This is a genomic window from Pseudomonas sp. FR229a, assembly GCF_030209115.1.
Classification (GTDB): Bacteria; Pseudomonadota; Gammaproteobacteria; order Pseudomonadales; family Pseudomonadaceae; genus Aquipseudomonas; species Aquipseudomonas moraviensis_A.
The window spans coordinates 1-57,219 of record NZ_JARVSP010000018.1; the positions used below are offsets into that span (position 1 = coordinate 1).

A 57,219-nucleotide genomic window follows, 5' to 3' on the forward strand; every position below is an offset into this window, starting at 1 on the left:
GGTTGGTCAGGGTCGCGGTGTAAGTGATCTGGCCGCCTTCGACGATGTTGTTGGTGGCGGTCAGGGTCAGGCCGGTGTTGTCGACTGAGTCGGTGATCGTAGTGACTGCTGGCGTGTTGCTTGGCAACAGATTCTCGAAGTTGCCGCCGGTTGCACCAGTGATCGTGGTGCTGACGGTGCTGCCATTGTTGTACACGTCATTGGCCGCTGTCGGCACGTTGACGGTGCCGACGGTTTCGCCAGCAGCAATGGTGATGGTCGAGCCGTTCGACAGGGTGACGGTCACCGGGGTTTGCGCCGGGTTGGTCAGGGTCGCGGTGTAAGTGATCTGGCTGCCTTCAACGATGTTGTTGGTCGCGGTCAGGGTCAGGCCAGTGTTGTTTACCGAGTCGGTGATGGTGGTCACGGCTGGCGTCGGGTTCGGCACCAGGTTTTCGAAGTTGCCACCGGTAGCCCCGGTGATCGTCGTCGTAACGGTACTGCCGTTGTTATAGACGTCGTTAGGCGGGGTCGGCACGTTGACGGTGCCGGTAGTCTGGCCAGCGCCGATGGTGATAGTCGAACCGTTCGACAGGGTGACGGTAACCGGCGTCTGCGCCGGGTTGGTCAATGTCGCGGTGTAAGTGATCTGCCCACCTTCGGTGACGCTCGAGCCAGTCGTCAAGGTCACGGTAGTGGTGTCGACGGTGTCGGTGACTTGCGTGGTCGCCGGGACGGTCGGCGGGGTTACGGTGATGCCGTTGCCGCCGCTGGTGCCGGTGACGGTCACGTCGATCTGGGTCGGGTCGTTATAGACCGTGTCGTTCGGTGCCATCGGCACGTTGACAGTGCCGGTGGTGGCGCCGGCCGGAATGACGATCACCGCACCATTGGACAAGGTGATGGTCAGGTCGGTCAGCGGTGCCTGGGTCAGGGTCGCGGTGTACACCAGCACGCCGCCGGCTTCGGTGATGGTCGGCGTGGCGCTGAGGCTCAGGGTCGAATCGCGCAGCGCATTGGTGGTGGTGTCGGTGGTCAGGCCGCCCGTGGTGTCCTGCGCGACTTGCCCGGCAGCGTTGATGCCCGCCGTTGGGAAGCCAATGGTCGGATCGACGCGGCCAGCAGTGGCGTCGAGCATGACGAAGCTGTGGCCGCCACCGGCAGCACCACCGGTGCCCGCGGCGGTCGGGCCGGCCGCGGTGGATTCAAGCGCAGTGGTCGGGTCGACACCGGCGGCGATGGCTTGCTGCAGTTCTTCAACAGAAGGTGCCGCCTGCGCGGTGGCTTCGGCCAGGTCAGTGCTGGAGTCAGGCGCGCTGGCGCTCCACTGGGTGTCGCGGCCCAGATCGAGCGTGCGGCCATCGGCCAGTTCCAGCGACACTGCGCCGGACAGACCGGTATCGATCTGATCGCCGACATACAGGCGATCGCCTTCAACGAGTACGCGACGCACGCCCTCTGGGGACACCACGAAAACCTGACCGACAATGCTTTTGACGACGGCAACAACACTGCTCATTGAAGACTCTCCGGGTGTCACATTCAGTTGACTTCCATGGACCTGACGGGCGTCGGCGCCACTTCAGTCTGGACGTACTTTCTATAAATGGATAACTTATTGACGCTGTATTTCCGTCAATTATCTGGCTATAAATTATCGCGATTAACTTTATGCCAAACTATTGACCTTCTGGGAGCCATCCTAAACAATCGCCCCACTAATGTCACATTGATATTTCCGCGGCGACCTGTCCTTCAGCGTGTCATCCAGTTCCTCTTTTGAACTTTCCGACATACGGTCATTCGGGTTGCCATCATCCGACGCAGCGCCACGTTTTTGCTGTGATTCAAGACAAGAAGTTCCGGGAAAATTCCAACCATGCGTTCGCTTTTGCTCCTTGCTGCTCCCTTCGCTCTCGCCGCCTCTTTTGTACAAGCACAATCCTTACCAGAAGCCATGCAACAGGCGCTGGATGTCCATCCGGAGATTCAGGCGGGGGTCAACAGTCGATTGGCGGCGGATTATCAATTAAAGGCGGCGAAAGGGGGATACCTGCCCAAGGTCGATCTGCTGGGCGGTTATGGCCGGGAAGGCACTGACAGCGTGACGACCCGAGCGAACGGTGGCGGCAATCACTGGGAGACGTTGAACCGCAGCGAGTCAAGTTTACGTCTCTCGCAAATGGTTTTTGACGGTTTCGCGACCTCCAACGAAGTCGCGCGTCAACAAGCCAACGTCAGCTCCCGTGCTTATTCCCTGCTCGGCACTTCCGAGCGCACCGCACTCACCGTCGCCCAAGTCTATCTGGACGTGCTGACTCGCCGCGAATTCGTCCGTCTGGCCGAGGAGAACCTCAAGAGCCACCAGCGCATCTACGACCAGATCCAGTTGCGCACCCAGCGCGGCGTCGGCAGCGGTGCCGATCTGGATCAGGCCGAAGCACGCATGGCCCAGGCCCGCAACAACCTGATCACCGAACAGACCAACCTGGCCGATGCGGAAACCAACTTCCTCAGCGCCGTCGGCCAGATGCCAGACCAGCTCGAGCGGCCGGCGCCGTTCATGGCGATGATGCCGGCCAACCTCAACGAAGCCCGCGCGCAGATGCTGGAAAACAGCCCGATCCTGCGCTCCGCCGAGTCGGACATCGCCGCTGCCGAAAAGCAGTTCGCCACCGCGAAATCGACCTTCTACCCGCGCTTCGACGCCGAACTGGGGCGCACCGCGGATAACGATCTCGACGGCCAGAACGGCCACAACAACGAATGGCAGGCCATGCTGCGCATGCGCTTCAACCTGTATTCCGGCGGCAGCAACAAAGCTGATCTGGAATCCAAGTCGTACCTGGCCAACCAGGCGCTGGACATCCGCAATAACGCCCTGCGCCAGTTGAACGAAGAGCTTGGCCTGGCCTGGAATGCGCTGAACAACGCCAACGCCCAGGTGCCGATCGCCCAGCAGTACGTCGACCACAGCACTTCGGTGCGTACCGCCTACCAGCGTCAATTCAGCCTCGGCGAGCGCACCCTGCTGGACTTGCTCGACAGCGAAAACGAGTTGTTCACCGCCTCGCGGCGTCTGGCAGAAATCAAGAACATTCAGTTATTTACTCAGTACCGAATCAAGGCGACCATGGGCCAATTGCTCAAAAGCCAGGGAGTGGTCGCGCCGTTGGCATCCGTTGTGCAGAACGACGTGAAGCCCAAGGTCCAGCTGCCTGGGATGAACTGAGTTATCCCTTTCAACTGCTAAAGAGTGTCGAGCGTGGAATCAGAAGTCAGTCGAGTTCAACTCAGCCATGATCCACGCGCGTTGCATGACGATCCGTTGCTGGATGGTCTGCTCGCCCTGTGCATGCTGCACCAGAAGCCTGCCAGCGCAGCGATGCTGACCACCGGCCTGCCGCTGCCCAAACAACGTTTGAGTGTCGAGTTGCTGCCCCGCGCAGCGGCTCGCGCCGGCCTGCAGGGGCGGGTGCTGCAGCGCAAGCTCGAAGAGATTCCGGCGATCGCCATGCCCGCGCTGTTGCTGCTCAAGGATGGCCGCAGTGCCGTCCTGCTCGGCTGGCAGGGCGAAAACGATGCGCGGGTGCTGCTCAGCGAAAGCGATGGCGGTGAATCGGTGGTCAGCCGCGAACTGCTGACCGACGATTACACCGGCAAAGTGTTCTTCGCCCAGCCGCAGCACAAATTCGACGTCAACCACGGCACGCTGATCCCGCGGGCACGCTCGTGGTTTCGCGACACCCTCAAGCGTTCGCGCTGGCTCTACGCCGATGCGATCGCCGCGAGTTTCCTGATCAACATCATCGCCATGGCCGCGCCGCTGTTCGTGATGAACGTCTACGACCGCGTGGTGCCGAACCAGGCCGAAGCCACCCTCTGGGTGCTGGCGCTGGGTATCACCGGCGCTTACATCTTCGATCTGATCCTCAAGAGCCTGCGCAGTCTGTGCCTGGATCTGGCCGGGAAGAAAACCGACCTGATCATCTCCGCCACGCTGTTCGAACGGATCGTCGGCATGGCGATGAAATACCGCCCGGCGCGGGTCGGCAGTTTTGCCCAGAACATCCACGAGTTTCAGAGCCTGCGCGACTTCCTCGCCTCGCTGACCCTGACCAGCCTGATCGATCTGCCGTTCACCATCCTGATTTTCATCGTCATCGCCATTCTCGGCGGGCATCTGGTGTGGATTCCGGTGCTGGCATTCCCGATTGCCCTGCTGATCGGCTACGCCTTGCAGAAGCCGCTGATCGCGACCATGGAGCGCACCATGGCGCTGGGCGCCGAGCGCCAGTCGAGCCTGATCGAAACCCTCGCCGGCCTCGACGCGGTCAAAGTCAACAACGCCGAAAGCGAGCGCCAGTATCAGTGGGAGCAGACCATCGGCACCCTCAGCCGTCTTGAGCTGCGAGTGAAAATGCTCTCCGGTCTGGCGATGAACATCACCTTGCTGATCCAGCAACTGGCCGGGGTGATCATGATCGTATTCGGCGTTTACCAGATCATCGCCGGTAACCTGAGCATGGGCGGGCTGATTGCCTGCTACATGCTCAGTGGCCGCGCGCTGAGCCCACTGGCGTCGCTGTCCGGTCTGCTCACGCGCTATCAGCAGGCGCGGGTGACCATGACCTCCGTCGACCAGATGATGGAGCTGCCGCAGGAGCGCAATTTCGAAGAGCGTCCGCTGAGCCGCAAGGTTCTGCAGGGTGCGATCGAATGCCGTCAGCTCAGCTTCACCTACCCGGATCAACAGAACCCGGCGCTGAAGAACATTAACCTGGTGATCCGTCCCGGCGAGAAGATCGGCATCATCGGCCGCAGCGGCTCGGGCAAAAGTTCGCTGGCCAAATTGCTGGTCGGTCTGTACCAACCGGACGACGGTGCGTTGCTGGTCGACGGGGTGGACATCCGCCAGATCGACGTCAGCGAACTACGCTACAACATCGGTTACGTGCCACAGGACATTCAACTGCTGTCCGGCACCCTGCGCGACAACCTGGTGTCCGGCGCGCGTTACGTCGAAGACGAGCTTGTCCTGCAGGCGGCCGAACTGGCCGGCGTCCACGAATTCGCCCGTCTGCACCCGCAGGGCTATGAGCTGCAAGTCGGCGAACGCGGACAGAACCTCTCTGGCGGCCAGCGGCAGAACGTCGCCCTGGCCCGTGCGCTGTTGCTCAATCCGCCGATTCTGCTCATGGATGAGCCGACCAGTGCGATGGACAACACCGGCGAAGAACGCCTCAAGCAACGCCTCGCGGCGGTGGTCGAAAACAAGACCGTGGTGCTGGTCACGCACCGGGCATCGCTGTTGTCGCTGGTCGATCGCCTGCTGGTGATCGATCGCGGGCAGATTCTCGCCGACGGCCCGAAAGCCGCCGTGATGGAAGCGTTGAAGAAGGGGCAGATCAGTGTTGCTTAAGTCCGGTGTCAAGGAGTCGATCCGTCGCTACTTCAAGGGCTCTGCCTCGCTGCAGGGCCAGCCGCTGCCTGAGGTCAACAAAGCGCTGATCGAAGACGCCCCGCGCGTCGTGCGCCTGACCATCTGGGCGATTATCGGTTTCTTTGTATTCCTGATGCTCTGGGCCAACTTCGCGGTGATCGATGAAGTGACCAAGGGCGACGGCAAGGCAATTCCCTCGTCGAAAATCCAGAAAATCCAGAACCTGGAGGGGGGGATCGTCTCCGAACTGTTCGTCAAGGAAGGCCAGATCGTCGAGGCCGGCGCGCCGCTGATTCGTCTCGACGACACGCGGTTTGCCTCTAACGTCGGCGAAACCGAGGCCGATCGCCTGTCGATGCTGCTGCGGGTCGAGCGTCTGAGCGCGGAAGTCGATGATCGTCCGCTGAATTTCCCCGAAGACGTGCTCAAAGCGGTGCCGGGCCAGGCGAAAAGCGAAGAGTCGCTGTACATCAGCCGGCGTCAGCAACTGCACGATGAAATCGGCGGCCTGCAGGAGCAGCTGATCCAGCGTCAGCAAGAGCTGCGGGAGTTCAGCTCCAAGCAAGCGCAGTACCGTCAGCAGCTCGGCTTGCAGCGTCAGGAAATCAATATGTCCGAGCCGCTGGTGGCGCAGGGCGCGGTTTCGCCGGTAGAAGTGCTGCGCCTCAAGCGTGCCGAAGTGGAGACCCGTGGCCAGCTCGACGCGACCACGCTGGCCATCCCGCGCGCGGAATCGGCGATCAAGGAAGTGCAGCGCAAGATCGACGAAACCCGCGGCAAATTCCGCAGCGAAGCGCTGACTCAGCTCAACGAAGCGCGCACCGATCTGAACAAGGCCCAGGCCACCGGCAAGGCGCTGGAGGACCGCGTCAGCCGTACGCTGGTCACCTCGCCGGTGCGCGGTATCGTCAACAAGTTGCTGGTCAACACCATCGGCGGCGTGATCCAGCCGGGCAGCGACATGGTCGAAATCGTGCCGCTGGATGACACCCTGCTGGTCGAAGCCAAGATCCGTCCGCAGGACATCGCGTTCCTGCATCCGGGGCAGGAAGCGATCGTCAAATTCACCGCCTATGACTACACCATTTACGGCGGGCTGAAGGCACAACTCGAGCAGATTGGCGCCGACACCATCACCGACGAAGACAAGAAAACCACCTATTACGTGATCAAGGTGCGCACCGAGCGCAGTCATCTGGGCACGGACGACAAGCCGCTGTTGATCATTCCGGGGATGGTTGCTTCGGTGGATATCATCACGGGCAAGAAATCGGTGTTGAGCTATTTGCTGAAGCCGATCATTCGGGCGCGAGCCGAGGCGTTGCACGAGCGTTGATCTCCAGTGGCCTCGCTGGCCTCATCGCGAGCAGGCTCACTCCTACAGTTGATTGCATTTCTTCAGATGGAATGCGATCCCTGTAGGAGTGAGCCTGCTCGCGATAGCGTTAGCCCAAGCGCCGCATCTCTGTCGGGAAGTGACAAAAATCGTCACTCCACGCCCTTACCCTTCGTCATATCGTTATTCATTAACGGTATTTAATTTCCAATTCTTATAGCTATAAAGTCTCCCACCTGCGTACCTGCCGACCAATCGGCGCGCCGCACGACCTGAACCGACACGCAATCCAGCGTGAGTGTCTGATCGACGTGCGCGTCCGTGAGCGCGCCGTGCGTGGGAGATGATTGATGTCCGCCGCTACTGCCACCGAAAGCGCCGCAACTGCCGCGCCACAAGTTTTCGAAATTCGTCCATTCAGCGGTGCCGTCGGCGCCGAGATCGTTGGCCTCGACCTCAGCCGAGCGGTCAATGATCAGGACTTCGCGCGCATTCACCGCGCGCACCTGGATCACCACGTCGTGGTCTTTCGCGATCAGCAGATCACCCCGCAACAGCAAATCGATTTCAGCCGTCGCTTCGGCGTGTTGCAGATCCACGTGCTCAAGCAGTTCCTGCTGGCCAATCACCCGGAAATTCTCATCGTTTCCAACATCATCGAGAACGGCCAGAACATCGGTCTCGGTGACGCCGGCAAGTTCTGGCATTCCGATCTTTCCTATAAAGAGCTGCCAAGTCTCGGCTCGATGCTGCACGCCCAAGAGCTGCCCTCCGAGGGCGGCGACACGCTGTTTGCCGACATGCACAAAGCCTGGGACAACCTGCCCGCTGCGTTGCGCAACGCGGTCGAAGGGCGTTCCGCCGCGCATTCCTACACCGCGCGCTACAGCGAAACCAAATTCGAAGGCAACTGGCGCCCGACCCTGACCCCGGAACAACTGGCCCAAGTCGCTGAAGTGGTGCACCCGGTAGTGCGCACTCATCCGGAAAACGGTCGCAAGGCGCTGTTCGTCAGCGAAGGCTTCACCACGCGCATCGTCGGTTTGCCGGAAGACGAAAGTCGCCAGCTGCTCGCCGAACTCTTCGCCCACAGCGTGCTGCCGCAAAACATCTACCGCCATCAGTGGGAACCCCACGATCTGGTGTTCTGGGACAACCGTTCGCTGATCCACCTCGCCGCCGGATGCCCTGCGCATCTGCGCCGCAAGCTGTATCGCACGACCATCCAGGGCGACGCGCCTTTCTGATTTGCCGGAGATCGACCATGAACGCCCCTTTGCCAGGCCACGCGGCCAGCAACCCGATCGCCCACAGCGAAGCGTTGTTGGCCGTCGATCACGTCAGCCTCGAATACCGCACGCCGCAACGCGTGGTGCGCGCCACTCACCAGGTCAGTTTCGCCGTCGATCCGGCGGATCGTTTTGTCCTGCTCGGCCCGTCGGGCTGTGGCAAATCCACCCTGCTCAAAGCGGTCGCCGGGTTCATCCAGCCCTGCGAAGGCGAGATCCGCCTGCAAGGTCAGCGCGTCGATGCACCGGGGCCGGATCGCATTGTGGTGTTCCAGGAATTCGACCAGTTGCCGCCGTGGAAAACCGTGAAGCAGAACGTGATGTTCCCGTTGCTGGCCTCGCGCACCTCGAACAAGAAGGACGCGGAAGAACGCGCGCTGCACTATCTGGAAAAGGTCGGCCTGGCGGCGTTCGCCGACGCCTATCCGCACACCTTGTCCGGCGGCATGAAAGCGCGGGTGGCGATCGCCCGGGCGTTGGCCATGCAGCCGAAAATCCTCTTGATGGATGAACCCTTCGCTGCACTCGATGCGCTGACCCGCCGCAAGATGCAGGAGGAATTGCTGCTGCTCTGGGAAGAGGTGCGCTTCACCCTGTTGTTCGTCACCCACTCGATCGAAGAGGCGTTGGTGGTGGGCAATCGCATCCTGTTGCTGTCGCCGCATCCGGGGCGGGTGCGCGCCGAAGTGCACAGCCATCAATACAATCTGCACAGCCTCGGTGGCGTGGCGTTTCAGGAATCGGCGCGGCGCATTCATCGTCTGCTGTTCGATGAAGGCCAGGCGCCGGAGACCGAACGTGAGCATGACTTCAACGACATTCGCATCGCCTATTGAGCGGCCAGGAGGACTACCCGATGAGCCATTCATCATCCATGCGTGAAGAATTCGAAACCGTGCTCGAGCCGCTGACCGCAGTGCCGGTCGAGCGCGAATTGCCGCTCGGCACGCGCCTGTGGCAACAGGGCTGGCTGCGCAAAAGCCTGATCCTGATCGTGCTGGCGATTATCTGGGAAGTGGTCGCGCGGATTCAGAACAACGACCTGATGCTGCCGAGCTTTTTGCAAACCGCACAGGCCTTGTTTGACGGTGTGCTCAGTGGCGAGCTGCTGGCCAAGGTGTGGATATCTTTGGTGGTGCTGATCAAGGGCTACCTGATCGGCATCGTTCTCGCGTTCGCCCTGACGACATTGGCGGTCTCGACCCAGTTGGGGCGTGATTTGCTCAGTACGATGACCTCGATGTTCAACCCGTTGCCGGCGATTGCCCTGCTGCCGCTGGCGTTGTTGTGGTTCGGGTTGGGGCAGAACAGCCTGATCTTCGTGCTGGTGCATTCGGTGTTGTGGGCGCTGGCGCTGAACACTTATGCCGGATTTCTCGGCGTCTCCGAGACGCTGCGCATGGCCGGGCGCAATTATGGTTTGAAGGGCTTGCGCCTGGTCTTGTTCATCCTGATCCCGGCGGCGCTGCCGTCGATTCTCGCGGGTCTGAAAATTGGCTGGGCGTTCGCCTGGCGCACGTTGATTGCCGCCGAACTGGTGTTTGGCGCCACCAGTGGCAAGGGCGGGCTGGGCTGGTACATCTTTCAGAATCGCAATGAGCTGTACACCGACAAGGTGTTTGCCGGGTTGGCGGTGGTGATCCTGATTGGCTTGCTGGTGGAAAACCTGGTGTTCGATACCCTCGAGCGTGTGACCGTCAAGCGGTGGGGTATGCAACGTTAACAATGGTATGCCGGCTGGCCCAATCGCGAGCAGGCTCACTCCTACATTTGAAATGCGTTCCCCTGTAGGAGTGAGCCTGCTCGCGATAGCTTTTTCAAAGGCTCCGCCACTCTTGAGTATGTTTGCTAGCATTGCGCACAGATCAATCCAGATCAGCCAAGAGTGCTCAGCATGCAACTCCCGGATATGAACCTTCTGGTCGCCCTCGATGCCTTGCTCGACGAGGGCAGTGTGGTCGGCGCGGCGCGGCGGATGAACCTCAGCCCGGCGGCCATGAGCCGCACGCTGACGCGGATCCGCGAAGCCATCGGCGATCCGATTCTGGTCCGCGCCGGGCGCGGTCTGGTGCCGACACCCAAAGCTCTTGAGCTGCGCGAACAGGTACGCGACGTGGTCGAGCAGGCGGCGCTGCTGTTCCGCTCCGCCGACAGCGTCGAGCTGGGCACCTTGCGCCGGCGTTTCAGCATCCGTGCCAATGATTTCTTCGTCGGCGTCTACGGCGGCAAGCTGTTCGACACCCTCGACCAGCTCGCCCCGCATTGCGAATTGCGCTTCGTCCCGGAAGGTGACGGCGACGATGAGGCGCTGCGCGAAGGGCGCATCGATCTGAGCGTCAGCAATACCCGTCCGCTCACGCCGGAAGTGAAAGTGCAGAACCTGTTCTCCACCCATTTCGTCGGCCTGGTGCGCGAGAACCATCCGTTGCTCGATGGCGAAATCACTGCCGAACGCTACGCCGGGTTTTCCCACATCAGCATGTCGCGCCGGGGCATTGCTCGCGGCCCGATCGATACGGCGCTGAACGCGCTGGGGCTGGAGCGCCGGGTGGCGGTCATCGCGCCGAGTTTTCATGCGGCGATGTTTGCCTTGCCTGACTCCGACCTGATCCTGCCGGTGCCCAAAGAGGCCCTGCTCAGCGTACGGCGGCTGGGGCTGAAACTGCGCTCGTTCGACCTGCCGATTCCGCTGCCCATGCTGATGCTGACCCAGGCCTGGCACCCGCGCTTCGACAAGGACCCGGCCCACCGCTGGCTGCGCGAAACCCTCAAGACCTGCTGCGATGAAACGTGGCTGGCCGCACAGCCATAATCCCGAATTGCGCACAAATCCCCTGTAGGAGTGAGCCTGCTCGCGATAGCGTTGTGTCAGTCTCCAAACATGGCGACTGGTGCGCCGCCATCGCGAGCAGGCTCACTCCTACAGGGGATAATCGTTGTGTTTGATGCACTTATAACCTGCCAATAAGTCAATTTTCGTCAGCATCAAGCCCCACTAAAATGCTCCGGTATTTTCACCCCCGGAGTTTTCATTCATGACATCCCTGACGGTCACGGCGCCCCTTGCCGCGGCCAGCCCGGCGACGGCGGCTGCGCCACCGGTGTTCGGGGCGCGGATCATCATTGGTCTGGTCGGCGTGCTGTTGGCCGTGCTGGTCTCGGGCCTCAACGAGATGGTCACCAAAGTCGCACTCGCCGATATTCGCGGCGCGCTGCACATCGGTTACGACGAAGGCACCTGGCTGGTCGCCAGTTACACCGCCACGTCGGTCGCGGCCATGGCCTTTGCGCCGTGGTGCTCGGTGACCTTCTCGCTGCGCCGTTTCACCCTCTGCGCCATCGGCCTGTTTACCCTGCTTGGCGTGCTGTGCCCGTTCGCCCCGAATTACGAAAGTCTGTTGTTGATGCGCATCCTTCAGGGCCTGGCCGGCGGCGCGCTGCCGCCGATGCTGATGACCGTCGCGCTGCGCTTTCTCCCCGCCAACATCAAACTCTACGGGCTGGCCGGCTACGCCTTGACCGCGACGTTCGGTCCGGGACTCGGCACGCCGCTGGCCGGCCTGTGGACCGAACACGTCGGCTGGCAATGGACCTTCTGGCAGATCATCGTGCCGTGCCTGATCGCCATGGCTGCCGTGGCCTACGGCTTGCCGCAGGATCCGCTGCGGCTGGAGCGGCTCAAGTCATTCAACTGGAAAGGCTTGCTGCTGGGCTTTCCAGCGATCTGCATGCTGGTAATCGGCCTGTTGCAGGGCAATCGGCTGGCCTGGTTCGAATCAAATTTGATCTGCGCCTTGCTCGGTGCCGGTTCGCTGCTGCTGGTGGCTTTTCTGATCAATGAATGGTCGCAGCCGATTCCGTTTTTCAAGCTGCAGATGCTCGGCATCCGCAACCTGATGTTCGCGTTGATCACCCTCGCTGGCGTGCTGATCGTGCTGTTGGCGGTGGTGCTGATTCCGTCGAGTTATCTGGCGCAGGTGCAGGGTTATCGTCCGGCGCAAACCGCGCCGATCATGCTCATCGCCGCGTTGCCGCAGTTGATCGCGCTGCCGCTGGTGGCGGCGCTGTGCAATTTACGCTGGGTCGATTGCCGCTGGGTGCTTGGCATTGGTCTTGGCATGCTCGCGCTGTCCTGCCTGGGCGGTTCGCACCTGACGTCGCAGTGGATCCGCGACGATTTCTACGTCCTGCAATGGCTGCAGATTTTCGGCCAGCCGATGGCGGTGTTGCCGCTGCTGATGTTGTCGACCGGCAGTATCTCGCCGATGGAAGGGCCTTTCGCGTCAGCGTGGTTCAACACCGTCAAGGGGCTGGCAGCAGTGGTTGCTACCGGCGTGATCGAAGCGCTGACCACCTCGCGCCTGCATTTCCATTCGACCATGTTGGTCGACAGCCTCGGCAATTCGCCGCTGGCCGATCACAGCGATCCGGGCCTCGCTCACCGCCTGCACGAGCAGGCGGTGGTGCTGACTTCGTCCGACCTCTACGTGTGCATGGCTGGCGTCGCCGTGGCGTTGATCCTGCTGATTTTCTGGCTGCCGACGCGGATTTATCCACCGCGCGCGCCGACCTGATCGCTGCACTGAAACTGAAGGTTTTTTTATGACTCAATCCAAGCAAAAACTCGCGGTAGCCGTGGCTGCCGCATTGGCGGTGGGCGTGCTGGTGTACCTGGCGATGCCAGGACTGTTCGGAAACCGCACCGAGCAAACCACCAACGACGCGTTCGTCTCCGCCGACTACACGCTGGTGGTGCCGCGCGTGGCCGGCTTCATCAAACAGGTGCTGGTCGAAGACAACCAACAGGTCAAGGCCGGGCAGTTGCTGGCGTTGATCGATGACCGCGATTTGCGCGCCGCAGCGGAAGCGGCGGATGCGCAAACCCTGGTCGCGCGGGCGCAGTTGCAGAACGCCAACGCGACCCTGGAACGGCAGGCTTCGCTGATTGCTCAGGCGCAGGCTGCAGTGGTCTCGGCCAAAGCGCAAATGGCTTTCGCGCAGCAGGAACTGAACCGCTACAACCACCTCGCCGGGGTCGGCGCCGGCACCGTGCAGAACGCGCAACAGGCACGCACGCGCATCGATCAGGCCTCGGCACGCCTCGACACCGCGACGGCGAAGCTGGCGGCCGAACGCAAGCAGGTCGAAATCCTCACTGCCCAGCGCAACGCCGCCGAAGGCACTCTGAAACATGCGCAGGCGGCGCTGGAGATCGCCAGTTTCAACCTGTCCTATACGCGCATCACCGCGCCGCAGGACGGCATGATCGGCGAGCGTGCAGTGCGTGTCGGCGCCTACGTCACGCCGGGCAGCAAACTGCTGGCGGTGGTGCCGTTGCAGCAGGCGTATGTGGTTGCCAATTTTCAGGAAACCCAATTGACCGACGTGCAGCCGGGGCAGGATGTGCAGGTACGGGTCGACAGCCTGGGCGGCGAAGCGCTGAGCGGTCGCGTTGAGAGCATCGCCCCGGCGACCGGTGTGACCTTCGCGGCGGTGAAACCGGATAACGCGACGGGCAATTTCACCAAAGTGGTGCAGCGGATTCCGGTGAAGATCATGCTGGAGCCGGGCCAGCCATTGGCCGAGCGCTTGCGGGTGGGGATGTCGGTCGAGGCGAGTATTGAAACCGCCAGCTCAAAAGCATCCAAGCGTGAGGTGACGCAGCGATGATCGGTGTTGAATCGGCTGCCGCCTTCGCGAGCAGGCTCGCTCCCACATTTTGTAATGCGTTCCCCCTGTGGGAGCGAGCCTGCTCGCGAAAACGCCAGTTCCAGCAACTCACCCTGAGTACCTTGCTTGCAGTCAGCCTCGGCGCTTGTACCGTCGGCCCGGACTTCCAGAAACCCGCAGCCACTCAACCCGCCGACTGGGCCAAACCCGCCCAGTCCGCCCCAAGCCAGGCCGTCAACGAACCGCTGAACGAACGCTGGTGGGAAACCTTCCAGGACCCGCAGCTCTCCGCGCTCACTCACCGCGCGCTCAACAGCAACCTCGACCTCAAACTGGCCAGCAGCCGCCTGCAACAAAGTCGCGCCGCGCGCCAGGTGATCACCGCCGAGCGTTATCCGAACAGCGCCGCCACCGGCAGCTACGCACGCAAACGCAACAGCGGCAAGGGTCTGAACGATCCATCGGGGAATAACGGTGATTCGGCCTTCAACCTGTGGGACGCCGGTTTCTCGGCTTCATGGGAGCTGGATTTCTGGGGCCGCGTACGTCGTGAAACCGAGGCCGCGGATGCCAACCTCGAAGTGGCGGAAAACGATCGTCGCGGTGTGCTGCTGACCGTACTGGCCGACACCGCGCAAAACTACATTCAGCTGCGCGGGGTGCAGAACACCCGTGCCGTCACCGAGCAGAACCTCGACGTCGCCCGGCACAGCCTGAAACTTTCGCAGCTGCGTTTGGCCGATGGCGTGGCGACCGATCTCGACGTCGCCGAGGCCGCCGCGCAAGTCGCCGCCATCGAAGCACGACTGCCAGCGCTCGAGCAGCGTCAGGCGCAACTGATCAACGCGATCAGTCTGTTGATGGGCGAACCGCCGCAAGCCCTCGCTCAAACGTTATCCACAGACGCGGCAGTGCCGCAGTCGCCTCTGCAAGTCGCCATCGGCCTGCCGTCTGAATTGGCCGAACGCCGCCCGGATATCCGCCAGGCCGAAGCGCGTCTGCACGCCGCCACCGCCAACATTGGCGTGGCCCAGGGCGATTTCTATCCGCGCATCACCCTGTCCGGCAACCTCGGATCGCAGGCCCTGCAACTCAGCGATTTCGGTTCATGGGGCTCGCGCGCCTTTGGTATCGGCCCGCAATTCAGCTTGCCGCTGTTCGACGGCGGACGTCTGCGCGGCATGCTGCAGCTGCGCGAAGCCCAACAACAGGAAGCGGCCATCGCCTACCAGCAGACCGTTCTGCGCGCCTGGCATGAAATTGACGATCAACTGACCGCGTACAACGCCAGCCAGCGCCGTCGCGACAGCCTCGCCGAAGCCGTGCGCCAGAACCAGATCGCCCTGCGCACCGCGCAGCAGCAGTACGTCGAGGGTGTGGTCGATTTCGTCAACGTCCTCACCGTGCAGAGCGCTTTGCTCGCCACGCAGGAACAATGGGTGGAAAGCTCAACCGGCGTTTCCCTGGCGATGGTCGGCTTGTACAAGGCGCTGGGCGGCGGATGGCAGTCGGTCTATCCGGCAGCGCAGCTGGCCGCAGGCTCGCCGGACGTCGCCAGACCGTGAACCCACAGCGACAGCTATGATCAACTCCACTGCAGCAAACGGCGTGACGCCGGACCTGAGTTCCAGAGGAGTTGCATCATGGAAAATCCGCAGCACAGCCTACCGGCCCTGTTCAAACAACTCGGCCTCCCTCACGACGCGATCAGCATCGATCAGTTCATCGCCAGCCATTCCCCGCTCAAGCCGGATTTGCATCTGGCCGACGCGTTTTTCTGGACGGAAAGTCAGGCGCAGTTTCTGCGCGAGGAGATTCTGGATGATGCGGATTGGGCGGAGGTGGTGGATCAGTTGAATTTGATATTGCGGAAGAAAGCATAAATAGACCAAAATCACGTCCTAATTTGAGGTCCTTATTATGCAAAGTGTTCTTGCCGATATGGCTGTCAGTGTCTCTGAACTAAAGAAAAATCCTACTGCCGTGTTGAACGGTGCACATGGGGGGGCCGTCGCTGTCCTCAACCACAATCGCGTCATGGGTTATATGGTGCCGGCCGAGGTTTACGAAGCGATGATCGAGCGGCTTGATGATCTTGAGCTGGCTGACATCGTTCGTTCGCGCCTCCACGAAACGCCCATTTCGGTAAGCCTGGATGACTTATAAGCTTGAGTTTCTGCCGTCTGCGCACAAAGAGTGGAACAAGCTGGGTCATACGTTGCGGGAGCAGTTTAAAAAGAAGCTGGGTGAGAGGCTGAAGCTTCCCAGAATCCCGGCTGACGCCCTCCACAGCATGCCCGACTGCTACAAAATCAAACTCAAAGCCTCGGGATATCGATTGGTTTACCAAGTCATCGACGAACGAGTCGTGGTTTCCGTGCTAGCGGTTGGCAAGCGCGAACGCAGCAGCGTTTACGATGCTGCCAAGAACCGTTGAACGAGCCCCCCGCTTTATTCAAGTGGCCGATGTTTGTCGATGAGATTCTTGAGTGACCGGGCTGGGCCATCAAAGTGTGGGATCAGTTTGATGTATCGTCTGGCATGAGGCGCAGCATGGAAAAAAATTGCGCGAAAAGGCTCAGATGTAAAAAAAACCTCCTTACTGTAAAAAAAATTTCGTTCTGTCACTCGCATTAGATTTTTTCTACGAAAAATTGCGAATCCAACTTGTGGACGCCTCGGCCAAGCGTGGAGAGATTTGTTTCAAAACTTGACTGAAATTCCCCTCCAATGCGATATTGATAGTTAGCAAACTAACAGTGTCCGTTATCCCGTGTCCGATTCCCTCGACAGTCTCCAGATGAACATCAGCAGCGCCATGGTGGTGGCCGCCCGGCATTGGCGGAAGATCTGCCAGACCACGCTGGTCAATTACGGAATTTCCGAAGCCTGCGCCGTGCCCTTGTTGATGATCGGGCGTTTGGGCGAGGGCGTGCGCCAGGTGCAAGTCGCCCAAGCGGCGGGGATGGAGAGCCCATCGCTGGTGCGCTTGCTCGATCAGCTGTGCCATGCCGGTTACGTCTGCCGCACCGAAGATGCCCAGGATCGTCGCGCCAAGTGCCTGAGCCTGACCGACACCGGTCGCGAGCTGGTGCAGGCGGTGGAGGCCGAGCTGGTGCGCTTGCGGCATGAGGTGCTGGAAGGCATCGAGCGCAGCGATCTGGAAGCTACGCTTCGGGTACTCAGGGCTTTTGAGGCGGCGAGTTCGCCTGTGGTGGTCAATTCTTGAACGGTTTTTTCACTGGCATGCCGCCGGCCCGTGACTGGTTTTACGGGGTGCGTACTTTTGCCGCGTCGATGATTGCGCTGTACATCGCCTTGCTCATGCAAATGCCGCGTCCGTATTGGGCGATGGCCACGGTGTACATCGTCTCCAGCCCGTTTCTCGGCCCGACCAGTTCCAAGGCTCTATACCGGGCAGCGGGCACTTTTCTCGGCGCGGCGGCGGCAGTGCTGTTCGTGCCGATGTTCGTGCAAAGCCCCTACGTGCTGGTGGTGGTCATTGCCTTGTGGACCGGCATTCTGCTGTTCATGTCCCTGCATTTGCGCACGGCCAACAGCTACGCACTGATGCTGGCCGGCTACACCTTGCCGTTGATTGCCCTGCCGGTGGTGGATAATCCGCTGGCGGTGTGGGATGTGGCCGAGGCGCGTACCGAAGAGATTTTCCTTGGCATCGCCGTTGCTGCGGTGGTCGGTGCGATGTTCTGGCCGCGCCGGCTGGCGCCGGTGTTCAACGATGCGGTAAGCAAGTGGTTCGCCGATGCGACGAGCTACAGCCTGAAGTTTCTCAGTCGCGATGTGCAGCCGGAAGAAGTCACCGCGCTGCGCATGGCCATGGTCGCCAATTTCAACAGCCTTGAATTGATGATCGGCCAGTTGCCCCACGAAGGCGCGCGGCCACAAACCGTGCGCAACACCAAGGAATTGCGCGGGCGCATGATCCATTTGTTGCCGGTGATCGATGCGCTTGAGGATTCGCTATACGCCCTGGAACGGCGCACCCCTGAGCTGGTGGAAAAATTCCAGCCGTTGCTCGCAGCCACCCGTGAATGGCTGAGCCATGCGGATGCCGATCTCGCGCGCTGGCAAGCACTGCGCGATCAGCTCGACGCGTTGCAACCGAGTGCCGAAGCGCTGGAGGAGCGCAAACAGTTGCTGTTCTCCAATGCGATCTACCGCCTCGGTGAATTCGTCGATCTGTGGCAGGACTGCCGCAGCCTGCAGGATGCGATCCTGTGCGAGCGCCAGGACGGCTGGCGCGCCGTTTACCGGCACTGGCGCCTCGGCCGGTTGACGCCGTTCATCGATCGCGGGCTGATGCTGTACTCGGTGGCCTCGACCATTCTGGCGATCATCGTCGCTTCGGTGTTGTGGATCCTGCTGGGCTGGCCGGATGGCGGCAGTGCGGTGATTCTGGCGGCGGTTGCGTGCAGCTTCTTCGCCTCGATGGACGACCCGGCCCCGCAGATTTACCGATTCTTTTTCTGGACCGGGATGTCGGTGCTGTTCGCCAGCCTTTACCTGTTTCTGATTCTGCCCAACCTGCACGATTTCCCCATGCTGGTGCTGGCGTTTGCCGTGCCGTTCATTTGCATCGGCACCCTGACGGTGCAGCCGCGTTTCTACCTCGGCATGCTGCTGACGCTGGTCAATACCTCGTCGTTCATCAGCATTCAGGGTGCCTACGACGCGGACTTTTTTGCCTTCGCCAACTCCAACCTCGCCGGGCCGCTGGGGCTGTTGTTCGCTTTTATCTGGACGCTGGTGGCGCGGCCGTTCGGTGCCGAGCTGGCGGCCAAGCGCCTGACTCGATTCAGTTGGAAAGACATCGTCAGCATGACCGAACCGGCCAGCCTCGCCGAGCATCGGCAACTGGGCGTGCAGTTGCTTGATCGGCTGATGCAGCACCTGCCGCGCCTGGCCCTGACCGGTCAGGACACCGGCATTGCCATGCGCGAAGTGCGCGTCGGTCTGAATATGCTCGATTTGCTTGCCTACACGCCGCGCGTCACTGGCGTGCCAAACGTCTTGTTGCGACAAGTGGTGGCCGAGGTTGGCGAGTATTTCCGCGCCTGCCTCAAAGCCGACGAACGCCTGCCGGCGCCGAGCGGTCTGCTGATGACCCTTGATCGCACCCGCCGTGCGCTGAACGGCGAGGGCGACGATGAAACCCGTCTGCACCTGTTGCACGCCTTGAGTGGTTTGCGTCTGGCCTTGCTGCCCGGCGTCGAATTCGTCTCCAGCGCCGAGCCCGAAGAGCCGCTGCCCGATGGAGCGCCCCTATGATCGGTGATCTGGATATCAGCGGCATTTTCCTGCCGACCCTGCTGGTGCTGATGGGCATTACCTATGTGTTGTTTCTGTTGGTGCATGGCGTGCTGCAGCGCCTGCACTTTTACCGTCTGGTCTGGCACCGGGCATTGTTCAACGTGGCGCTCTACGCCGTGCTGCTGTACGGCGTGGACTCACTCAGTCGATACCTGATGACATGAAAAAACCGTTTCTGACTATCGGTCGCGTGGTCCTGACCCTGCTGATCGTGACTTTTGCCGTTGTCCTCGTCTGGCGCATGGTGATGTATTACATGTTCGCGCCGTGGACCCGCGACGGCCACATTCGTGCCGACATCATCCAGATCGCCCCGGACGTGTCCGGGTTGATCCAGCAGGTCGAAGTGAAGGACAACCAGTTGATCAAGCGTGGCCAGGTGCTGTTCAGTATCGATCAGGACCGCTTCAAACTGGCCCTGCGCCAGGCCAAGGCCGCCGTCGCTGATCGCCAGGAAACCCTCGCCCAGGCGCAGCGTGAAGCCAAGCGTAACCGTGGCCTCGGCAACCTGGTGCCGGCCGAGCAACTGGAAGAGAGCCAGTCGCGGGTGGCCCGTGCGCAATCGGCGCTGGCCGAAGCGTTGGTGGCGGTCGACAGTGCGCAGCTCAACCTCGATCGCTCGGTGATCCGCAGCCCGGTCGACGGTTACGTCAACGACCGCGCGCCGCGTCCGCAGGAGTTCGTCACCGCCGGGCGCCCGGTGTTGTCGGTGGTCGACAGCAATTCCTTCCACATCGACGGCTATTTTGAAGAAACCAAACTCGACGGCATTCACGTCGGGCAGTCGGTGGATATCCGCGTGATCGGCGACCGCGCACGGTTGCGCGGGCATGTCGAAAGCATCGTCGCCGGCATCGAAGACCGTGATCGCACCAGTGGCAGCAACCTGCTGCCGAACGTCAACCCGGCGTTCAGTTGGGTGCGCCTGGCCCAGCGGATTCCGGTGCGCATCGCCTTCGATGACGTACCGGCCGACTTCCGCATGATTGCCGGGCGTACCGCCACTGTGTCGATCATCGACGATCAACCCCGGGAGCCGCAGCCATGAGCAAGGCCTGGTTGATCGCCGGGTTGGGCGTGATGCTCTCGGCCTGCCAGATGGTCGGTCCGGATTATCAGGTGCCTGCCGGCGCGGCAGCGCAGCGCAAGGATATTCAGGGCGAGCTGGCAATCGCTGGCAAACCGGTGGTTTCGGCGCCGGTGCCGGCCGACTGGTGGCGACTGTATAAAGACCCGCGCCTCGATCAACTGGTGCAGCAGGCCATGGCGTCCAACACCGATCTGCGTGTAGCGGCGGCGAACCTGTCGCGGGCGCGCGCTCAGGTGGATGAGGCCGAGGCCGCTGGCGGTTGGAGTGGCGGCGTGAAAATGGGCGCCCAGCGTCTGCAGGAATCCGGTCAGGCGTTCCTGCTGCCGGAGAAAGTGCCGGTGGATAACGTCGGCGACATCGGCATCAGCGCTTCGTATCAGTTCGACTTGTGGGGCACTCTGCAGCGCGGCATCGAAGCGGCCAAAGCCAATGCCGATGCGACCCAGGCCGCTGCCGATACCGCTCGCATCACGCTGGTGGCGGACGTGGTTCGCGCTTACACCCAGGTCTGCGCCGCCAATGAAGAGCGGGAAATCGCCGAGCATTCTCTCGATCTGCAATCGCAGAGCACTTCACTGATCCAGCGTCTGCGTGACGCCGGGCGTGGCGATGAAACCCAGGTCACCCGCTCGCAGACACAATTCAAATCCCTGCGCGCCGACTTGCCGCGTTATGAAGCGGCGCGTCAGGCCGGGCTGTTCCGTTTGTCGATGCTGCTGGCCAAACCGGTCGAGCAATTGCCGGCGGGCACGGCCAGTTGCGCCGAGTTGCCGAAGATCGCTCAACGGCTGCCGGTGGGCGACGGTGCTGCGCTGCTCAAGCGTCGCCCGGATATTCGTCAGGCTGAACGCCGTCTCGCGGCGGCAACGGCGGGCATCGGTATCGCCACCGGTGAGCTGTACCCGGACATCAGCATCGGCGCGACGATTGGCACCGTCGGTCTCATCGACGATCTGGGTGACCCTTCGACCAACCGCTGGGGTTTCGGCCCGTCGCTGAGCTGGAAGGTGCCGACCAACGGCGCCCGTGCGCGCATTCGTGAGGCCGAGGCCAACACCCAGGGCGCGCTGGCGCATTTCGACGGTGTGGTGCTCAACGCCATCCGCGAGACCCAGACCGGTCTGGCCCAGTACAGCGCGTTGCTGCAACGCCGCGATGCACTGGCCGAAGCTGAGCAGTCGGCGAAGCTCGCCGCCGAGCAGACGCACCGCTTCTTCCAGGCCGGCCGCGAGTCGTTCCTCGCCGACCTGCAAGCGACCCGCACCTACACCGATGTCACCGCGCAACTGGCCGCCGCGAACACCCAGGTCGCGATGAGCCAGATCGATTTGTTCCTCGCCCTGGGCGGTGGCTGGGAAAGCGGACGAACGAACACCTCGGGCGCCAGCAAACCCTGAGGCCGTTGCTATGCTTTGAAGTGTTGGAGGGGCGCCCCATGCCAAGCGCTCCTGCAATGCACATTGCTCGTGCTGGCCCAGGGGAAACCAATAATGAAAAACCCTTACGCTCTCGGCTTCTGGTGCGCTCTGGTCGCACTGGTGCTGCTCTCGGCCACATATTTCTACGGGATCATGCTGGCCCACCAGATCGACACGGCAATGGTTTTTCTCGACAGCGCCGTTGCGCTGATCGCGGTGATGGCGATCGTCGTCGTCGCCTGGACCTCGATTCAGCTGCAGCGGGTCAAGAAGCGCCAGCTCGAGCGCGGCAAGATGCTCGTGCTGATCTGGGACACCAAAGTCGCCCTGCGCCGGGTCGAAACCGTGTTCGACCGCTACTTCTGGGGCAGTTACTGGCAGCCCGGGCGTACCTTTGCAGAAGTCATGGGCGAACTCACCGGCACGCCGCTGGAAAAAAGCCTCGAAGCTCTGAAGAAGCAATGCCTGGAACTCGACAAGCAGATCGCCGATGAAGGCTGGCACTGGCTGAACAATGCTCGCGAGCTGTCAGATGTCGCCACGGCCATGGCCCGCGAACGCTATCAGCTGGATTTCTGCGATGTACGGATGGAGGCGCCAGGCGGGGCGGTGATCGATCGAGACTTCGAAGTGCTGGTGTACACCTGGACCGCGCGGCTGAAGAGCTTTGATCATCAGCTGGATGAAATTGAAGTCCAATATTCCTGATTTGTTGTGAATCCTCCGGCGCTATCGCGAGCAGGCTCACTCCTACATTTGGAATGCGTTCCCCCTGTAGGAGTGAGCCTGCTCGCGATAGCGTCCTTCCAGACACTGAAACTCTTCAACCCCGTCAGCGGTCCATTCCCCCGCACAGACACTCTTTAACCTCTAAACAGTGGGCCGTCCCCCGCGCCCGGTGCTAATCTCCACCGCTTATTGCGCACAGTCGAGCCGCGACCCGATCCCGGGTTCAAGGAAGACGACTTCATCCACAGCCACGGAAATCGATCAGGTCATTCATGAATAAATCAGCAGGCGTGCTCCTCGGAATCGTTGTTGCCATCGGCGCGGTCAGCGCAGGCGGGGCCTGGTACACCGGGACCAAGATCGAAGGCGTACTGAACAACGCCGTGACCAACGCCAACAAAGAGCTGCAGACCGCGATGGCCGGCTCCAACGGCACGGCGTCGCTGGAGCTGGTGTCGCTGGAACGCCACACCTTCACCAGCACCGCGCACTATCGCCTCAAGGGCGAAGGCGAGATGTTCGGTGATGCGCCGGTCGAGTTGCTGTTCGTCGACCATATCGAACACGGCCCATTGCCGTTCTCCCGTCTGGTTTCGCTGAAGTGGCTGCCGGTCATGGCCACCAGCAACTATGAACTGGAAAAGAGCCCGTCCACGGAGAAATGGTTCGCCGCCACCAATGGCGCCGCGCCGCTCAAGGGCGTGACCAACATCGGCTACGACGAATCGACCACCAGTACTCTGAACCTGGTGCCGTTCGAAACCGCGCTGGATGAACAATCGAGCCTGAAGTTCTCCGGGCTGAGCATGGACATCGCCGCCAGCGCCCAGGCGCAGAAGGTCAAGGCCGACGGCTACATGGACAATCTGAAACTGGTCACCGTGTCTGAAGACCAGGCGCCGGTGCAGATCGAGCTCAACGGCCTGACCCTGGCCAGCAACCTCGCCAAGAGCACCTACGGTTACTACACCGGGGAAAACACCCTGGAAGTGACCAGCAGCAAAACCACCTTCGGCGCCAAACCGATGGTGCTGGGGGTGAAGAACTTCGAAATGAAGAACCGCACCGAAGAAAGCGGCAGCAACGCCTCGGGCCGTGCCGATTACAAAATCGGCGAAGTGACGCTCAACGACAAGAAAGTCGGTTCGGCAGCCATGGCCATGAGCCTGAAGAACCTCGACATTCCTTCGACCATGTCGCTGATGCAGATCTACCAGACCAAATTGCAGCCGTACGAAAAAGCCGCCGCCGAAGCCGCCGCACAGGGCCTGCCGGCACCGGAGCTGAACCTGACCGAAGCGGAAAACGCCCAGGTCAAAGCCGACCTGCAGAAGCTGCTGGCCGCCGGCCCGCAACTGGCGCTGGAGAACCTTTCGTTCAACACCGCCAACGGTGAAAGCCGCGCCAATCTGGTGATCGACCTGACCAAACCGCAATCGATGGACCTGCCACCGGATCAACTGGGCAAGCAGCTGATTGCGCTGCTCGACCTGAACATTCAAGTGTCCAAGCCGATGCTGGTCGATCTGCTCAGCGTGCAGGCGCAACTCGATGGCCAGACTGACGCCAAAGCCATCGTCGATCAGTCCAGGGAAGCGGCGGACATGTTCGCCGGCATGGCGGTCGGCTCGCAATTGGCCGTCGTCGACGGCACCAACGTGGTGACAAAGCTGCATTACGCGGCCAATCAGGTCGAATTCAACGGCCAGAAAATGACCGTCGAACAGTTCATCGGCTTCCTGATGAGCAAGTTCGCCGGCGTCACCCAAGTGCAATAAATCCACCGCGCGCCACCCGGACGCCCGGCCCCTGTGTGAACAGGCGCCGGGCGTTTTGCTGTACGGGTTTTGTACAGAAGGGCCGATTCTGAACAATTATTGCGATGTGAAAATTCGCTCTCGCTTGCGTGCAGACTGCCTCACCAAGCTTGGCCGAAGGCTGTCTTCTCGGCCACCGTTACGAATGGGCAAGGAGGGCATTGCGACCCGGCTGGCCATGTAAGGATGCTGACGAATGCCGCGTATTGATGGTCCTGTAGTACATCGTGGTTTGCGCCCTTTGTTCCGATTCGCCCTCTGCAGCCAGTTGCTCTGGCCGCTGCTGGCGTTGGCCGACACACCCTATGATGAAATGGTCCGCGATGCTCGCGCCGGGCACTACACGCCCGCGTTGACGGTGTTGCGTCAGGTGCCGCCGGGCCAGGCCAGCGACGGCCAGATCAGTGATCACCTGCAAATCGCCAGTTGGGCCGGGCTCGATGCCGAAGTGGTCAAGGTCTATGAAACCCAGGGCCGCGACCGCGTCCTGCCGGTTCAGGCGCTGACCGCCGCTGCGCGTGCCTACCGCAACCTCAAGCGCTGGGACCAGGCCACCCAGGTCTATAACCAGGCGCTGGCGCTGGAGCCGGACAACGCCGACCTGCAACTGGGTCTGGCGCTGACCCAGGCCGATTCCGGCAAGCCCGATCAGGCCGTCACCCGTGCCCAGGCGCTGGTCGCCGCCAAACCCGATGATCCGTCACGCCGCCTGGCCTTGGGCTATGCCCTCGGTCGCGCCGGCAAGCAGTACGACGCTCTCTTTGAATTCGATCAGGCCTTTATCCGCGCCGGCAACAAACCGGAAGTCGCCCGCGAGTACGTGGTCGCGCTGCAAAAGGCCCGTCTGCCTGAACCGGCGCTGCGTCTGGCCAGTCAGCGTCCCGGTCTGATTGATCCGGTGACCTTGCGCCGTCTCGAAGGCGATCTCGCCGCCGAACGTGTGCGCCTCGCCGAACTCGCCACCCGCAGCGAACAGGAACGCTACGTCATTGCTGACCGCGCGCTGGCCGATTACGACAAACTGCTCGCGACCTGGACGCCTGACGCCACTGCCCATGACGACGTGACGCGCTGGCGCATCGACCGCATGGGGGCGCTCAAGGCCCGGGCGCGCACCGCCGACGTCATCAGCGAATATCAAAAGCTGCAGGCCGAGGGCGTGCAGATTCCGACCTACGCCCTGCGGTGGGTGGCGGCGTCTTATCTCGATCAGCGTGAGCCGGAGATCGCCACCGATCTGTATCGCCAGGTGCTTTCAGCGCCTGACGCCGATGTCGGTGATCGTCTCGAAGACACCACTGCGCTGTACTACTCGCTGCTGGAAAGCGATCGCGCCGACGAGGCGCGCAAGGTCGCCGAAGACGCGGCGAAAGCCCAGCGTCCGCGCGTCGAACTCAAGGGTCTGCCGATCGGCAATCCCAACGATGAGTGGATGGACGCCCAGCAACTCGCGGCGCAGGCCGGCACTTACAGTTCCGACCTGCCCCACGGCGAAGAGCGTTTGCAGACTCTCATCGAGCAAGCGCCAGGCAATCTCGGCTTGCGTCTGGCCCAGGCCGATCTCTACCTCGCCCGCCAGTTGCCGCGCCGCGCGGAAAGCCAGCTCAAGGAAGCCGAGAGCGCGGCACCGCGCGACGCCGGCCTGGAGGTCGCTCAGGCGCGCACCGCGATGGAGTTGCAGGAGTGGCGGCAGAACGATGCGCTGGTCGACGACGTGGTCGCGCGCTATCCGGACAACCGCCAGGTGCAGCGACTGGCCCGCGAGCGCGAAGTGCATGACATGGCCGAGCTGCGCGTCGAAGCCTACGGCGGCAAGGCCAATGGTGGCGGCAGTGGCGATGCCGGTGCGGTCAGCGGCAGCCGTGATTTCGGCATCCAGAGCACGTTGTACAGCCCGCCGATCAACGAAGACTGGCGCGTGTTCGCCGGCGCCGGTTATGCCACCGGTGATTTCGCCGAAGGGACTGGCCACCATCGCTTCCAACGGGTCGGCCTGGAACGGCGTACCCGTGACATGACCCTCGAAGCCGAAGTGTCGAATCACGATTACGGCTTTGGTGACAAACAGGGCGCGCGCCTGGCGATCGCCCGCGACATCAACGATCACTGGCAGTACGGCGGCAGCCTCGAATACCTCTCGGCGGAAACACCGCTGCGCGCACTCAACAGCGATATCAAGGCCAATGGCGGCAGCGCATTCCTGCGCTGGCGCGCCAACGAAAGCCGCGAGTGGCGCGTCTCGGTCAGCCCGTCGCACTTCAGCGACGGCAACAACCGTGTCGAAGCGTTGGTGACCGGACGTGAAGGTATCTACAGCGCGCCGAACATCCAGGTCGATGCCGGTCTGGAAGTCGGCACCAGCCACAACTCGAAATCCGATGACGTGCCGTACTTCAACCCCAAGTCGGACTTCAGCGTGATGCCACTGGTCAACGTCAACCACGTGCTCTACCACCGTTACGAAACTTCCTGGAGCCAGCAATTCCAGGCCGGCGCCGGCACCTACAGCCAGCGCGACCACGGCACCGGCGGCATGGCGTTGCTCGGTTACGGCCAACGGTACGCCTGGAACGACGTGTTCGATGTGGGCGGCATGTTCAGTGTGATCAACCGGCCTTACGACGGTGATCGGGAAACTGATCTGCGTCTGCTCGTCGACCTCACTTTCCGCTTCTAGAAGAGTTTGAAGATGCCTTTTATCTCGCGTTTCATCCTTTTGCTGGGAGCGCTGCTGATCAGCGCCTGCGCCCAGCAGGCCCCGGCCTTCGCGCCGCCCTCCGAGCGCCCGGTCGCGGCCAGTGAACAACCGTGGCCAAAAAACCATGTGCTCGGCATCGCCTATCACGACGTTGAAGACCGTGATCCCGATCAGGCCGTGGTGGCAGTGCGCACCGAACGCATGATCGAGCAACTCGCCTGGCTGCGTGAAAACGGCTACAAACCGGTTACCGTCGACCAGATCATGGCCGCACGCAAGGGTGGCCCGCAGCTGCCGGCGAAAGCGGTGCTGCTCAGCTTCGACGACGGTTATGCCAGCTTCTATACCCGCGTCTTGCCGGTATTGCGCGCCTACAACTGGCACGCTTTGCTGGCGCCGGTCGGCACCTGGATCGACACACCGCTGAATCAGCCGGTGGACTTTGCCGGCACGCCGCGCAAGCGTTCGGACTTTCTGACCTGGGAGCAGGTCCGCGAAATTTCCAGGTCGGGGCTGGTAGAGATCGCCGCCCATACCGACGCCAGCCACAAAGGCATCCTCGCCAACCCGCAGGGCAACTTGCAGCCGGCCGCTGCGACCCGGCGCTATGACCCCGTGACCAAGCGCTACGAGTCCGAAGCCGATTTCCAGGCACGCATTCGTGCCGACGTGAAGACTATTTCCGAGAAGATCCGCCAGGTTACCGGTTACAAACCGCGGGTCTGGGTCTGGCCGTACGGCGCTGCTGACGGCACGTCGCTGAGCGTGGTTGGCGAGGAGGGCTATGAAATGGCCCTGACCCTGGACGACGGCCTCGACACCCTCGACAACCTGATGAGCGGGCCACGCTTCCTCGTTACCTCCGACCCTGACGGCGAGCATTTCGCCAACAGCATCGTCGCGGTGCAGGAAGAGTTGGCGATGCGCGTGGTGCATGTCGATCTGGATAACGTCTACGATCCGGACCCGGCGCAACAGGACATCAACCTCGGCAAACTGGTGCAGCGCATTTCTGACCTGGGCCCCACCACGGTGTTTCTGCAAGCTTTTGCCGATCCCAAGGGCGATGGTCTGGTGCACTCGCTGTACTTCCCCAACCGCCACTTGCCGGTGCGCGCCGACCTGTTCGACCGCGTCGCCTGGCAACTGCGCACCCGCGCTCACGTGAAGGTCTATGCATGGATGCCGGTGCTGAGTTTCGAGCTCGATTCGAAGCTGCCGCGGGTGACCCGCTGGGACCCGAAGACCGCCATCACGTCGGTCGATCCAAAGCAGTACAAGCGCCTGTCACCGTTCAATCCCGAAGTGCGGAAAGTCATTGGTGAAATCTACGAGGACCTGGCGAGTCTGACCTCGATCGACGGCGTTCTCTACCATGACGACGCAGTGCTGTCGGACTTCGAAGATGCCAGCCCGGATGCCTTGAAGGCCTACGCTGCACATGGGTTGCCCGGCTCGATTGCCGCGTTGCGCGACGACCCGGCGGCGATGCAACGCTGGACCCGCTTCAAGAGCCGCTACCTGATCGACTTCACCAACGAACTGACCGCCAGGGTCCGCGCCATTCGCGGCCCGCAGGTGCTGACCGCGCGCAACATCTTTGCCGAGCCGATGCTCAATCCCGAGAGCGAAGCGTGGTTCGCACAGAATCTCGACGATTTCCTCGCCACCTACGACTGGACGGCGCCGATGGCCATGCCATTGATGGAGAAACAGACCCGGGCCGAGTCCGGGCCGTGGCTGGAAACCTTGGTGGCCACGGTTAAAAAACGTCCCGGTGCGCTCAATCGCACGGTGTTCGAATTGCAGGCGCGTGACTGGAACCAGAAGGATCAGGCCGACATCGATGCCGCACAACTGGCGGACTGGATGGGCCGGCTCAAGCGCCAGGGCGCGACCAGTTTCGGTTACTACCCGGACAACTTCCTCGACAACCTGCCGGACCTGAAAACCGTAAGGCCTGCACTCTCCAACAAATGGAATCCATAACATGCTGGATAGACTGTTAGCCCTGCTTGTTCTGGCGATCGTTCTTGGCGTTCCGCTGGGGCTGATTTTCCTGGTGACCGGCCAGTTCCTGATGTCGTTCGTGTTCTTCTACCCGTTGTTCATGTCCGGGTTGTGGATCGCCGGCGGCCTGTATTTCTGGTTGCACTGGGAGCGCCACTGGCCATGGCAGGACGACACGCTGCCGCCGCCACTGGAAGGCGAGCCGCTGATCTCGATCCTGATTCCTTGCTACAACGAAGGCGACAACGCTGCCGACACCATTCACGCGGCACTGGCGCAGCATTACCCGAACATCGAAGTCATCGCGATCAACGACGGCTCCAAGGACAACACGGCTGAAGTTCTCGACGCACTGGCCAAGGAAGATCCTCGTTTGCGGGTCCTGCATCTGGCAGAGAACCAGGGCAAGGCTGTGGCCCTGCGCATGGGCGCGATTGCTGCGCGCAGCGAGTATCTGGTGTGCATCGATGGCGACGCCTTGCTGGCGCCCAATACCGCGGCCTATCTGGTCGCGCCGATGCTGGATAACGCACGTCTCGGCGCCGTGACTGGCAACCCGCGCATCCGCACACGGTCGACGTTGATCGGGCGGGTGCAGGTCGGCGAGTTCTCCTCGATCATCGGTCTGATCAAACGCACGCAACGGGTGTTCGGGCGCATCTTCACGGTCTCCGGGGTGATCGTCGCGTTCCGCCGTACCGCGCTGAACCGGGTCGGCTACTGGAGCCCGGACATGATCACCGAAGACATCGACATCAGCTGGAAGCTGCAGCTCGATCACTGGAGCATCTTTTACGAACCGCGCGCGCTGTGCTGGATCCTCATGCCGGAGACCCTCGGCGGCCTCTGGAAGCAGCGTTTGCGCTGGGCTCAGGGCGGCGCCGAAGTGCTGTTCAAGAACATTCGCGGCATCTGGCAGTATCGCCATCGTTACCTGTGGCCGCTGCTGTTCGAATACTGCCTGTCCACCGGTTGGGCGTTCACCTTCCTGTTGTCGGTGATTTTCTGGGGCATGGGCAAATTCATGGTCATGCCGGATGCAATCGCTGTGGATCACTTGATGCCACCGGCCTTCACCGGTCTGTTGCTGGCGGTGGTCTGTCTGGTGCAGTTCGCGGTCAGCATCGTTATCGATCGGCGCTATGAGCCGGGCCTGGGCAAGACCATGTTCTGGGTGGTCTGGTACCCGCTGGTGTTCTGGCTCGTCAGTCTGCTGACCACCTTGGTCAGTTTCCCCAAAGTGTTGTTCAGCCAACACAAGAAACGCGCGCGCTGGGTCAGTCCTGATCGGGGCATCCGACCGCTGGGCGACGAGCAGGAGGAAGTCATCAAATGAAAATTATCCGCACTCGCCAACGGCCCTTTCTGGTGGTGATCGACGTCATCCTTACCGTGATGGCCTGGATCGGCCTGCTGTACCTGTTGGTGCGCGGCCTATGGCCGTTGATCGAAACCACCGGCGGCCCGCGCATCGAGCACTCGGCGTTCGACGCCTTGGGCACCTTGCAGGTTTATCTGTGGGTGGCGGTGGTCAACGCAGTGATCCTGATTGGTTGGGCACGTTATCAGCAACGCAAGAGCCGCAGCTTCGCTCAGCGCCGGTTGCCCTCGCCGGTGATTGGTGATGAAGGTCTGAGCAAAAGCTTCAAGCTCTGCGATGAGCGTTTCCAGAAACTGCGCACGCCTGGCGTGATGACCATCCACAACGATCAGGACGGCGATATCAGCCACGTGGAAACGCATTTCTGGCCGGTGCAGCAGCAGGCATTGCCCGCGCCGCTGGGGCAACAGCGGGTGATCTTTCTGCATGCCGATGGCGATGACCAACGCGAGCCGGTAAACCGCCTGACGTGACCGAGACGGAGCCCGTAGGAGCTGACGAGTGAAACGAGGCTGCGATCTTTTGATCTTGTTTTTAACAGTCAAAAGATCGCAGCCTTCGGCAGCTCCTACAGGACCGGTATCAGGCCTGGATCAGCGTCCAGGCCTCTTTGATCCGCAGAGGTTGCTTCATCCGCTCGGCCAGCAGCGCCATCGCGCGTTGCTTGTCGCAGGCCACCGCCGCGACGACGATGCCGTTTTTCGCGAACAGACCAATGAACGGCGGCTTTTCCGGCTCGCCGTTGAACTCGACCTCGTCCCATTCTGCAGCGTGGCCGAGATAGTCGTAGTTCTTGCCGAAGTGGTACGTCCAGAAGAACGGCACATCCAGATAATGCTCCTCGCCACCGAGCATGTTGGCGGCGGCAATGCGCGCGTGTTGCTGGGCCAAACGCCAGTGCTCGATCCGGGTTGGCTGGCCGCTCAGCGGAAACGTGGCGATATCGCCGATGGCCCATAAACCATCGCCGACACGCATGCCGTCATCGACGCGCAAAGACTGATCATCTTCTTTGGACAGTGAGCCGAAGGCCTCGGTAGCCGGGTGAACGCCGACGCCAGCGAGGATCAAATCCGCCGCCAGGCGCAAACCGTTGTCGAGCAGCACGCCCTCGACCTTCTCTTCGCCAAAGATCTCGGTAGCCTCGTGCTCGCTGATGAACTTCACCCCGTGCTCTTCGTGCAACGCGCGAATCGCCTTGCCTACCGCTTCGCCGAATTGCTTGGCGAAAGGGATCGCATGACGCGCCAGCACGGTAACGTCGAGGCCATACTCGCGCAGGGCTGACGCGCATTCGAGGGCGATGAAACTGTCGCCGATGATCACCGCGCGCTGGCCCGGTTGAGCGGCGTTGATGATCTGTTCAGCCTGGGCTTTCGAACGCAGGACGAAGACGTTGGCCAGGTCAGCGCCGGGCAGCTTCAGCGGATTGGGCGCACCACCGGTGGCGAGTACCGCGGCGTCGTAGCGCAGGATTCCGCCATTGCTTAAATGAAGGGTTTTGCCTGGAGCGTCGAGTGCGCTGACTTCGCTTTGTACGCGTTCGATGCGTTGTGCTTGATAGAAGGCTTCATCGCGCAGGGGCGGGACCTCTTTCGGCGACATCTCCCCGGACAGAACAAATTTGCTCAACACCGTGCGGTCGTAGCCGGCATCCGGTTCGCCGTCGACCATAACGATGCGCCCGCCAAAACCCTTCTCGCGCAGTGCCGCCGCGCATGCCGTGCCTGCGGCGCCGGCGCCGACCACCACGAACGTTCTTGAATCGTCGGCCGGCGGGGTGTGCTGATCGGGCAGGGGCTGGTCATCGACCCAGATCTCCTCGCCGCGCAACTCCAGCGGAAAGCGCTTGAGACTGTCCAGCGACGGCGGCTCGCACAGGCCACCGTCCTCGGCGCGGTACGCGGCTTTGTGCCAAGGGCAGATCAACCTGCCGTGACACAACGCACCCTCGGCCAGTGGCGCACCGGCGTGTGGACACAGGCCCTGAAACGCTCGCAACTCTCCGTTGGCACGCAGCAGGACGATCTTGCAGTCGCCGATTTCGACTTGCAGGCCACGGTCTTGCGGGACATCGGCGAAACGGGCGACACGGTGCAGGGACATCTTCAGCTTCCTCGCAGGCATTTCTCTTGTGAGTTGAGGCCGCCGCGGGAGGTTCAGCCATTTGCTACTGCCAAGGCACGAACGGTACAGCTATAGTTTGCGGGCCGACGACGGCCTCACTGCACAAGGTGCTCCCGGAATGACCCGATTGACCTCTCTCAACCCATGGCTGGCGGCCATCGCCGTGACCCTTTGCGTGCAGTTCCCGGCGCAGGCCCAGGAGCGCTTCACCCTGAGCATCCCGGGCGTGTCGGATAACCGCCTGTTTACCTCGGCCGCCGCCAGCGACGCGCCTGGCTGCGGTGGCAAGAACCAGTCGCCAGCGCTGAGCTGGAACGCCGGCCCGGCCGGAACCCAGAGCTACGCCATCGTCATGCATGACCCGGACGGCCAGAAGGGCCTGGGCGTCGATCACTGGATTCACTATGGGATCAAACCCACCACCCACCAGATCGCGGCCGGCGTCGGCGCTAAATCCGCGCTCGAAGGAGTCGGCGGCACCAACAGCAAAGGCAACACCCATTACATGGGCCCATGCCCGCCAGTGGGCGACAGCGCGCATCACTACATCATTCAGATCTACGCGCTCGACCTCGCCCCGGACGCTTTGCCGGCCGGCCTGACCCGCGCCGAGCTGATGGACAAGATCAAAGGCCATGTACTGCGCAACAGCAGCGCGGTGCGGCGTTATCACCGCTGAGGTTCGGCCGCTTACGGGCGGCTGACTGCCCTGATTTCCCAGCCATTTGGCATTGCCCCGCGAAAACGCGCACTATCGAGCCATTGCCAATGCGCTGGAGGACACCGTGGCAGCAAAAATCGACCGCATCGCCCAGCTACTCAACTGCCCGGAGAAGGGCGAACAAATGCGGCGCGCAGTAACCGAGACACGTAAGGAATTTCTGCTGAATCAGCCGGAGGAAGACCTCGTTGATGAAGACGAGGTGTTTGAAGAGGTGGAGGAGGAGGGAGATGACGACGATGAATATGACGAGTTTGACTGGACGACGGAGTGACGGCGTTCCAGCGATCTTGTCATCGCCCACAAAAAAGCCCCGGACCATCACAGTCCGGGGCTTTCTCGTTTGATTCATGGTGCACCAGGCGGGATTCGAACCCACGACCCCTGCCTTCGGAGGGCAGTACTCTATCCAGCTGAGCTACTGGTGCAGCGGGCGACATCATACCTAGGTCGGCTCGGGGCGTCCATGCCGGGTTTGGCGGGTTTTGTCAGAGTGCGTGTCGGCACAAAATCGCTGCATTCCTTAAAGCGGTAACGTCCTGCAAAACCCTCGCTTGGCGCTTTGCCGGGGTTGATCTAAGGTTTTTCCTGCGGCACGGATTTTTGGTGCGTTGATCTGAAAAGCGGCATTTTTGTTCTTTTTTTCGAACGACCTATTGTCCTTTACCCCCTTTGAACCTACGATCCGTTTGAGATTTCAAACGCTCGTTGACGGGATGTTGCAGCGCAGGTTCGCCCGGTCGTGCACTGTCGATGCGCCACAATCCGCTCACTGATTTCCCTGACGGCAGCCTTGCGAGGCGCCTTTCTACAATCATAATTTGCTCCGCGCAGGCCGCGGTGCTGTTAAGGAAAAGCCGACATGCAGCTTAAAGACACCCAGTTGTTCCGCCAGCAAGCCTTCATCGATGGCGCTTGGGTCGATGCGGACAACGGTCAGACGATCAAGGTCAACAACCCGGCCACCGGCGAGATCCTCGGCACCGTGCCGAAGATGGGCGCCGCAGAAACTCGCCGTGCCATCGAGGCCGCCGACAAGGCGCTGCCGGCCTGGCGTGCACTGACCGCCAAGGAGCGTGCCGGCAAGCTGCGTCGCTGGTTCGAGCTGATGATCGAGAACCAGGACGATCTCGCGCGCCTGATGACCCTCGAGCAAGGCAAGCCGCTGGCCGAAGCCAAGGGCGAAATCGTTTACGCCGCATCGTTCATCGAGTGGTTCGCCGAAGAAGCCAAGCGCATCTACGGTGATGTGATTCCAGGCCACCAGCCGGACAAGCGCCTGATCGTGATCAAGCAGCCGATCGGCGTCACCGCCGCGATCACTCCGTGGAACTTCCCGGCAGCAATGATCACTCGCAAGGCCGGCCCGGCGCTGGCCGCCGGTTGCACCATGGTGCTCAAGCCAGCATCGCAAACTCCATTTTCCGCTTTCGCCCTGGCCGAACTGGCTCAGCGCGCGGGCATTCCGGCGGGTGTGTTCAGCGTGGTGTCCGGCAGCGCCGGCGATATCGGCAGCGAGCTGACCAGCAACCCGATCGTGCGCAAACTGTCCTTCACCGGCTCGACCGAAATCGGTCGCCAGTTGATGGCCGAATGCGCCAAGGACATCAAGAAAGTCTCGCTGGAACTGGGCGGCAACGCGCCGTTCATCGTGTTCGACGATGCGGATCTGGATAAGGCCGTCGAAGGCGCGATCATTTCCAAATACCGCAACAACGGCCAGACCTGCGTCTGCGCCAACCGTCTGTACATTCAGGACGCGGTCTACGATGCGTTCGCCGAGAAGCTGAAAGTGGCTGTGGCCAAACTGAAAATCGGCAACGGTCTGGAAGACGGCACCACCACCGGCCCGCTGATCGACGAAAAAGCCGTGGCCAAGGTTCAGGAACACATCGCTGACGCCGTGAGCAAAGGCGCGACCGTACTGGCCGGCGGCAAGGCGATGGAAGGCAACTTCTTCGAGCCGACCATCCTCACCAACGTGCCGAAAAACGCGGCCGTGGCCAAGGAAGAAACCTTCGGTCCGCTGGCGCCGCTGTTCCGCTTCAAAGACGAAGCGGAAGTGATCGCCATGTCCAACGACACCGAATTCGGGCTCGCCTCGTATTTCTACGCACGCGACCTCGGCCGTGTGTTCCGTGTCGCCGAAGCGCTGGAATACGGCATGGTCGGCGTCAACACCGGGCTGATCTCCAACGAAGTCGCGCCGTTCGGCGGCATCAAGGCCTCGGGCCTGGGCCGTGAAGGTTCCAAGTACGGCATCGAAGATTACCTGGAAATCAAATACCTCTGCCTGGGCATCTAAGCCGGGAATGGGATCGCTGCAAACGCAAAGGGCACGAGAGCGCTGTCCTTTGCGTCGTTTCAAAACGGAATTTTCTCTGCGGCCGGGAACGCCGTGGCAGTCGATCATCGCATGCTGCCACCGCCGATTCCTCCCGCTTCATCCTTGAACCACGCCGCCCGATGAGCGGCGAATGAGGACTGTAATGAGCAAGACTAACGCTGAACTGATGGCCCGCCGCACCAATGCCGTACCTCGTGGTGTTGGCCAGATTCACCCGATCTTCGCCGAATCGGCAAAGAACGCAACGGTGACCGACGTCGAAGGTCGTGAGTTCATCGACTTCGCTGGCGGCATTGCTGTACTGAACACCGGCCACGTGCACCCGAAAATCATCGCTGCCGTAACCGAACAGCTGAACAAGCTGACCCACACTTGCTTCCAGGTGCTGGCCTACGAGCCGTACGTTGAGCTGTGCGAAAAAATCAACGCCAAGGTGCCGGGCGATTTCGCCAAGAAAACCCTGCTGGTGACCACCGGTTCCGAAGCGGTGGAAAACGCGGTGAAGATCGCCCGTGCCGCCACCGGCCGCGCTGGCGTGATCGCGTTCACCGGCGCTTACCACGGTCGCACCATGATGACCCTGGGCCTGACCGGTAAAGTCGTGCCGTACTCGGCGGGCATGGGCCTGATGCCAGGCGGCATCTTCCGCGCGCTGTACCCGAACGAACTGCACGGTGTGAGCATCGACGACTCGATCGCCTCCATCGAACGCATCTTCAAGAACGACGCCGAGCCGAAAGACATCGCCGCGATCATCATCGAGCCGGTGCAGGGTGAGGGTGGTTTCTACGTTGCGCCGAAGGAATTCATGAAGCGTCTGCGCGCGCTGTGCGACCAGCACGGCATTCTGCTGATCGCTGACGAAGTGCAGACCGGCGCTGGCCGTACCGGCACTTTCTTCGCCATGGAACAGATGGGCGTTGCCGCCGACCTGACCACCTTCGCCAAGTCCATCGCTGGCGGTTTCCCGCTGGCCGGCGTGTGCGGCAAGGCCGAGTACATGGACGCCATCGCCCCGGGTGGCTTGGGCGGCACCTACGCTGGTAGCCCGATCGCTTGCGCCGCTGCGCTGGCCGTGATGGAAGTGTTCGAAGAAGAGCAACTGCTGGATCGCTGCAAGGCTGTCGGCGAGCGTCTGGTGACCGGCCTGAAGGCCATTCAGGCCAAGTACCCGGTGATCGGTGAGGTGCGCGCGCTGGGCGCGATGATCGCGGTCGAGCTGTTCGAAAACGGCGACAGCCACAAGCCAAACCCGACCGCTGTAGCGGCTGTTGTCGCCAAGGCGCGGGACAAGGGCCTGATCCTGCTGTCCTGCGGCACTTACGGTAACGTGCTGCGCGTGCTGGTCCCGCTGACTTCGCCGGACGAGCAACTGGACAAAGGTCTGGCGATCATCGAAGAGTGCTTCGCTGAGCTCTGATTCGTCGGTGTGACCTGCTCGACAAAAACCCGCTTCGGCGGGTTTTTTTACGCCCGTTGAAACACATCGGCCGCGTTTGCGCTGTAACGAATGTCCGGCATTGGCTAAGGTTCAGGCATTGCAAGGAGAGCGCGCATGACTGCCGTTGATTTACCCGCCGTACCCCGGGTGTTGATTGCCGAGGCCGATCCCTGGTCTCGCGACCTGCTTAAACAAGTACTGCTCAACGTGCGCTGCGATGCGCGCCTGGATCTGTGCGCCGACGGCCAGCAAGCGCTGTCGTTGCTTGGCGAGGTGCCGTATGACCTGGCCATCGTCGATTGGGAGCTGCCCGGCATCGATGGATTGCATGTGCTGCGCAGCGTTCGCCAGCGCAAACGCAACCCGCCACTGCCGTTCATTCTGATGAGCAGCCGCAACGACAGCGCCAGCGTGCGCGAAGCGATCCCGCTGGCGCCGACCGCGTACCTGACCAAACCGTTGAACATGGAAGGCCTGACCGAGCGCTTGCAGGGTTTGCTGCTCAACGCCGGCGAAGCCGTGGTCTGCGAAGTGCCGGCACTGGCGCCGGGCATGACCCTGTCAGTGTTTCTGGAACGGCGTCGCGAGCAGGCCGATGGCGCGCCGCTGATGACCGACGTGCAAGTGGCGGTCAAGCGCAGCCTCAATCAAGAAGGGCTGGACCTGAAACTGCTGGAGGAAGAGGTTCGCACCGATCCGCAGATCACCGCGGTGCTGATCGCGGCCGCCAACAGTGCTGCGCAGCACCATGGCGCGCCAGTGCAGACCCTGGCGCAGGCGCTGCATCGACTCGGCACCGGGCAAAGCATGAACCTGATACTCGGGCTGGCGCTCAAACGCAGCGCCCGGCTCAGCAATGCGTGCCTGGCAGATTACGCCGAGCGCTACTGGGGGCTGTCACTGCACACGGCGGAATATGCCCGCACGCTGGCGCGCTTGCTCGATCTGGATCAGGAACGCTGCTATTGCGCGGGCATGCTGCATCGACTCGGCGATCTGGCGCTGCTGCGCTGCTTGCAGGAATGGCAACAGGCCGGCGGCGAGCTGGACGAGCTGGAAGAGGTCGGTGAAGCGTTGGCGAAGTTTGCCGCTTCCTACGGCTCGGCATTGAGAACTCGCTGGCGGCTGCCGCTGGAGTTGCGCGAGTTGATTGCTTCGGTCTACCAGCTCGGTGGTGGCGTTTACAGTCGCGAGGCGCTGGTGATGAACATGGCGGCGCAGATGGCGCGGCTGACCGAGCATGAAGGCGTCGAGGAACTGGCGAAGAGCAGGACGGCGCGGTTGCTGAAGATCGGCTTGCCGGAGTTGATGCGGATGCGCAAATAACCGGCTTACATAAACCCTGTAGGAGTGAGCCTGCTCGCGATAGCGGAGTGTCAGTTATTAAAGTTTCGTCTGACGCTCCGCTATCGCGAGCAGGCTCACTTCTACAGGGGGATGTATTGAATATGAGACCGGGTCAGGCCGCAATAATCCGGTTCTTGCCCTGCCGCTTCGCCTCGTACATCGCCGCATCCGCGCGGGCGAACAGGTTGTCGAGGCTCTTGTCTTCGTCGGTGAGATTGGTCAGGCCCTGGCTCACGGTGATGCTGAACGGCTGACCGTCATGGTTGAAGCGCAGCCGCTGGATTTCCTGCTGCAGTCGCTCTGCCACTTGCACGGCCATCTCCGGCGCACAGCCGGGGAACACCGCAGCGAACTCCTCACCGCCAATCCGCCCGAACAGGTCGCCACGACGCAATGATCCACGCCCGCACTCGGCGATCCGTTGCAGCACGTTGTCGCCTTCGGGATGGCCGTAGCTGTCGTTGATCACTTTGAAGTCATCGATGTCCAGCAGCAGGAAGGCCAGCGGTGTGCCGTGGCGACGGGCCTCGGCGAACTCGCGGTGGGCACATTCGAAGAAGTGGCGGCGGTTGCTGCTCTGCGTCAGCACATCGGTGGTGGCCAAGCGTTGCAGCTCGGTTTCCATGTTTTTCTTGTCAGTGATGTCTTCAGCGATGCCGACGATGATCACCGGTTGACCGGGCTCGTCCTGCCGATTGATGAAGCATTTGTCGCTGATCCAGCGCACCTGGCCGTCGGCGGCGATGATGCGGTACTCGCGATCCTCCACCGCACCTCGGTGCAGGACTTCGGCGAGGCTCTGTTCGGCGTACTCGAGATCATCGGGATAGATGCTGTCACGCCACTGGTTGTAGTCAGCCAGCAAGAGTGCTGCGGAGCGGCCGAAAATCCGTTCGTACGCCGGGCTGACATACAGCACCTGACGTGTTTCCCAGTTGAAAGCCCAGAGCACGGCGTTGACGCTGACCAGCAGCGAACTGATCAACTGTTCGCGTTCGCTCAGGCGCGCGACTTCGCCTTGCGCGTGCATCAGCGCCATCAACGTTTGCGCGGCCTCGGGCCATTGGGTGAAGGATGTGTCTTTCTGGTTGTTGTTGACCATCGGCACAGATCTCAAAGGGCGCGCCGCAATGTCGACAACGGCCACAGGACAACCCGCCGGGATGGCGAAGTGTCTTTGAGATAGAGGATTTTCGGCGAAGTTCCCGGCCATTACCGAGTCCCGCCAGGCGGCGAGCTGTAGGAGCTGACGAGTGCAACGAGGCTGCGATCTCTTGATCTTAAGAATCAAAAGACCGCAGCCAGTGCCGGATCAAACCGCCGCAGGACGCAGCGAGTAGGTTTTCAGCTGATCGGCAAAATCACGCAACGACTGGATGCCACTGGCCTCGGCCTCGTGAATCCATTCCTTGATGGCAGCGAGCATGTCGTGGCCATTGGAACTGGTCTTGACCCAGATCTGCTGCAGGGCCAGGCGTTTTTCGTAAATGACTTTCAGCGCCTGGCTGTGTTCCAGCATGGTCTGGATGCGCAGGTGATGACGGTCTTCCAGCAGGCTGGTTTCCCGCGACAGCAGGCGTTTGGCCCGGTGGAACTGGTGGCGTACCGAATGATCGACCTTGGCCAGCTCCTGCTTGACCAGCGGACCAATCACCAATTTGCGGTACTGGGCCATGATCTGGAAGCGGTTGTTGAGGATCGCCATGGCAGTGTCCATGTCGAGGCTGCCCTTGCCTTCAACGCGGTGGGCGATCGGTGCGACCCGCTGCACCTTGGCCAGACGCAGGAAGCAGAAGACCTTGATCCACGCCCAGCCGAGGTCGAATTCCCATTTCTTCACCGACAGCTTGGCCGAGTTGGGATAGGTGTGATGGTTGTTGTGCAGTTCTTCACCGCCGATCAGGATGCCCCAGGGCACCAGATTGGTCGCCGCATCACGGCATTCGAAATTGCGATAGCCGACGGCGTGGCCCAGGCCGTTGATGACACCTGCGGCCCACACCGGAATCCACATCATCTGGATTGCCCAGATGGTGATGCCGATGGTGCCGAACAGCAGAAGGTCGATCACGCCCATGATCGCCACGCCCAGTAATGGATAGCGGCTGTACAGGTTGCGTTCGATCCAGTCTTCCGGGCAGTTCTTGCCGTAGATGCGCAGGGTCTCCGGGTTCTGTGCTTCGCTGCGGTACAGCTCGGCACCGGTGCGCAGCACGGTGGACAGGCCCTTGATCACCGGGCTGTGCGGGTCATCTTCGGTTTCGCATTTGGCGTGGTGTTTGCGGTGGATGGCGGTCCACTCGCGGGTGTTCTGCGCCGTGGTCAGCCACAGCCAGAAACGGAAAAAGTGCTTCAGACCCGCATTCAGCTCGAGCGAGCGATGGGCCGAGTAACGGTGCAGATAGACCGTGACGGCAACAATCGTCACATGGGTCATCAGCAGGGTGACCGCGACCAGTGACCAGGCCGACAAGCCAAGAAAACCTTCGTACCACATAGGCTATAGGGCCCTCGATAAAGATAAAAACAGCCGTTGCATTATCACTAAGCACACAGATAAAACCAGTCGCCCTTTCAGATAAGAAGTCGCTGAATGTTTCTTGACCTATAATTCCAACCTTTTTGTAGGGACATGGACGACCGAATGTCTGCGACTTACCGCGATGCCTTGCGTGCAGCGCTGCTCTACCTGGTACTGGCCGCCGTGTGGCTGCAGGTTTCTGATCATTTATTAAGCAAATTCTTCGATGACTCCGGTGAGCGGGCCCATTGGCAACTGATCAACGGTTATCTGCTGGCAGCGGTCAGCGCCGGGGTGATTTTTCTCGCGCGGGCGCGTCTGTGTCGGTTTCTCGGCATCGGCGCACGCTTGCGTGAGCGGCATACCGACCGCGAGCGCCTGCGTCAGGCGGCCGCCGTGTTCGACTGCACCCGCGAAGGTGTACTGGTCACCGACCATCGAGGCTCGATCGTCCACGTCAACCGCGCTTTCATCGAGATCACCGGTTATCGGCGCGACGAGGTCATCGGCCAGCAGCCCAGTCTGTTCAAGTCCGGCCATCATCCGCCGGGCTTCTATCAGGCGATGTTCGCTACCCTCGAGGCTGAAGGTGAATGGAGCGGCGAGATCTGGAACCGGCGCAAGACCGGCGAGATTTATCCACAGTGGCAGACGATCCGGGTGATTCACGATGATTTCGGTCGGCTCAGCCATTATGTGGCGGTGTTCTCCGACATCAGTGCGATCAAGGATTCCGAGTCCGAGCTCAAACACCTGGCGCATCACGATCCGTTGACCGATCTGCCCAATCGCCTGCTGTTCAGTGATCGCGCCGAGCAGGCGCTGGCGTCGGCGCAGACGCACAAGCGTGGCTGCGCGCTGCTGCTGCTCGATCTGGACCATTTCAAGATGATCAATGACAGCCTCGGGCATAACGTCGGTGATCGGTTACTCAAAGCGGTGGCGACGCGTTTGCAGGAACTGTTCGGCCCCGGCATCACCCTGGCGCGACTGGGCGGTGATGAATTCGCCGTGCTCGCGGAAAGTTGTCCACAGCCCGCGCAGGCGGCGGCATTGGCACAACGGATTCTGGACGCGTTGAAGGAGCCGATGCTGATTGACGGCAATCAACTGTTTATCAACGCCAGCATCGGCATCAGCCTGTTTCCCAGCGATGCCTTGAGCGCCGAGCAGTTGCTGCGCAACGCCGACAGCGCGCTGTTCAAAGCCAAAAGCAGCGGGCGCAACGGCTACGCGCTGTACACCGAAGAGCTGACCGCGCACGCTCAGCAACGGGTCGAAATCGCCTTCGAACTGCGCCGGGCATTGGAGCAGCAGGAATTGCGTGTCTATTACCAGCCGGTGCACGACCTGCAAAGCAGCCGTCTGATCGGCGTCGAGGCACTGGTGCGCTGGCAGCATCCGCAGCGCGGCCTGGTGTCACCGGCAGAATTCATTCCGATTGCCGAGCGCACCGGTCTGATCGCCGACATCGATGCCTGGGTGATGCAGCAGGCTTGTCGACAGATGTGCCAATGGCAGCAAAGCGGCGTGGTGCTGTCGTTCGTCGCGGTGAATGTCTCGTCGCGGCTGTTTGCCCGGCGTGAGCTTTACCAGCAGGTGGCGCAGGTGCTGCACGACACCGGGCTGGATCCGGCCCATCTGGAACTGGAAGTCACCGAAAGCGCGGTAATGGACGATCCAGAAGTGGCGCTGGAGCAAATGCATCGGTTGCGTGAACTGGGTGTGCGCCTGGCCATTGATGATTTCGGCACCGGCTATTCTTCGCTGCTGCGGCTCAAGCGCCTGCCGGTGCAGAAACTCAAGATCGATCAGGGTTTCGTTGCCGGGTTGCCCTGGGACGAGGATGACGTGGCGATTGTCCGGGTGATCATCGCGCTGGCGCGGAGCATGGGAATGCAGGTGCATGCCGAGGGGATCGAGGAGGTTGAGCAAGCGGCGTTTTTGCTTGAGCAGGCGTGTGATCTGGGGCAGGGATATTGGTTTGGGCGACCAATTTCTGCGGCGGAAATTGATTGGGAGCGTGCTCCACTGATTAGTTAAAGATCAAAAGATCGCAGCCTTCGGCAGCTCCTACGGGGATCGGTGCAGGAGTTGATACAGGCTGTGATCTTTTGCTTTTACAGGCTGCAACCCCTTGTGCGGGCAGACAAACATTTCTGGTTATATAAACATTCTTAAATAGTCTTTTTAAGAATATCCGTGCCTCTCTTATATTGCTCCCACGCCGAACGCAGTGCCGCCCACTGCCAGGCAAAATCCCTTCAAAGGAGCAGCACCATGAGCGCATCCCTTCGCAGCGTTGACGGTCAGGACGAAAGCACCATCTTGCGTGAAATCCAGAGCGCCCTGCGCGATCTGCGGTTCGGCGCGGTGGAGATCACTGTGCACAACGCGCAAGTCGTACAGATCGAACGCAAAGAGAAATTCCGTTTGCAGCAACCCGGTAAACAACCGGGCTGAGCTTAAGATCAAAAGATCGCAGCCTTCGGCAGCTTCTACAGGGGGCTGTGTGCAGGAGCTGGCGAAGGCGGCGATCTTTCAACGGGACCCGATTCCAGCAATACATAAGAAAAAGCCACCACCAAGAATTCCAGGAGCTTTCACCATGTCGTCGATTCGCCGTTACGCTTTGGCCGCGCTGGCCAGTGCCGTGTTTGCCGGTTCCGCCGTTGCCAAGGATTACGAACTGCTCAACGTGTCGTATGACCCGACGCGCGAGCTGTATCAGGAATACAACGCCGAATTCATCAAGTTCTGGCAGAAGGATCATGCTGGCGACACGGTGAAAATCCAGCAATCCCATGGTGGTTCGGGCAAGCAGGGTCGTGCGGTGATCGACGGTCTGCGTGCTGACGTGGTGACCCTGGCCCTGGCCGGCGACATCGATGAAATCGCCAAGCTCGGCAAGACTCTGCCGGCCGACTGGCAGAAGCGTCTGCCGGAAGCGAGCACGCCGTACACCTCGACCATCGTGTTCCTGGTGCGCAAGGGCAACCCGAAAGGCATCAAGGACTGGGGCGATCTGGTCAAGAATGACGTCTCGGTGATCACGCCGAACCCGAAAACCTCGGGCGGTGCACGCTGGAACTTCCTCGCGGCGTGGGCCTATGGCCTGAAAGCCAACGGCGGGGATGAAGCCAAGGCCAAGGAATACGTACAAACCCTGTTCAAGCACGTGCCGATCCTCGACACCGGCGCCCGTGGTTCGACCATCACCTTCGTCAACAACGGTCAGGGCGACGTGTTGCTGGCCTGGGAGAACGAAGCATTCCTGGCGCTGAAAGAAGATGGCGGCGCCGACAAGTTCGACATCGTCGTACCTTCGCTGTCGATCCTCGCCGAACCGCCAGTGGCCGTGGTCGACAAGAATGCCGAGAAGAAGGGCAACGCGCAGATCGCCGAAGCCTATCTCAAGCACCTGTACAGCCCGGCCGGCCAGGAAATCGCCGCGAAAAACTTCTATCGTCCACGTGACAAGGACGTAGCGGCCAAATATGCCCAGCAGTTCCCGAAACTGGAGCTGGTGACCATCGACAAGGACTTCGGCGGCTGGAAATCCGCGCAGCCGAAATTCTTCAACGACGGTGGCGTGTTCGACCAGATTTATCAGGCGCAGTAATCTCACTCGAAACGAGCCTGAAGTTCAGGCACAAACCATGTGGGAGCGAGCCTGCTCGCGAAGGCGGTCTATCAGCGACAGGGATGTTGACTGATACTCCCTCTTCGCGAGCCGGCTCGCTCCCACATTGATGCGTTTTCAACCAGGGACTTTTATGTCGCGTCGTATCTCCCCCGTCATACCCGGCTTCGGGCTGACGCTGGGTTACACCTTGGTGTACCTCAGCCTGATTGTGCTTATCCCGCTGGCGGCGATGTTCGTCCATGCCGCCCAGCTGACCTGGGATCAGTTCTGGACGATCATTTCCGCACCGCGTGTGCTGGCGGCGTTGAAGCTGAGCTTCGGTACCGCGCTGTGTGCGGCGATCATCAACGGCATCATCGGTACGTTGCTGGCCTGGGTGCTGGTGCGCTACACCTTCCCCGGGCGCAAGGTGATCGACGCGATGATCGATCTGCCGTTCGCCCTGCCCACCGCCGTGGCCGGTATCGCGCTGACGGCGCTGTACACGCCGACCGGTCTGGTCGGCCAGTTCGCCGCCGACCTCGGCTTCAAGATCGCCTACACGCCGCTGGGCATCACCCTTGCCCTGACTTTCGTGACCCTGCCGTTCGTGGTGCGCACGGTGCAGCCGGTGCTGGCCGATATTCCCCGTGAAGTCGAAGAGGCGGCCGCCTGCCTCGGTGCTAAACCATTACAGGTGTTCCGCCACATTCTGCTGCCGGCGCTGTTGCCGGCGTGGTTGACCGGTTTCGCTCTGGCGTTCGCTCGGGGTGTCGGCGAGTACGGTTCGGTGATCTTCATCGCCGGCAACATGCCGATGAAAACCGAAATCCTGCCGCTGCTGATCATGGTCAAACTCGACCAGTACGATTACACCGGCGCCACCTCCATCGGCGTGCTGATGCTCGTGGTTTCCTTCGTCCTGTTGCTGCTGATCAACTTGCTGCAGCGGCGCATCGAAACCCCATAAGGAGGCGCGAACATGTCCCAATCGTCTATTGCGGCCGCGTCCTCGGCCAACGCTGCGCGGCGTGGCAGTGCGACCTCGCGCAGAATCCTGATCGGTCTTGGCTGGCTGATCTTTTTCCTGTTTCTGCTGCTGCCGCTGTTCATCGTTGTATCGCAGGGTTTGAAGAATGGCCTTGGCGCGTTCTTCACCGCGATTTTTGAACCGGACGCGCTGTCGGCGCTGAAACTTACGGTGATCGCCGTGCTGATCTCGGTGCCGCTGAACCTGGTGTTCGGCGTCAGTGCGGCGTGGTGCGTGAGCAAATACTCGTTCCGTGGCAAGAGCATGCTGGTCACGCTGATCGACCTGCCGTTCTCGGTGTCGCCGGTGATCGCCGGTCTGGTCTACGTGCTGATGTTCGGTGCGCAAGGCCTGTTCGGGCCGTGGCTGCAGGATCACGACATCCAGATCGTCTTCGCCTTGCCGGGCATTGTCCTGGCGACGATTTTCGTCACCGTGCCGTTCGTGGCTCGTGAACTGATCCCGCTGATGCAGGAGCAAGGCACCCAGGAAGAGGAGGCCGCGCGCCTGCTCGGTGCCAATGGCTGGCAGATGTTCTGGCACGTCACCGTACCCAACATCAAGTGGGGTCTGATTTATGGCGTGGTGCTGTGTACTGCGCGAGCCATGGGTGAGTTTGGTGCGGTGTCGGTGGTTTCCGGGCACATTCGCGGGGTGACCAACACCTTGCCGCTGCACGTCGAGATCCTCTACAACGAATACAACCACGTGGCCGCGTTCGCCGTGGCGAGCCTGTTGCTGATCCTGGCGCTCTTCATCCTGCTGCTCAAGCAGTGGAGCGAAAACCGTATCAACCGCCTGCGCGCCAGCGCCGCGGAGGAATAATTCATGTCGATCGAAGTGCGTAACGTCAGCAAGAATTTCAATGCGTTCAAAGCGCTGGACAACATCAGCCTGGATATCCAGAGCGGCGAGCTGGTCGCGCTGCTGGGCCCTTCGGGCTGCGGCAAAACCACCTTGCTGCGCATTATTGCCGGTCTGGAAACCCCGGATCAGGGCAACATCGTCTTTCACGGCGAAGACGTTTCCGGCCACGATGTGCGGGATCGCAACGTCGGTTTCGTGTTCCAGCATTACGCCTTGTTCCGCCACATGACGGTGTTCGACAACGTCGCGTTTGGCCTGCGCATGAAGCCGAAAAACCAGCGCCCGAGCGAAAGCCAGATCGCGGCCAAGGTCCACGAACTGCTGAACATGGTGCAACTGGACTGGCTGTCGGATCGTTATCCGGAGCAATTGTCCGGTGGTCAGCGTCAGCGTATCGCCCTGGCCCGTGCCTTGGCGGTCGAGCCGAAAGTATTGCTGCTCGACGAGCCGTTCGGCGCCCTCGACGCCAAGGTGCGCAAGGAACTGCGGCGCTGGCTGGCGCGGCTGCACGAAGACATCAACCTGACTTCGGTGTTCGTGACCCACGACCAGGAAGAAGCAATGGAAGTCGCCGACCGTATCGTGGTGATGAACAAGGGCGTGATCGAGCAGATCGGCTCACCGGGCGACGTCTACGAAAACCCGGCCAGTGATTTCGTCTATCACTTCCTTGGCGACTCGAACCGCTTGCTGCTCAGCGACGACAACCACGTGCTGTTTCGCCCGCACGAAGTGTCGTTGTCCAGGCATGAGCTGGAAGATCACCATGCCGCTGAAGTGCGCGATATCCGCCCACTGGGTGCGACGACGCGGGTGACGCTGAAGGTCGAAGGGCAGACTGATCTGATCGAAGCCGAGGTGGTGAAAGACCACGACAGCCTGATCGGCCTGGCCAAGGGTGAAACCTTGTTCTTCAAACCGAAGGTCTGGCAGAAAGTCGCTAACCTCTAAAAGCAAAAGCTTCGCGAGCAGGCTCGCTCCCACAATTGGAATGCGTTTTTCTGTGGGAGCGAGCCTGCTCGCGAAAGCGGTCTAAACAGCCGCACGATTCGGATTGACCCGCACCACCCCCGCCCGCAACTCGATCTCTTGTTTCAATTCCTGCCGCAGCCCGAGCAAAAACGCCAGTTCCGCGACGACAAACAACGGCCCGACAATCAGCCCGCTGATGTCATCGACAAACGCCGGTTTGCGCCCTTCATAGTGATGCCCGACAAACTGGATCGCCCAGCCGATCACGAACATCGCCAGGCCGCTGCTCAGCCAGACCAGGGTGCTTTGCTGCGCCAGTGCATGTCCGACCCACACCGACAGGCCCATCAGCAGCGTCATCAACGCACCGAGCTGCAACTCCAGACGCAGGTAAAACCACGCCGACGCCAGCGCCACGACAACGGCGGGAGATACCCACAACCCGCCCAGCGACCACTCCGGCCGAGACAGCAGAACCGCGACCGCCACTACGATCAGCGGTATGCCGATAAAGTGGCTGACGATGTTGCGCGGGTCGCGGTGGTAGGCGGCGTATTGACTGAGGTGGTCGACGAGGCTTTTCATTGTTGTTCCTCCAGTGGGGTTGAATGCATCATCCCTCGGGATCGGCGCTCGCTCTGTCGGGCAGGCGACACTCCAGGAGTGGTTATGCAAATTCGTGCACGGTTGCTCAACGGCCAGTGGTTCAGTCATCTGCCGCTGTCCTTTCAGGATAGTCTGCTGGCGTTGGCCCGAGAGCGGCGGCTGACCGCGGGGCAGCGGCTGTTCCAGCGCGGCGATGCGCCGTGCGGTCTGTACGCGGTGCTCGATGGCGCGGTGCGCATCGGCGCAGTCAGCGAGCAGGGCAAGGAGGCGTTGTTGAGTCTGGTGGAGGCGCCGCACTGGTTCGGCGAAATCTGTCTGTTTGACGGCCAGCCACGCACCCATGATGCCTATGCCGTCGGGGCATGCACCTTGCTGAATATTCCGCAGGCGGCGCTGCTCAAACTGCTCGACGACCAGCCGCAGTATTGGCGGCATCTGGCGCTGCTGATGAGCCACAAGTTGCGCCTGGCCTTCATCAATCTTGAACAACTGAGCCTGCTGCCGGCCCCGGCGCGCTTGGCTCATCGCTTGTTGATGATCGCCGAAGGCTACGGCGAACTCGACGCACCACGCCGGACGCTGCAACTGCCGCAGGAGCAGTTGGCAGCGATGCTGTCGCTGTCTCGGCAGACTACCAATCAGATCCTCAAGGACTTGCAGGGGCAGGGGATTATTGATCTGGCTTACGGCGAGATCGAAATCCTCGATAGCGCGCGATTGCGGGCCTTGGCCACGATTTGAGATTTCACACCGAACCATTGTAGGAGTGAGCCTGCTCGCGATAGCGGTATGTCAGTCACACATGAATCAACTGACAGATTGCTATCGCGAGCAGGCTCACTCCTACAGGGGATCTACGTTTGGATTACGAACCGCGATAGGTCGAGAAACCGTACGGGCTCAGCAGCAGCGGGATGTGGTAGTGCTGATCGGTCTGCTTGACCTGGAAGATCACCGGAATTTCCGGGAAGAACGTCTCGTGCTTGATCTTCTGGTAGTACTCGCCGGTCTTGAACACCACGCGGTATTCACCGGCCTCGAATGGCTGTTTGGCCGGGAACAGTTCGGCGATCCGCCCTTGCTCGTTGGTGGTGCCTTGGGCCAGTGGCTGCCAGTTTTCGCCGACGTGTTTTTCCAGGGTGACGTTGATGCCCGGTGATGGCAGGCCGTTTTCCAGGTTGAGCACGTGCACGCTCAGCGGGTTGCCGGCGGCCAGCGCCAGGCTGGAAACAGCGCTCAGGCCGAGGGCGGCGAGGGTCATGCGCAGGGTGGTCATGGTGGATCTCCTTAGTGGGAACGGGTGATGGTCAGGCCGGCTTTGTCGGCGGCGGCGAGGGCGCAGTTTTCGTCTTGCTCACCGCCGCCGGAACCGGCCACGCCCATGGCGCCGACCAGTTCGCTGCCGGCGAACAGCGGAATGCCGCCGCCGAGCAAGAGCAATTCGTCGAGGGTGTTGAGGTTGGCGGTTTCCGCGTTGCTGCGGGCGCGCTCGGCGAAGAGCCGCGTCGGGGTCTTGGTCGACAGCGCGGTGTAGGCCTTGCGCTGACTGGCGGCGGTGTTATGCGGGCCGACGCCGTCACCACGCAGCGTCACCAACAGGTTGCCGCCACGGTCGAGCACCGACACCGTGCCGGTGCAGCTGCTCATCGCCTTGTCGGCCAGCCAGCGTGCGGTTTTCAGATCGAGGTCGGCGTGGCGCGGCAGTTCCGGTGTGGCGCTCGCGGCGCCGCTGAGGCCGAGGATCAGGCTGGCGACAAGGTATTTGACGGTCATGGGCAGGCTCCGAATGGGGATGTCTGCACCTTAACCGGCGCACTTCGTCAGAACCCCGTCAGGCGGATTACAAGTTTGTAATGGGCAACGACGCCGAACACGCCTAGCCTGTGTGCCTGATCAATCGAGGTGTGCCATGCGTTTGCTGGTCGTAGAAGATGAAGCCAAAACCGCCAATTTCCTCGCCAAGGGCCTGGGCGAGTCGGGTTTTGCCGTAGATGTGGCGCTCAATGGTCTCGACGGCCGCTATTTTATCGAGCAGCAGGCATATGACCTGATCATCCTCGACGTGATGCTGCCCGGTCTCAACGGCTGGCAATTGCTGCAACTGATCCGCCAGCGCGGCGCCACACCGGTGCTGTTTCTCACCGCCAAGGACGCCATCGAAGACCGCGTCCGTGGGCTGGAGCTGGGTGCCGATGATTACCTGCTCAAACCCTTCGCCTTCGCCGAATTGCTCGCGCGGGTGCGCACGCTGCTGCGACGCGGGCCGATGCGCGAAGCCGAGTCGTACAACATCGCTGATCTGGAGATCGACGTGTTGCGCCGCCGGGTCAGTCGCGGCGGCCAACGCATTGCCCTGACCAACAAAGAGTTTGCCTTGCTGCAGTTGCTCGCCAGCCGCCAGGGCGAAGTGCTTTCGCGCACGCTGATCGCATCGCAGGTGTGGAACCTGAATTTCGACAGCGACACCAACATGGTCGAAGTCGCAGTCCGACGCTTGCGCGCCAAGGTCGACGACCCGTACATGCCGAAACTTATCCACACCGTGCGTGGCGTCGGTTATCAGCTGGAAGCGCCGGACGATGTGGAGTAGATCGATCGCCTGGCGTCTGGCGCTGGCCTTCGCCGTGGTCTGCGCGCTGGTGCTCAGCGCAATCGGCGTTTTTCTCTACCGCTCGCTGGCCTCCGAATTGGCTTTCCGTGACGACATGGCCTTGCTTGGACGCCTGGAACAAGTGCGCGCCTTGCTCGCTGACAGCGACAGCCTCGACGCTTTGCAGGCACGGCCACGGCTGTACCAGAACATGCTCGGCAATCTCGACAGCCTGCTGCTGGTGCGCCGCGCCGACGGCTCCAGCGTGATCGCGATCAACCCGCGTCAGCGCGAATTGCCAGCGCTCAATGCATTAGCGCGAGAACAACTGCCGCAACGCCGCGACGTGCTCACCTGGCAGGCCAGCGACGGTGCCGAACTGGCATTGCTCTCCGGTCAGGCCCAAGGCCCCAACGGTGAAACCCTGACGGTGATCGCCGGCAAAGTGCTCAGCGAGCGCGAGCAGATGCTCGGCAGTTATCGCCTGCGCCTGTATCTGGCTGTCGGCCTCGGCGCATTGCTCGCCTTTGCGCTGGGCCTGTTGTTGCTGCGTCGGGGGCTGCAACCGTTGCATCAGTTGAGCGAAGCGGTGCGCAACATCGATCTGCGCAGCCTCGATCGACGCCTGCCGACCGAGGGCACGCCGACCGAACTGCGCGAGCCGGTGCACGCGCTCAACGCCATGCTGGCGCGGCTGGACGACAGTGTGCAGCGTCTGTCGCAGTTCTCTGCCGACCTCGCCCACGAAATCCGCACGCCGTTGCACACCTTGCTGGCCAGCAACGGCCAGGCTCTGAACCATCCGCGCAGCACGGCGGAATATCAGGACGTGCTGGCCTCGAACATGGAAGAGTTCGAACGGCTCAAGCGCATGGCCGAGAACCTGATGTTTCTCGCCCGCGCCGAACAGGCCGAACGCGCGCTCAACCTGCAAACACTGGACTTGCGCAGCGTCGGCGACGAGCTCTGCGATTACTTCGAAGCCCTGGCCGATGACCGCGACCTCCAACTGCAAAACCGCATGCACGGCGAATTGCCCGCCGACCAGCAACTGCTGCAACGCGCCCTCGGCAACCTGTTGGCCAACGCTGTGCGTCACGCCGACCCCGGCACCCTGATCAGCCTTCGCCGCCGCGATGAACCGGGTATGTGCTGGCTGCAAGTACACAACTACGGCCCGATCATCCCGCCTGAGCATCTGGGCAAACTGTTCGATCGCTTTTATCGCGTCGACCCTTCGCGAGCCGAACCGGGGGATTCGGGCGGGTTGGGGCTGGCGATAGTGCAGTCGATCATGCAGTTGCATGGCGGGCAGGTGCGGGTGAGTAGTGATGTGGCGGGGACGGTGTTTGAGTTGGGGTTTGAGGAGCGGTGTTAAGACGTAAGCGATGGCTGACGATGTACGCTAAGCTCATTTAATTGCATTGTTGATGATGCAATTAAATTTTTTTGGTGGATTTGCATTGTAAACAATGCATTTGGGGCGGTGATGGAAAAAATTGGCGAGTTGATCAGAAGCTTGCGTAAGGCTGAAAAGCTGTCCCAGCAAGCTTTGGCGCAGCAATACGGCATGAGCCGCGCAACAATCTCGGGGATTGAAAACAACACAATCTCGGAAATCGGTCTGCGTAAAGTCGAAGCGATTCTTAACGGATTCGGCTACGAATTGGCCGCAATCCCCCGCGCCTCTCGACGGCCGACACTCGACACGCTGCGCAAGGTGAACTTCCATGGCTGAGGCATTGGACCGCTTGCAGGTCTGCGTCGGCGGCCATGAGGTTGGAAGATTGGGGCGCGGGCACGCAGATGTCGACAGCGTGTTCAGCTATCGGGACGATGCGATTGATGAAAATGCCGTTTCGCTGACCATGCCGACACGCCTGGAAAGTTATGGTTGTGAACGCGGCATTCATCCGATATTCGAGATGAATCTTCCTGAAGGTGCGTTGCGCGATGAGTTGGTCCGGCGTTTCAGCAAAGCCGTGCGCGGCTTCGATGACTTCGCTTTACTAAGTATCGTCGGCCCGCATCAACTCGGGCGTCTTTCGATCGCGAGCGCATCGACAACTGATCGTCCACCTGAAACCTCGCTCGCTGAGTTGTTGGTTCATGACGGTGCGCAAGGTTTGTTCGAGGATCTTTTGCAGACTTACGGGCAGTATTCCGGGGTTTCAGGCGTGCAGCCCAAAGTATTGGTGCGTGACAGTGCCGCTGCAATAGACCGACTGACGCACCGAGGCACGACTCATCTGGTCAAAGCCTTCCGTGCCGAAGAGTATCCCGAGCTGGCAACCAACGAATATTTCTGCCTGCGCGCTGCGCAACTTTGTGGCCTCGACGTGCCGCACTTCGAACTCAGCGAGCATGGCAAATTTCTCGTCATCGAGCGTTTTGACTTGAGCGACACCGGATACCTCGGTTTCGAAGACTTTTGCGTGCTCAACGGCTGGCCGTCGAAGGCCAAATACGATGGCTCTTACGAAGGAGTCGCACGGCAGATCAAGGCGTTTGTTTCGCCCTCATTACTCAAGCACGCACTGGAAGCTTTCTTCAAGATTGTCGCTTTATCGGCGGCATTGAAAAACGGCGATGCCCACCTGAAAAACTTTGGCGTGCTCTATGAGGATTGTGGCGAGCGCGCATTGGTCAGGCTGGCTCCGGCGTACGACATCATCACCACGTCGGTGTACATCAAGAGCGATAGTATGGCACTGCTGTTGGGCGGTTCGAAGGCGTGGCCCAAGCATAAAATGCTTACCAAGTTTGGTCGTACGGCCTGCAATCTAAGTGAAGCGCGTTGCAACCAGTTACTGCAAATGGTCGCGCAGGGTGTACAGCAAGCGCTGGGCGAAATGGCGGAGTACAGCGCAAATCATCCTGCCTTCGCAGAGGTGGGCGCTGCAATGATCGAACAATGGTCGGCCGGTCTGGCGCGCAGCCTGCGCAACAGTTGAAACTCAGCGCAACTGATCCCGAAACTGCCCCGGCGTCATCCCCGTCCAGCGCTTGAACGCGCGGCTGAAGCTGCTGGTGTCGGCGAAGCCCAGCAGATAGCTGACTTCACTCAACGAACACTGTGGATCGCGCAGGTGCAACAGCGCGAGGTTTTCACGGCTTTCGTTGAGCAGGGTGTCGAAGCGACACCCTTCGTCGGCAAGATGCCGTTGCAGGCTGCGCAGGCTCAGGTGCAAGGCCTGGGCGATGCGTTCGGCGCTCGGTTCGCCTTCGGGCAATTGTTCTTCAATGGCATCGCGCACTTTGCGTTCCCAGGTCAGCGGTTTGAGCTGGGCGAGGGTGCGTTTGAGTACGGCTTCGTTGTGTTCGGCCAGTTCCGGGTTGGCGTCATCGAGGTGGCTGTCGAAGTCGGAGAGGGCGAACTCCAGGCGGTCTTCGGCGGCGGAAAAATACACTGGCGCGCGGAGGACTTTGTGCCATTGCTGGGCGTCGTGTGGTTCCGGGCGGCGCAAATACACCGCCAGCGGTGCATAGTCACGGCCGAGACGATTGCGGCAGGTGCGCACGTAGATCGCCGCGAAGGCGTCGATGGCTTCGAAGGCCGGGGCCGGGTTGCCTGAGGGGATTTTCAGGCGGAATTGATAGCGGTCTTCGCGGCGGCTCAGTTCCAGCTCCAGCGCATCGCTGACCACCGGGTGATAACGCACGATGCGCTCGAACACCTCGCGCAAACTGCCGCTGGCCACCAGTGCATAACCGAGCGCGTGGAACGTGGTCGGGCTGACGAAGCGCGACACGCGCAAGCCCAGCGCCGGATCGCCGCTGGCCTCAACCGCGAGTGCCCACAAACGCGTGGTGCCGGACAGCGGATAACGCGCGTTAGGGTCGTCCATCAGCGTCGGGTCGAGCCCGGCCTGCTGGCACAGGGCGAGGCTGTCCAGACCCAGCGCGTCGAGTTGCTTGCGCAGGGCACGGGTCCAGCTGGCGAGGGAGGTCGGTTCCTTCATGCTGATTGGCGCGTCCGGTCAACAGGTTGGCGTTCTTGGCTAGCGCGGTTCAAGCCCCGGCGAGGCACGATGCACACATCTTAGACCGGAGGATGGAAGCATGGACGGTACTTCTGCAAGCCCTGAACGACTGAATGCGGCGCAGCGCTCGGCGCATATTCGCCAGGTAGTGCTGGCCAAAGGTGTGGAATTGCGTGAGCGCTACCCGATTCTCCAGCATCAGGATGCTCTGGGCGCGGGGATTCTGGCGTTCGCGCTGGCCGGGATGATTGGATCAGCGGCGCTGTACATCACCGGCCATATGGCCTGGTGGGTGTGCCTGTTGCTCAATGGGTTTTTCGCCTCGCTGACCCATGAGCTTGAGCACGACCTGATCCACAGCATGTATTTCCGCAAGCAGCGCGTGCCGCACAACCTGATGATGGGCCTGGTCTGGCTGGCGCGGCCGAGCACGATCAACCCGTGGATCCGCCGTCATCTGCACCTCAACCACCACAAGGTGTCCGGCACCGAAGCCGACATGGAAGAGCGTGCGATCACCAACGGCGAGCCGTGGGGTTTTGCGCGGCTGTTGATGGTGGGCGACAACCTCATGTCGGCGTTCATCCGTCTGCTGCGGGCCAAAACCTGGGCGCACAGGCTGAGCATCGGCAAACGCGTGCTCAAGGTCTACGCACCGTTGGCGCTGCTGCACTGGGGCGCGTGGTATGTGTTTCTCGGCTTTCATGCGGCGAACGGCATCGCCTATTGGCTGGGCTCGCCAATCGAGTGGTCGGCCACCACGCTTTCGGTAATGCAGGTGATCGATATTGCCGCCGTGGTGATCATCGGCCCGAACGTGCTGCGCACTTTTTGCCTGCATTTCATCAGCTCGAACATGCATTACTACGGTGACGTCGAACCGGGCAATGTGCTGCAGCAATGTCAGGTGCTGAACCCGTGGTGGCTGTGGCCGTTGCAGGCGTTTTGCTTCAACTTCGGCAGCAGTCACGGGATTCATCATTTCGTGGTGAAGGAGCCGTTTTACATTCGCCAGATGACGGTGCCGGTGGCGCATAAGGTAATGCGCGAGATGGGCGTGCGTTTCAATGATTTCGGCACGTTTGGCCGGGCGAACCGGTTTGTGCGCAGGGACGAAGAGGTGGTGTCCGGGGAAGTGGTGGAGGCCTGACAGATGCCCCTCACCCTAACCCTCTCCCGGGGCGAGAGGGGACTGATCGAGGTGTTTAGGCTTGATACATCGACCTGAAATTCCGTGCCGAACTCAGGTTTGAAAAGCATGAAGATCTGCTCCCTTTCCCCCTCTCCCTCTGGGAGAGGGCTGGGGTGAGGGGCTCTTGATCTTGCTTCAATCCGGCTGAAACGGCGAAGCACTGAGGATCACCCCGGTCTCCTCGACATACCGCTGCCAATGCCCGATCAGGTCAGTGAGTTTCTGCGGCTGACTCAATGCCAGGTCATGAATCTCCCCCGGATCGCTCGCCAGATCATAGAGCTGCCAGGTCGCCGGCCCCACCGGCCCGGGGATCCACACCGCTTTCCACGACCCTTGGCGAATTGCCCGGCGTCCGAACAATTCCCAACCCGTCACGGTGTGTTCGTCATGCACCTGCGTGGTCTCGCCGGACAAAAAGCCCAGCCACGATTTACCGCGCAGTGGCGCCACGGCTTTGCCTTTCCACTGTTTGCCCGGATGCCGCACGCCAGCCAGATCGAGGATGGTCGGGGTGATGTCCATCACCGTGCCGAAACCATGGCTGATCTGCCCTTTGAGCGGCAGTTGCGGATAGTGCAGCAGCGCCGGCACGCGGATCCCGCCCTCGGTGGTAAACGCTTTGAACAACCGCGACGGCGCGGTCGCCACCTGTGCCCAGTTCGGCCCGTACCAGACGTAGGAATTGGCCCGGCCGATGTTGTCGAGGCTGTTGTCGTAATGCTGGTTCAGGTAGGTCATCAACTCCGGACCGAACTTGGGGAACGCTTCCAGCAGCGCGCCTTCTGCACCGTTATCGGACATGAACAGGATAAAGGTGTTATCGAGTTGGCCTTGCTGGCGCAAATAATCGACCACACGGCCGATGTTCCAGTCCATGCGCTCGACCATCGCCGCGTAGACCTCCATCGCTCGTGCGGATATCTGCTTTTGCTCGTCGCTCAAGGCGTCCCACTGTGCGCTGAGTTGAATCAGCGGATGCGGCTCGACGTCAGCCTCGATCAGGCCCAGCGCCTTGAGTTTTTCCAGGCGTTCGAGTCGTAGCACTTCCGGGCCGGCATCGTAGCGGCCACGGTATTTCTCAACGATCTCGGCGGGCGCCTGCAACGGCCAGTGCGGTGCGGAGAACGGCAGATAGGCGAAGAACGGCCGGGTCTGATCGCGTTCCTTGAGGTACTGCAGCAACTTGTCGCCGAAGGCATCGGAGGAATAGAAATCCTTCGGCAACTCGTCGAGAAACTGATCGTCTTCGATGTACAGCGCCGGGGTGGATTTCAGCAGCCCGGGGGTTTGCTCATCGTAGGTCGGCTCGAACCCATAGTGGTTGGCGGCGCCCGGCAACAGCGAAAATGATCGCTCGAAGCCGCGCGCATGGGGCGCCAGTTCGGCCTTCAGACCCAGATGCCATTTGCCGCTCATCAAGGTCTGATACCCGGCCTCGCGCAGCAGCTCGGGCAAGGCGACGACGCGGTCATTGAGGTAGCCCTCGTAGCCGGGTTTGCCGATCAGTTCCGGAGTCAACGCTTCGGCCATGGTGCCGATGCCGGCGATGTGGTGATCGGTGCCGGTCAGCAGCATCGAACGCGTCGGCGAGCAGGTCGGCGCAGTGTGAAAATCAGTCAGGCGCAGGCCGTTGTCGGCCAGTGCATCGAGGTTCGG

At 61.3% G+C, this 57,219-nt stretch carries 50 protein-coding genes and 1 tRNA gene (1 of these 51 only partly in view); 41 read left to right on the top strand and 10 right to left on the bottom strand.

Translation table 11 applies throughout. The annotated features are described in order from the left end of the window. Positions 1-1,498: retention module-containing protein (locus tag QRN33_RS14320; protein ID WP_285409095.1), on the bottom strand; the 1,498-nt coding region annotated here is incomplete at its 3' end. Between the two features lie 360 nt (positions 1,499-1,858). Between QRN33_RS14320 and QRN33_RS14325 the strand changes: the two genes are divergently transcribed. The 24 genes from QRN33_RS14325 (at position 1,859) to pgaD (ending at position 30,664) form a co-directional block, all read left to right on the top strand. Next, complete coding sequence (locus QRN33_RS14325; RefSeq protein WP_039756280.1) at positions 1,859-3,211, top strand: TolC family outer membrane protein; 1,353 nt, start codon at positions 1,859-1,861, stop codon at positions 3,209-3,211. Between the two features lie 33 nt (positions 3,212-3,244). Continuing rightward, entirely contained in the window at positions 3,245-5,401 is a 2,157-nt protein-coding gene (locus tag QRN33_RS14330; protein WP_042610144.1) for a type I secretion system permease/ATPase, read from the top strand. Beyond that, the gene (locus QRN33_RS14335) at positions 5,391-6,758 is read left to right on the top strand and encodes an HlyD family type I secretion periplasmic adaptor subunit (RefSeq protein ID WP_042610145.1); all 1,368 of its coding nucleotides are present in this window, start codon (positions 5,391-5,393) and stop codon (positions 6,756-6,758) included. Before QRN33_RS14330 ends, QRN33_RS14335 begins: the two co-directional genes overlap by 11 nt. Before the next feature lie 350 nt (positions 6,759-7,108). Beyond that, entirely contained in the window at positions 7,109-8,005 is an 897-nt protein-coding gene (locus QRN33_RS14340; RefSeq protein WP_042610146.1) for a TauD/TfdA dioxygenase family protein, read from the top strand. A 17-nt stretch (positions 8,006-8,022) separates the two neighbouring features. Then, positions 8,023-8,883 (top strand): ABC transporter ATP-binding protein, encoded by an 861-nt coding sequence (locus tag QRN33_RS14345; protein WP_285409100.1) that lies wholly within the window; start codon positions 8,023-8,025, stop codon positions 8,881-8,883. A 20-nt stretch (positions 8,884-8,903) separates the two neighbouring features. Then, the gene (locus QRN33_RS14350) at positions 8,904-9,770 is read left to right on the top strand and encodes an ABC transporter permease (protein ID WP_042610148.1); all 867 of its coding nucleotides are present in this window, start codon (positions 8,904-8,906) and stop codon (positions 9,768-9,770) included. A gap of 171 nt (positions 9,771-9,941) precedes the next feature. Continuing rightward, on the top strand, positions 9,942-10,859 hold the full coding sequence (locus tag QRN33_RS14355; RefSeq protein WP_016772273.1) for a LysR family transcriptional regulator: 918 nt from the start codon (positions 9,942-9,944) through the stop codon (positions 10,857-10,859). Positions 10,860-11,082: 223 nt separating this feature from the next. Beyond that, positions 11,083-12,621 carry an MFS transporter gene (locus QRN33_RS14360; protein WP_285409105.1) on the top strand — a complete coding sequence of 513 codons (1,539 nt, stop codon included), beginning with the start codon at positions 11,083-11,085 and terminating at the stop codon, positions 12,619-12,621. A 28-nt stretch (positions 12,622-12,649) separates the two neighbouring features. Further along, complete coding sequence (locus tag QRN33_RS14365) at positions 12,650-13,717, top strand: HlyD family secretion protein (RefSeq protein ID WP_065615319.1); 1,068 nt, start codon at positions 12,650-12,652, stop codon at positions 13,715-13,717. Next, positions 13,714-15,282: an efflux transporter outer membrane subunit gene (locus QRN33_RS14370; protein WP_285409107.1), complete on the top strand. Its 1,569-nt coding sequence runs from the start codon at positions 13,714-13,716 to the stop codon at positions 15,280-15,282. Before QRN33_RS14365 ends, QRN33_RS14370 begins: the two co-directional genes overlap by 4 nt. A gap of 78 nt (positions 15,283-15,360) precedes the next feature. Beyond that, a complete protein-coding gene (locus tag QRN33_RS14375) occupies positions 15,361-15,600 on the top strand; it encodes a DUF2789 domain-containing protein (RefSeq protein WP_064361654.1) in 240 nt (79 codons plus the stop codon). 37 nt (positions 15,601-15,637) lie between these two features. Further along, a complete protein-coding gene (locus tag QRN33_RS14380) occupies positions 15,638-15,883 on the top strand; it encodes a type II toxin-antitoxin system Phd/YefM family antitoxin (protein ID WP_285409110.1) in 246 nt (81 codons plus the stop codon). Then, on the top strand, positions 15,873-16,154 hold the full coding sequence (locus QRN33_RS14385) for a type II toxin-antitoxin system RelE family toxin (RefSeq protein ID WP_042610152.1): 282 nt from the start codon (positions 15,873-15,875) through the stop codon (positions 16,152-16,154). The genes QRN33_RS14380 and QRN33_RS14385 overlap by 11 nt, the downstream gene beginning before the upstream one ends. A 363-nt stretch (positions 16,155-16,517) precedes the next feature. After that, a complete protein-coding gene (locus QRN33_RS14390) occupies positions 16,518-16,946 on the top strand; it encodes a MarR family winged helix-turn-helix transcriptional regulator (RefSeq protein WP_016772266.1) in 429 nt (142 codons plus the stop codon). After that, a complete protein-coding gene (locus QRN33_RS14395) occupies positions 16,943-19,006 on the top strand; it encodes an FUSC family protein (RefSeq protein WP_285409113.1) in 2,064 nt (687 codons plus the stop codon). The genes QRN33_RS14390 and QRN33_RS14395 overlap by 4 nt, the downstream gene beginning before the upstream one ends. Next, positions 19,003-19,212, top strand: coding sequence for a DUF1656 domain-containing protein (locus QRN33_RS14400; protein WP_016772264.1), 210 nt, complete (start codon positions 19,003-19,005; stop codon positions 19,210-19,212). The genes QRN33_RS14395 and QRN33_RS14400 overlap by 4 nt, the downstream gene beginning before the upstream one ends. Then, complete coding sequence (locus QRN33_RS14405; RefSeq protein WP_064361651.1) at positions 19,209-20,096, top strand: efflux RND transporter periplasmic adaptor subunit; 888 nt, start codon at positions 19,209-19,211, stop codon at positions 20,094-20,096. Before QRN33_RS14400 ends, QRN33_RS14405 begins: the two co-directional genes overlap by 4 nt. Continuing rightward, positions 20,093-21,535, top strand: a complete 1,443-nt coding sequence (locus QRN33_RS14410; RefSeq protein WP_123419712.1) for an efflux transporter outer membrane subunit — start codon at positions 20,093-20,095, stop codon at positions 21,533-21,535. The genes QRN33_RS14405 and QRN33_RS14410 overlap by 4 nt, the downstream gene beginning before the upstream one ends. A gap of 93 nt (positions 21,536-21,628) precedes the next feature. Continuing rightward, positions 21,629-22,264 (top strand): hypothetical protein, encoded by a 636-nt coding sequence (locus QRN33_RS14415; protein ID WP_042610156.1) that lies wholly within the window; start codon positions 21,629-21,631, stop codon positions 22,262-22,264. A 293-nt stretch (positions 22,265-22,557) separates the two neighbouring features. Then, positions 22,558-24,063 (top strand): YdgA family protein, encoded by a 1,506-nt coding sequence (locus QRN33_RS14420; protein ID WP_123419713.1) that lies wholly within the window; start codon positions 22,558-22,560, stop codon positions 24,061-24,063. A 235-nt stretch (positions 24,064-24,298) separates the two neighbouring features. Next, positions 24,299-26,779: a poly-beta-1,6 N-acetyl-D-glucosamine export porin PgaA gene (gene pgaA / locus QRN33_RS14425; RefSeq protein WP_285409117.1), complete on the top strand. Its 2,481-nt coding sequence runs from the start codon at positions 24,299-24,301 to the stop codon at positions 26,777-26,779. Between the two features lie 12 nt (positions 26,780-26,791). After that, positions 26,792-28,789, top strand: a complete 1,998-nt coding sequence (gene pgaB / locus QRN33_RS14430; protein WP_252881090.1) for a poly-beta-1,6-N-acetyl-D-glucosamine N-deacetylase PgaB — start codon at positions 26,792-26,794, stop codon at positions 28,787-28,789. Position 28,790: 1 nt separating this feature from the next. Beyond that, a complete protein-coding gene (pgaC, locus tag QRN33_RS14435) occupies positions 28,791-30,146 on the top strand; it encodes a poly-beta-1,6-N-acetyl-D-glucosamine synthase (protein WP_042610160.1) in 1,356 nt (451 codons plus the stop codon). Continuing rightward, positions 30,143-30,664 (top strand): poly-beta-1,6-N-acetyl-D-glucosamine biosynthesis protein PgaD, encoded by a 522-nt coding sequence (gene pgaD / locus QRN33_RS14440; RefSeq protein WP_042610161.1) that lies wholly within the window; start codon positions 30,143-30,145, stop codon positions 30,662-30,664. Before pgaC ends, pgaD begins: the two co-directional genes overlap by 4 nt. A 109-nt stretch (positions 30,665-30,773) precedes the next feature. On the opposite strand, the gene QRN33_RS14445 is transcribed toward pgaD, so the two are convergent. After that, positions 30,774-32,297, bottom strand: coding sequence for an FAD-dependent oxidoreductase (locus tag QRN33_RS14445; protein ID WP_285409120.1), 1,524 nt, complete (start codon positions 32,295-32,297; stop codon positions 30,774-30,776). Between the two features lie 139 nt (positions 32,298-32,436). On the opposite strand from QRN33_RS14445, the gene QRN33_RS14450 reads away from it, so the two are divergent. Together QRN33_RS14450 and QRN33_RS14455 are read left to right on the top strand one after the other, a co-directional pair. Beyond that, a complete protein-coding gene (locus tag QRN33_RS14450) occupies positions 32,437-32,997 on the top strand; it encodes a YbhB/YbcL family Raf kinase inhibitor-like protein (RefSeq protein WP_123419717.1) in 561 nt (186 codons plus the stop codon). A gap of 46 nt (positions 32,998-33,043) precedes the next feature. Next, complete coding sequence (locus QRN33_RS14455) at positions 33,044-33,313, top strand: hypothetical protein (protein WP_177330582.1); 270 nt, start codon at positions 33,044-33,046, stop codon at positions 33,311-33,313. Between the two features lie 77 nt (positions 33,314-33,390). Here QRN33_RS14455 and QRN33_RS14460 read toward each other — a convergent pair. Beyond that, positions 33,391-33,467 (bottom strand) — tRNA-Arg (locus tag QRN33_RS14460). 434 nt (positions 33,468-33,901) lie between these two features. Here QRN33_RS14460 and gabD point away from each other — a divergent pair. The 3 genes from gabD (at position 33,902) to QRN33_RS14475 (ending at position 38,153) form a co-directional block, all read left to right on the top strand. Then, positions 33,902-35,344: an NADP-dependent succinate-semialdehyde dehydrogenase gene (gene gabD, locus QRN33_RS14465; protein ID WP_024011131.1), complete on the top strand. Its 1,443-nt coding sequence runs from the start codon at positions 33,902-33,904 to the stop codon at positions 35,342-35,344. A gap of 184 nt (positions 35,345-35,528) precedes the next feature. Further along, entirely contained in the window at positions 35,529-36,806 is a 1,278-nt protein-coding gene (gene gabT, locus QRN33_RS14470; RefSeq protein WP_285409123.1) for a 4-aminobutyrate--2-oxoglutarate transaminase, read from the top strand. Between the two features lie 135 nt (positions 36,807-36,941). Beyond that, on the top strand, positions 36,942-38,153 hold the full coding sequence (locus QRN33_RS14475; protein ID WP_285409125.1) for a response regulator: 1,212 nt from the start codon (positions 36,942-36,944) through the stop codon (positions 38,151-38,153). Between the two features lie 133 nt (positions 38,154-38,286). Here QRN33_RS14475 and QRN33_RS14480 read toward each other — a convergent pair whose 3' ends face one another. Both QRN33_RS14480 and desA read right to left on the bottom strand, forming a co-directional pair. After that, positions 38,287-39,276 (bottom strand): GGDEF domain-containing protein, encoded by a 990-nt coding sequence (locus QRN33_RS14480; protein ID WP_042610167.1) that lies wholly within the window; start codon positions 39,274-39,276, stop codon positions 38,287-38,289. A 210-nt stretch (positions 39,277-39,486) separates the two neighbouring features. Then, entirely contained in the window at positions 39,487-40,671 is a 1,185-nt protein-coding gene (desA, locus tag QRN33_RS14485) for a delta-9 fatty acid desaturase DesA (protein WP_042610168.1), read from the bottom strand. 147 nt (positions 40,672-40,818) lie between these two features. On the opposite strand from desA, the gene dibA reads away from it, so the two are divergent. The 6 genes from dibA to QRN33_RS14515 all read left to right on the top strand — a co-directional run bounded on the left by dibA (position 40,819) and on the right by QRN33_RS14515 (position 47,168). Next, positions 40,819-42,738 (top strand): phosphodiesterase DibA, encoded by a 1,920-nt coding sequence (gene dibA / locus QRN33_RS14490; protein ID WP_285409128.1) that lies wholly within the window; start codon positions 40,819-40,821, stop codon positions 42,736-42,738. Between the two features lie 237 nt (positions 42,739-42,975). Further along, the gene (oscA, locus tag QRN33_RS14495; RefSeq protein ID WP_007917682.1) at positions 42,976-43,158 is read left to right on the top strand and encodes a sulfur starvation response protein OscA; all 183 of its coding nucleotides are present in this window, start codon (positions 42,976-42,978) and stop codon (positions 43,156-43,158) included. 145 nt (positions 43,159-43,303) lie between these two features. Beyond that, a complete protein-coding gene (locus QRN33_RS14500) occupies positions 43,304-44,317 on the top strand; it encodes a sulfate ABC transporter substrate-binding protein (RefSeq protein ID WP_064361638.1) in 1,014 nt (337 codons plus the stop codon). Between the two features lie 154 nt (positions 44,318-44,471). Further along, complete coding sequence (gene cysT, locus QRN33_RS14505; protein ID WP_007952818.1) at positions 44,472-45,290, top strand: sulfate ABC transporter permease subunit CysT; 819 nt, start codon at positions 44,472-44,474, stop codon at positions 45,288-45,290. Between the two features lie 12 nt (positions 45,291-45,302). Next, positions 45,303-46,175, top strand: a complete 873-nt coding sequence (cysW, locus tag QRN33_RS14510; RefSeq protein ID WP_064361637.1) for a sulfate ABC transporter permease subunit CysW — start codon at positions 45,303-45,305, stop codon at positions 46,173-46,175. 3 nt (positions 46,176-46,178) lie between these two features. Continuing rightward, positions 46,179-47,168: a sulfate/molybdate ABC transporter ATP-binding protein gene (locus tag QRN33_RS14515; protein ID WP_064361636.1), complete on the top strand. Its 990-nt coding sequence runs from the start codon at positions 46,179-46,181 to the stop codon at positions 47,166-47,168. An 81-nt stretch (positions 47,169-47,249) separates the two neighbouring features. Here QRN33_RS14515 and QRN33_RS14520 read toward each other — a convergent pair whose 3' ends face one another. Further along, positions 47,250-47,774: an Mpo1 family 2-hydroxy fatty acid dioxygenase gene (locus QRN33_RS14520; protein ID WP_285409131.1), complete on the bottom strand. Its 525-nt coding sequence runs from the start codon at positions 47,772-47,774 to the stop codon at positions 47,250-47,252. Positions 47,775-47,858: 84 nt separating this feature from the next. On the opposite strand from QRN33_RS14520, the gene QRN33_RS14525 reads away from it, so the two are divergent. Further along, on the top strand, positions 47,859-48,536 hold the full coding sequence (locus QRN33_RS14525; RefSeq protein WP_285409132.1) for a Crp/Fnr family transcriptional regulator: 678 nt from the start codon (positions 47,859-47,861) through the stop codon (positions 48,534-48,536). 124 nt (positions 48,537-48,660) lie between these two features. Here the strand turns inward: QRN33_RS14525 and uraH are convergent, their stop codons facing one another. Beyond that, positions 48,661-49,071, bottom strand: coding sequence for a hydroxyisourate hydrolase (gene uraH, locus QRN33_RS14530; protein WP_042610175.1), 411 nt, complete (start codon positions 49,069-49,071; stop codon positions 48,661-48,663). An 11-nt stretch (positions 49,072-49,082) separates the two neighbouring features. Further along, complete coding sequence (locus tag QRN33_RS14535) at positions 49,083-49,568, bottom strand: GlcG/HbpS family heme-binding protein (protein ID WP_065615337.1); 486 nt, start codon at positions 49,566-49,568, stop codon at positions 49,083-49,085. 136 nt (positions 49,569-49,704) lie between these two features. Here QRN33_RS14535 and QRN33_RS14540 point away from each other — a divergent pair, with 136 nt between their 5' ends. The 4 genes from QRN33_RS14540 (at position 49,705) to QRN33_RS14555 (ending at position 53,339) form a co-directional block, all read left to right on the top strand. Beyond that, entirely contained in the window at positions 49,705-50,385 is a 681-nt protein-coding gene (locus tag QRN33_RS14540) for a heavy metal response regulator transcription factor (RefSeq protein ID WP_064361631.1), read from the top strand. Beyond that, positions 50,375-51,763 (top strand): heavy metal sensor histidine kinase, encoded by a 1,389-nt coding sequence (locus QRN33_RS14545; protein WP_285409134.1) that lies wholly within the window; start codon positions 50,375-50,377, stop codon positions 51,761-51,763. Before QRN33_RS14540 ends, QRN33_RS14545 begins: the two co-directional genes overlap by 11 nt. 111 nt (positions 51,764-51,874) lie before the next feature. Then, positions 51,875-52,123: a helix-turn-helix domain-containing protein gene (locus QRN33_RS14550; protein ID WP_064361629.1), complete on the top strand. Its 249-nt coding sequence runs from the start codon at positions 51,875-51,877 to the stop codon at positions 52,121-52,123. After that, a complete protein-coding gene (locus tag QRN33_RS14555; RefSeq protein ID WP_285409137.1) occupies positions 52,116-53,339 on the top strand; it encodes a type II toxin-antitoxin system HipA family toxin in 1,224 nt (407 codons plus the stop codon). Before QRN33_RS14550 ends, QRN33_RS14555 begins: the two co-directional genes overlap by 8 nt. Positions 53,340-53,342: 3 nt before the next feature. Here the strand turns inward: QRN33_RS14555 and QRN33_RS14560 are convergent, their stop codons facing one another. Further along, positions 53,343-54,347: an AraC family transcriptional regulator gene (locus tag QRN33_RS14560; RefSeq protein ID WP_042610181.1), complete on the bottom strand. Its 1,005-nt coding sequence runs from the start codon at positions 54,345-54,347 to the stop codon at positions 53,343-53,345. A gap of 100 nt (positions 54,348-54,447) precedes the next feature. Here QRN33_RS14560 and QRN33_RS14565 point away from each other — a divergent pair, with 100 nt between their 5' ends. Then, complete coding sequence (locus tag QRN33_RS14565; RefSeq protein WP_285409138.1) at positions 54,448-55,518, top strand: fatty acid desaturase; 1,071 nt, start codon at positions 54,448-54,450, stop codon at positions 55,516-55,518. Positions 55,519-55,695: 177 nt separating this feature from the next. Here the strand turns inward: QRN33_RS14565 and QRN33_RS14570 are convergent, their stop codons facing one another. Further along, a protein-coding gene (locus tag QRN33_RS14570) for an arylsulfatase (RefSeq protein WP_285409139.1) crosses the window boundary here: on the bottom strand, positions 55,696-57,219 show its 3' portion. 87 nt of this gene lie beyond the right edge of the window; only the last 1,524 of its 1,611 coding nucleotides appear in the window; the start codon falls outside the window, past its right edge; its stop codon occupies positions 55,696-55,698.

Excerpts from the sequence above, each read along its gene's own strand:
- QRN33_RS14525 (WP_285409132.1), top strand. The coding sequence starts at position 47,859 with ATGCAAATTCGTGCACGGTTGCTCAACGGCCAGTGGTTCAGTCATCTG.
- QRN33_RS14345 (WP_285409100.1), top strand. The coding sequence starts at position 8,023 with ATGAACGCCCCTTTGCCAGGCCACGCGGCCAGCAACCCGATCGCCCAC.
- pgaB (WP_252881090.1), top strand. The coding sequence starts at position 26,792 with ATGCCTTTTATCTCGCGTTTCATCCTTTTGCTGGGAGCGCTGCTGATC.
- QRN33_RS14390 (WP_016772266.1), top strand. The coding sequence starts at position 16,518 with ATGAACATCAGCAGCGCCATGGTGGTGGCCGCCCGGCATTGGCGGAAG.
- QRN33_RS14500 (WP_064361638.1), top strand. The coding sequence starts at position 43,304 with ATGTCGTCGATTCGCCGTTACGCTTTGGCCGCGCTGGCCAGTGCCGTG.
- gabD (WP_024011131.1), top strand. The coding sequence starts at position 33,902 with ATGCAGCTTAAAGACACCCAGTTGTTCCGCCAGCAAGCCTTCATCGAT.
- QRN33_RS14355 (WP_016772273.1), top strand. The coding sequence starts at position 9,942 with ATGCAACTCCCGGATATGAACCTTCTGGTCGCCCTCGATGCCTTGCTC.
- QRN33_RS14540 (WP_064361631.1), top strand. The coding sequence starts at position 49,705 with ATGCGTTTGCTGGTCGTAGAAGATGAAGCCAAAACCGCCAATTTCCTC.
- QRN33_RS14535 (WP_065615337.1), bottom strand. The coding sequence starts at position 49,568 with ATGACCGTCAAATACCTTGTCGCCAGCCTGATCCTCGGCCTCAGCGGC.
- pgaA (WP_285409117.1), top strand. The coding sequence starts at position 24,299 with ATGCCGCGTATTGATGGTCCTGTAGTACATCGTGGTTTGCGCCCTTTG.
- cysW (WP_064361637.1), top strand. The coding sequence starts at position 45,303 with ATGTCCCAATCGTCTATTGCGGCCGCGTCCTCGGCCAACGCTGCGCGG.
- QRN33_RS14555 (WP_285409137.1), top strand. The coding sequence starts at position 52,116 with ATGGCTGAGGCATTGGACCGCTTGCAGGTCTGCGTCGGCGGCCATGAG.
- QRN33_RS14370 (WP_285409107.1), top strand. The coding sequence starts at position 13,714 with ATGATCGGTGTTGAATCGGCTGCCGCCTTCGCGAGCAGGCTCGCTCCC.
- QRN33_RS14480 (WP_042610167.1), bottom strand. The coding sequence starts at position 39,276 with ATGGTCAACAACAACCAGAAAGACACATCCTTCACCCAATGGCCCGAG.
- QRN33_RS14375 (WP_064361654.1), top strand. The coding sequence starts at position 15,361 with ATGGAAAATCCGCAGCACAGCCTACCGGCCCTGTTCAAACAACTCGGC.
- oscA (WP_007917682.1), top strand. The coding sequence starts at position 42,976 with ATGAGCGCATCCCTTCGCAGCGTTGACGGTCAGGACGAAAGCACCATC.
- QRN33_RS14380 (WP_285409110.1), top strand. The coding sequence starts at position 15,638 with ATGCAAAGTGTTCTTGCCGATATGGCTGTCAGTGTCTCTGAACTAAAG.
- QRN33_RS14475 (WP_285409125.1), top strand. The coding sequence starts at position 36,942 with ATGACTGCCGTTGATTTACCCGCCGTACCCCGGGTGTTGATTGCCGAG.
- QRN33_RS14410 (WP_123419712.1), top strand. The coding sequence starts at position 20,093 with ATGAGCAAGGCCTGGTTGATCGCCGGGTTGGGCGTGATGCTCTCGGCC.
- pgaC (WP_042610160.1), top strand. The coding sequence starts at position 28,791 with ATGCTGGATAGACTGTTAGCCCTGCTTGTTCTGGCGATCGTTCTTGGC.
- QRN33_RS14445 (WP_285409120.1), bottom strand. The coding sequence starts at position 32,297 with ATGTCCCTGCACCGTGTCGCCCGTTTCGCCGATGTCCCGCAAGACCGT.
- dibA (WP_285409128.1), top strand. The coding sequence starts at position 40,819 with ATGTCTGCGACTTACCGCGATGCCTTGCGTGCAGCGCTGCTCTACCTG.
- QRN33_RS14520 (WP_285409131.1), bottom strand. The coding sequence starts at position 47,774 with ATGAAAAGCCTCGTCGACCACCTCAGTCAATACGCCGCCTACCACCGC.
- QRN33_RS14365 (WP_065615319.1), top strand. The coding sequence starts at position 12,650 with ATGACTCAATCCAAGCAAAAACTCGCGGTAGCCGTGGCTGCCGCATTG.
- QRN33_RS14350 (WP_042610148.1), top strand. The coding sequence starts at position 8,904 with ATGAGCCATTCATCATCCATGCGTGAAGAATTCGAAACCGTGCTCGAG.
- QRN33_RS14565 (WP_285409138.1), top strand. The coding sequence starts at position 54,448 with ATGGACGGTACTTCTGCAAGCCCTGAACGACTGAATGCGGCGCAGCGC.
- QRN33_RS14515 (WP_064361636.1), top strand. The coding sequence starts at position 46,179 with ATGTCGATCGAAGTGCGTAACGTCAGCAAGAATTTCAATGCGTTCAAA.
- QRN33_RS14420 (WP_123419713.1), top strand. The coding sequence starts at position 22,558 with ATGAATAAATCAGCAGGCGTGCTCCTCGGAATCGTTGTTGCCATCGGC.
- QRN33_RS14340 (WP_042610146.1), top strand. The coding sequence starts at position 7,109 with ATGTCCGCCGCTACTGCCACCGAAAGCGCCGCAACTGCCGCGCCACAA.
- QRN33_RS14385 (WP_042610152.1), top strand. The coding sequence starts at position 15,873 with ATGACTTATAAGCTTGAGTTTCTGCCGTCTGCGCACAAAGAGTGGAAC.
- cysT (WP_007952818.1), top strand. The coding sequence starts at position 44,472 with ATGTCGCGTCGTATCTCCCCCGTCATACCCGGCTTCGGGCTGACGCTG.
- QRN33_RS14400 (WP_016772264.1), top strand. The coding sequence starts at position 19,003 with ATGATCGGTGATCTGGATATCAGCGGCATTTTCCTGCCGACCCTGCTG.
- QRN33_RS14560 (WP_042610181.1), bottom strand. The coding sequence starts at position 54,347 with ATGAAGGAACCGACCTCCCTCGCCAGCTGGACCCGTGCCCTGCGCAAG.
- QRN33_RS14550 (WP_064361629.1), top strand. The coding sequence starts at position 51,875 with ATGGAAAAAATTGGCGAGTTGATCAGAAGCTTGCGTAAGGCTGAAAAG.
- desA (WP_042610168.1), bottom strand. The coding sequence starts at position 40,671 with ATGTGGTACGAAGGTTTTCTTGGCTTGTCGGCCTGGTCACTGGTCGCG.
- QRN33_RS14450 (WP_123419717.1), top strand. The coding sequence starts at position 32,437 with ATGACCCGATTGACCTCTCTCAACCCATGGCTGGCGGCCATCGCCGTG.
- QRN33_RS14325 (WP_039756280.1), top strand. The coding sequence starts at position 1,859 with ATGCGTTCGCTTTTGCTCCTTGCTGCTCCCTTCGCTCTCGCCGCCTCT.
- uraH (WP_042610175.1), bottom strand. The coding sequence starts at position 49,071 with ATGACCACCCTGCGCATGACCCTCGCCGCCCTCGGCCTGAGCGCTGTT.
- QRN33_RS14545 (WP_285409134.1), top strand. The coding sequence starts at position 50,375 with ATGTGGAGTAGATCGATCGCCTGGCGTCTGGCGCTGGCCTTCGCCGTG.
- QRN33_RS14360 (WP_285409105.1), top strand. The coding sequence starts at position 11,083 with ATGACATCCCTGACGGTCACGGCGCCCCTTGCCGCGGCCAGCCCGGCG.
- QRN33_RS14405 (WP_064361651.1), top strand. The coding sequence starts at position 19,209 with ATGAAAAAACCGTTTCTGACTATCGGTCGCGTGGTCCTGACCCTGCTG.
- gabT (WP_285409123.1), top strand. The coding sequence starts at position 35,529 with ATGAGCAAGACTAACGCTGAACTGATGGCCCGCCGCACCAATGCCGTA.
- QRN33_RS14415 (WP_042610156.1), top strand. The coding sequence starts at position 21,629 with ATGAAAAACCCTTACGCTCTCGGCTTCTGGTGCGCTCTGGTCGCACTG.
- pgaD (WP_042610161.1), top strand. The coding sequence starts at position 30,143 with ATGAAAATTATCCGCACTCGCCAACGGCCCTTTCTGGTGGTGATCGAC.